The organism is Cryobacterium sp. TMN-39-2, from assembly GCF_004402745.1.
GTDB lineage: Bacteria > Actinomycetota > Actinomycetes > Actinomycetales > Microbacteriaceae > Cryobacterium > Cryobacterium zongtaii.
This window is the reverse complement of sequence record NZ_SOFX01000011.1, coordinates 1-57,671: the sequence shown is the minus strand read 5'-3', so window position 1 is coordinate 57,671 and position 57,671 is coordinate 1. Positions and strand designations below refer to the sequence as shown.

At 65.1% G+C, this 57,671-nt stretch carries 45 protein-coding genes, 1 tRNA gene, 1 rRNA gene and 1 pseudogene; 11 read left to right on the top strand and 37 right to left on the bottom strand.

Features of this window, described 5'->3' with window-relative positions; translation table 11 throughout:
- Positions 1-407: 407 nt before the first annotated feature.
- Together E3O57_RS02340 and E3O57_RS02335 are read left to right on the top strand one after the other, a co-directional pair.
- On the top strand, positions 408-1,358 hold the full coding sequence (locus E3O57_RS02340) for an ATP-grasp fold amidoligase family protein (protein WP_341476130.1): 951 nt from the start codon (positions 408-410) through the stop codon (positions 1,356-1,358).
- 26 nt (positions 1,359-1,384) lie between these two features.
- Complete coding sequence (locus E3O57_RS02335) at positions 1,385-2,590, top strand: glycosyltransferase family 4 protein (protein ID WP_165787901.1); 1,206 nt, start codon at positions 1,385-1,387, stop codon at positions 2,588-2,590.
- A 2-nt stretch (positions 2,591-2,592) separates the two neighbouring features.
- On the opposite strand, the gene E3O57_RS02330 is transcribed toward E3O57_RS02335, so the two are convergent.
- From E3O57_RS02330 to E3O57_RS02315, 4 genes are read right to left on the bottom strand one after another with little or no spacing between them, the layout of a single operon-like run.
- Positions 2,593-3,423, bottom strand: coding sequence for a glycosyltransferase family 2 protein (locus E3O57_RS02330; RefSeq protein WP_103479002.1), 831 nt, complete (start codon positions 3,421-3,423; stop codon positions 2,593-2,595).
- Complete coding sequence (locus E3O57_RS02325; protein WP_103479181.1) at positions 3,420-4,469, bottom strand: glycosyltransferase; 1,050 nt, start codon at positions 4,467-4,469, stop codon at positions 3,420-3,422. Before E3O57_RS02325 ends, E3O57_RS02330 begins: the two co-directional genes overlap by 4 nt.
- On the bottom strand, positions 4,466-5,593 hold the full coding sequence (locus E3O57_RS02320) for a glycosyltransferase (RefSeq protein ID WP_103479001.1): 1,128 nt from the start codon (positions 5,591-5,593) through the stop codon (positions 4,466-4,468). The genes E3O57_RS02325 and E3O57_RS02320 overlap by 4 nt, the downstream gene beginning before the upstream one ends.
- The gene (locus tag E3O57_RS02315) at positions 5,590-6,678 is read right to left on the bottom strand and encodes a glycosyltransferase (protein WP_103479000.1); all 1,089 of its coding nucleotides are present in this window, start codon (positions 6,676-6,678) and stop codon (positions 5,590-5,592) included. Before E3O57_RS02315 ends, E3O57_RS02320 begins: the two co-directional genes overlap by 4 nt.
- A 124-nt stretch (positions 6,679-6,802) precedes the next feature.
- Between E3O57_RS02315 and E3O57_RS02310 the strand changes: the two genes are divergently transcribed.
- Both E3O57_RS02310 and E3O57_RS02305 read left to right on the top strand, forming a co-directional pair.
- Positions 6,803-7,876, top strand: coding sequence for a hypothetical protein (locus E3O57_RS02310; RefSeq protein WP_241990271.1), 1,074 nt, complete (start codon positions 6,803-6,805; stop codon positions 7,874-7,876).
- A 71-nt stretch (positions 7,877-7,947) separates the two neighbouring features.
- Positions 7,948-9,159, top strand: a complete 1,212-nt coding sequence (locus E3O57_RS02305; protein ID WP_241990270.1) for a glycosyltransferase family 2 protein — start codon at positions 7,948-7,950, stop codon at positions 9,157-9,159.
- Between the two features lie 654 nt (positions 9,160-9,813).
- On the opposite strand, the gene E3O57_RS02300 is transcribed toward E3O57_RS02305, so the two are convergent.
- From E3O57_RS02300 to E3O57_RS02290, 4 genes are all read right to left on the bottom strand, one after another.
- On the bottom strand, positions 9,814-10,200 hold the full coding sequence (locus tag E3O57_RS02300; RefSeq protein ID WP_103478998.1) for a hypothetical protein: 387 nt from the start codon (positions 10,198-10,200) through the stop codon (positions 9,814-9,816).
- Between the two features lie 23 nt (positions 10,201-10,223).
- Complete coding sequence (locus tag E3O57_RS02295) at positions 10,224-10,652, bottom strand: antitoxin HicB (RefSeq protein ID WP_103478997.1); 429 nt, start codon at positions 10,650-10,652, stop codon at positions 10,224-10,226.
- Positions 10,653-10,911: 259 nt separating this feature from the next.
- Positions 10,912-11,061 (bottom strand): hypothetical protein, encoded by a 150-nt coding sequence (locus E3O57_RS18590; RefSeq protein ID WP_165787900.1) that lies wholly within the window; start codon positions 11,059-11,061, stop codon positions 10,912-10,914.
- Between the two features lie 277 nt (positions 11,062-11,338).
- On the bottom strand, positions 11,339-11,698 hold the full coding sequence (locus tag E3O57_RS02290) for a hypothetical protein (protein ID WP_103478996.1): 360 nt from the start codon (positions 11,696-11,698) through the stop codon (positions 11,339-11,341).
- Positions 11,699-11,981: 283 nt separating this feature from the next.
- Between E3O57_RS02290 and E3O57_RS02285 the strand changes: the two genes are divergently transcribed.
- Together E3O57_RS02285 and E3O57_RS02280 are read left to right on the top strand one after the other, a co-directional pair.
- Positions 11,982-12,398: a hypothetical protein gene (locus E3O57_RS02285; protein WP_133159743.1), complete on the top strand. Its 417-nt coding sequence runs from the start codon at positions 11,982-11,984 to the stop codon at positions 12,396-12,398.
- A 415-nt stretch (positions 12,399-12,813) separates the two neighbouring features.
- Positions 12,814-13,311, top strand: a pseudogene (locus E3O57_RS02280) (DNA/RNA non-specific endonuclease); the annotation flags it as partial.
- 40 nt (positions 13,312-13,351) lie between these two features.
- Here the strand turns inward: E3O57_RS02280 and E3O57_RS02275 are convergent.
- The gene (locus E3O57_RS02275) at positions 13,352-13,897 is read right to left on the bottom strand and encodes a recombinase family protein (RefSeq protein WP_103478994.1); all 546 of its coding nucleotides are present in this window, start codon (positions 13,895-13,897) and stop codon (positions 13,352-13,354) included.
- 373 nt (positions 13,898-14,270) lie between these two features.
- Here E3O57_RS02275 and E3O57_RS02270 point away from each other — a divergent pair, with 373 nt between their 5' ends.
- Positions 14,271-14,489, top strand: a complete 219-nt coding sequence (locus E3O57_RS02270; RefSeq protein WP_133159742.1) for a hypothetical protein — start codon at positions 14,271-14,273, stop codon at positions 14,487-14,489.
- Positions 14,490-15,095: 606 nt separating this feature from the next.
- On the top strand, positions 15,096-15,665 hold the full coding sequence (locus tag E3O57_RS02265) for a dihydrofolate reductase family protein (protein WP_103478993.1): 570 nt from the start codon (positions 15,096-15,098) through the stop codon (positions 15,663-15,665).
- Between the two features lie 39 nt (positions 15,666-15,704).
- On the opposite strand, the gene E3O57_RS02260 is transcribed toward E3O57_RS02265, so the two are convergent.
- From E3O57_RS02260 to E3O57_RS02245, 4 genes are all read right to left on the bottom strand, one after another.
- Complete coding sequence (locus tag E3O57_RS02260) at positions 15,705-15,953, bottom strand: hypothetical protein (protein ID WP_103478992.1); 249 nt, start codon at positions 15,951-15,953, stop codon at positions 15,705-15,707.
- A 224-nt stretch (positions 15,954-16,177) separates the two neighbouring features.
- Positions 16,178-20,377 (bottom strand): NACHT domain-containing NTPase, encoded by a 4,200-nt coding sequence (locus tag E3O57_RS02255; protein WP_103478991.1) that lies wholly within the window; start codon positions 20,375-20,377, stop codon positions 16,178-16,180.
- A gap of 556 nt (positions 20,378-20,933) precedes the next feature.
- Positions 20,934-24,449 (bottom strand): MobF family relaxase, encoded by a 3,516-nt coding sequence (gene mobF, locus E3O57_RS02250; protein ID WP_103479179.1) that lies wholly within the window; start codon positions 24,447-24,449, stop codon positions 20,934-20,936.
- Positions 24,450-24,864: 415 nt separating this feature from the next.
- Positions 24,865-27,915 (bottom strand): RNA 2'-phosphotransferase, encoded by a 3,051-nt coding sequence (locus E3O57_RS02245; RefSeq protein ID WP_133159741.1) that lies wholly within the window; start codon positions 27,913-27,915, stop codon positions 24,865-24,867.
- Positions 27,916-28,934: 1,019 nt separating this feature from the next.
- Between E3O57_RS02245 and E3O57_RS02240 the strand changes: the two genes are divergently transcribed.
- A complete protein-coding gene (locus E3O57_RS02240) occupies positions 28,935-29,927 on the top strand; it encodes a protein kinase (RefSeq protein ID WP_133159740.1) in 993 nt (330 codons plus the stop codon).
- Positions 29,928-30,040: 113 nt separating this feature from the next.
- Here E3O57_RS02240 and E3O57_RS02235 read toward each other — a convergent pair whose 3' ends face one another.
- On the bottom strand, positions 30,041-30,529 hold the full coding sequence (locus tag E3O57_RS02235) for a DUF1801 domain-containing protein (RefSeq protein WP_103478987.1): 489 nt from the start codon (positions 30,527-30,529) through the stop codon (positions 30,041-30,043).
- A 74-nt stretch (positions 30,530-30,603) separates the two neighbouring features.
- Between E3O57_RS02235 and E3O57_RS02230 the strand changes: the two genes are divergently transcribed.
- The gene (locus E3O57_RS02230; RefSeq protein ID WP_103478986.1) at positions 30,604-31,374 is read left to right on the top strand and encodes a hypothetical protein; all 771 of its coding nucleotides are present in this window, start codon (positions 30,604-30,606) and stop codon (positions 31,372-31,374) included.
- A gap of 416 nt (positions 31,375-31,790) precedes the next feature.
- On the opposite strand, the gene E3O57_RS02225 is transcribed toward E3O57_RS02230, so the two are convergent.
- From E3O57_RS02225 to E3O57_RS02215, 3 genes are all read right to left on the bottom strand, one after another.
- Complete coding sequence (locus E3O57_RS02225; RefSeq protein WP_103478985.1) at positions 31,791-32,978, bottom strand: tyrosine-type recombinase/integrase; 1,188 nt, start codon at positions 32,976-32,978, stop codon at positions 31,791-31,793.
- Between the two features lie 6 nt (positions 32,979-32,984).
- Complete coding sequence (locus E3O57_RS02220) at positions 32,985-33,239, bottom strand: AlpA family transcriptional regulator (RefSeq protein ID WP_241990269.1); 255 nt, start codon at positions 33,237-33,239, stop codon at positions 32,985-32,987.
- 178 nt (positions 33,240-33,417) lie between these two features.
- A tRNA-Pro gene (locus E3O57_RS02215) sits at positions 33,418-33,494 on the bottom strand.
- A 361-nt stretch (positions 33,495-33,855) separates the two neighbouring features.
- On the opposite strand from E3O57_RS02215, the gene E3O57_RS02210 reads away from it, so the two are divergent.
- Positions 33,856-34,326, top strand: a complete 471-nt coding sequence (locus E3O57_RS02210) for a hypothetical protein (RefSeq protein ID WP_103478984.1) — start codon at positions 33,856-33,858, stop codon at positions 34,324-34,326.
- Positions 34,327-34,427: 101 nt separating this feature from the next.
- Here the strand turns inward: E3O57_RS02210 and E3O57_RS02205 are convergent, their stop codons facing one another.
- The 20 genes from E3O57_RS02205 to rrf all read right to left on the bottom strand — a co-directional run bounded on the left by E3O57_RS02205 (position 34,428) and on the right by rrf (position 57,394).
- Complete coding sequence (locus tag E3O57_RS02205) at positions 34,428-36,038, bottom strand: chitinase (protein WP_103478983.1); 1,611 nt, start codon at positions 36,036-36,038, stop codon at positions 34,428-34,430.
- Entirely contained in the window at positions 36,035-38,359 is a 2,325-nt protein-coding gene (locus tag E3O57_RS02200; protein WP_103478982.1) for a glycosyltransferase family 2 protein, read from the bottom strand. Before E3O57_RS02200 ends, E3O57_RS02205 begins: the two co-directional genes overlap by 4 nt.
- A gap of 625 nt (positions 38,360-38,984) precedes the next feature.
- Positions 38,985-40,505, bottom strand: a complete 1,521-nt coding sequence (der, locus tag E3O57_RS02195; protein WP_088455769.1) for a ribosome biogenesis GTPase Der — start codon at positions 40,503-40,505, stop codon at positions 38,985-38,987.
- Positions 40,498-41,184: a (d)CMP kinase gene (gene cmk / locus E3O57_RS02190; RefSeq protein WP_088455768.1), complete on the bottom strand. Its 687-nt coding sequence runs from the start codon at positions 41,182-41,184 to the stop codon at positions 40,498-40,500. Before cmk ends, der begins: the two co-directional genes overlap by 8 nt.
- A gap of 4 nt (positions 41,185-41,188) precedes the next feature.
- Positions 41,189-42,271 carry a prephenate dehydrogenase gene (locus tag E3O57_RS02185; RefSeq protein WP_241990268.1) on the bottom strand — a complete coding sequence of 361 codons (1,083 nt, stop codon included), beginning with the start codon at positions 42,269-42,271 and terminating at the stop codon, positions 41,189-41,191.
- Positions 42,272-42,320: 49 nt separating this feature from the next.
- Complete coding sequence (locus E3O57_RS02180; RefSeq protein WP_103478981.1) at positions 42,321-43,139, bottom strand: pseudouridine synthase; 819 nt, start codon at positions 43,137-43,139, stop codon at positions 42,321-42,323.
- Positions 43,136-43,771 (bottom strand): SMC-Scp complex subunit ScpB, encoded by a 636-nt coding sequence (scpB, locus tag E3O57_RS02175; RefSeq protein ID WP_103478980.1) that lies wholly within the window; start codon positions 43,769-43,771, stop codon positions 43,136-43,138. Before scpB ends, E3O57_RS02180 begins: the two co-directional genes overlap by 4 nt.
- Positions 43,761-44,564 carry a ScpA family protein gene (locus E3O57_RS02170; protein ID WP_241990301.1) on the bottom strand — a complete coding sequence of 268 codons (804 nt, stop codon included), beginning with the start codon at positions 44,562-44,564 and terminating at the stop codon, positions 43,761-43,763. The genes scpB and E3O57_RS02170 overlap by 11 nt, the downstream gene beginning before the upstream one ends.
- 85 nt (positions 44,565-44,649) lie before the next feature.
- The gene (locus E3O57_RS02165; protein ID WP_088455765.1) at positions 44,650-45,537 is read right to left on the bottom strand and encodes a ParA family protein; all 888 of its coding nucleotides are present in this window, start codon (positions 45,535-45,537) and stop codon (positions 44,650-44,652) included.
- A 108-nt stretch (positions 45,538-45,645) separates the two neighbouring features.
- A complete protein-coding gene (locus tag E3O57_RS02160; protein WP_198416784.1) occupies positions 45,646-46,881 on the bottom strand; it encodes a low temperature requirement protein A in 1,236 nt (411 codons plus the stop codon).
- 130 nt (positions 46,882-47,011) lie between these two features.
- Positions 47,012-47,929: a site-specific tyrosine recombinase XerD gene (xerD, locus tag E3O57_RS02155; protein ID WP_241990267.1), complete on the bottom strand. Its 918-nt coding sequence runs from the start codon at positions 47,927-47,929 to the stop codon at positions 47,012-47,014.
- The gene (locus tag E3O57_RS02150) at positions 47,926-48,600 is read right to left on the bottom strand and encodes an NUDIX hydrolase (RefSeq protein ID WP_103478979.1); all 675 of its coding nucleotides are present in this window, start codon (positions 48,598-48,600) and stop codon (positions 47,926-47,928) included. Before E3O57_RS02150 ends, xerD begins: the two co-directional genes overlap by 4 nt.
- Positions 48,593-50,248, bottom strand: coding sequence for a CTP synthase (locus E3O57_RS02145; RefSeq protein WP_133159760.1), 1,656 nt, complete (start codon positions 50,246-50,248; stop codon positions 48,593-48,595). The genes E3O57_RS02150 and E3O57_RS02145 overlap by 8 nt, the downstream gene beginning before the upstream one ends.
- A 50-nt stretch (positions 50,249-50,298) precedes the next feature.
- Positions 50,299-52,020 (bottom strand): DNA repair protein RecN, encoded by a 1,722-nt coding sequence (gene recN / locus E3O57_RS02140; protein WP_103478978.1) that lies wholly within the window; start codon positions 52,018-52,020, stop codon positions 50,299-50,301.
- Positions 52,021-52,029: 9 nt separating this feature from the next.
- Complete coding sequence (locus E3O57_RS02135; protein WP_088455761.1) at positions 52,030-52,950, bottom strand: NAD kinase; 921 nt, start codon at positions 52,948-52,950, stop codon at positions 52,030-52,032.
- A 5-nt stretch (positions 52,951-52,955) separates the two neighbouring features.
- Entirely contained in the window at positions 52,956-53,903 is a 948-nt protein-coding gene (locus E3O57_RS02130) for a TlyA family RNA methyltransferase (RefSeq protein ID WP_241990266.1), read from the bottom strand.
- Positions 53,900-54,166 (bottom strand): hypothetical protein, encoded by a 267-nt coding sequence (locus E3O57_RS02125; protein WP_133159739.1) that lies wholly within the window; start codon positions 54,164-54,166, stop codon positions 53,900-53,902. Before E3O57_RS02125 ends, E3O57_RS02130 begins: the two co-directional genes overlap by 4 nt.
- 10 nt (positions 54,167-54,176) lie before the next feature.
- Positions 54,177-55,259 carry an HAD-IIA family hydrolase gene (locus E3O57_RS02120; RefSeq protein WP_103478977.1) on the bottom strand — a complete coding sequence of 361 codons (1,083 nt, stop codon included), beginning with the start codon at positions 55,257-55,259 and terminating at the stop codon, positions 54,177-54,179.
- Positions 55,195-57,174, bottom strand: coding sequence for a primosomal protein (locus E3O57_RS19025; RefSeq protein WP_174776299.1), 1,980 nt, complete (start codon positions 57,172-57,174; stop codon positions 55,195-55,197). Before E3O57_RS19025 ends, E3O57_RS02120 begins: the two co-directional genes overlap by 65 nt.
- 103 nt (positions 57,175-57,277) lie before the next feature.
- Positions 57,278-57,394, bottom strand: a 5S ribosomal RNA gene (rrf, locus tag E3O57_RS02110).
- Positions 57,395-57,671 lie beyond the last annotated feature (277 nt).

Below are 57,671 nucleotides of genomic sequence, written 5' to 3'. Positions count from 1 at the left end.
GTGTCTGCGCTGCCTGCGCAGGCGACTATGTGTCGGCGTCCCGCATCCGAGAAGGCGGCGACGAATCCCCTGATGGCGCTCCCGCCGAGTCCCGCTGTCATGTCCGTCATGATCGTCCCCGCTTTTTACTTGGGCCCACCTAACCAGAGGGGGCAGACATCAGCCGGTCCAGTGCGCGGCGCGCTTCGAACGGCGTGCATCCGCACCGGCTGTTTAGCGATCCTCGGGTCTACTGCCATTCCTGCACGCCGGAGTGCCACGGGTGCTGGGGCGGGAGGCTGAATCGCGGTTCCTGGGCTAGTTCCCGATACTGCGCCGGCGCTGAGCCCGGGGTGCGCCTCACCTGATCGCCTCCCGGCTGACGGTATTGTGGCTCGCACATACATGTCGCAGGGGAGGGATGACACGTGTCGCCGAGTGTGAATGCACCGCTGCCACCGCACTCGCCGGCCTCAAAGAAAGCCCTCGGCCGACGGCCCCCGTGGCGGGAACGGAGTCGCCTGGTACGCGGGTGGCGGCTGTGGGTGGCGCGGCGGCCGCGCACCTTCACCGAGAAGGTGCAATATAAGATGCTTCGCGACCGCAGGCCGCTTCTGGCTTGCTTCGCCGACAAGGCCGCGGTGCGGGAGTACGTTGCCGCCAGCATCGGTGCGCAGTTCCTCCCAGTCGCCTATGCCGTCACCGCCGTGCCGCGGGATCTGCTGACACTGGATCTGCCGGACGCGTATGTCGTCAAGCCCACCCATGGGAGCGGTGCTGCCGTGGTCGTGTCGGAGGGAGCACCGGCAGACACCACGCTACCGACCGACCCTGGAAGCTGGGAGTACCGTCACGTACGGCCGGGGGCGCTCGATCGTCGACACCTGGTCTGGCTTGCCGAGGGGTGGATCGCGCAACTCTATGGTCAGGGGCCCAACCGCGAGTGGGCCTACGGCCGGGTGCCGCGGCAGATCATTGTTGAAGAGCTGCTCACCGGACCGGGCGGAGACATCCCAGATGATGTGAAGTTCTTTGTCTTTCACGGATCCTGCCGTTACATCGAGATCGACTCGGGCCGGTTCGGCCGGCGGACCCAGGACTTTTTCGATGCGGACTGGAACCATCTGCCGCTCAGCGGTGGACCGCCCTGGGCCGTTCCGCAACCACCTCGCCCGGCGAAGCTAGAGACGATGATCGCGCTCGCCGAGCGTCTCGGTTCAGAGACTGACTTCGTGCGGGTGGATCTGTACGACCTCGGCGACAGGATCGTGTTCGGGGAACTCACTAGCTATCCGGCGGGCGGCCACAGCCCGTTCGAACCGATCCGGTTCGATGCCGAGTTCGGCGCGCACTGGCGCGTCCCGGAGCGGTACCGGTGATGGGGCCTCTCCCGCAACGGTGGCTGGTGGCTGTGACCGAGTACGCCGGTCTGACCGCGTACACCGGCGGTATCGGCCGACACTACGCGGCGTTGTTACCGGCGCTGGTGCAGCTGGGCATCATGGTCGACCTCCTGGTCTTCTCCCCAGACCCGCCAGAGCCGCCAGACCTCCCGGGCCGGAAGGGTCAGCCCCCGCCGGCGGAGCTCGGAGGCGTCACCCTGATCGGCCATCATCGCACCGGCACGCTTCCCCGGGTCGTGGAACTGGTCACGCGCGCGCTGCGGGTTCGGCGAGCCTTCCAATCCGGCCGCTACGACCGGGTCTTTCTGCCGGAGTGGGCCGCGCTTGGTTCGGGCCTGCCGCGAACCGCGCCTCTTCTGACCAATCTCGCCACCAGCATGGCGCTGGCCAACGAGGTCGCCGGGTTGACCATGCGCCAGTTCCCGCTCTCAAGCCGGCTCGTTGTCGCCGTGCAGAACCACCTTGAACGGCGGCAGATCACCCGCTCCGCCGGGCTGATCCCGATCTCCCGCGCGATGCTGGACTACACGGTGACGACGTTCGGGGTTCTGCCGCCCGCGCGGATCGTGCGGAACTGCGTGGATGTGGCGACGGTGTCGGCCCTGTCCCGCACGGCTCCGCTTCCGGACAGGTGGCCGACGGGGGATGACCCGGTGATTTTGTTCCTGGGCCGGCTAGAGCGGCGCAAGGGCGTCGTCGACGCTCTGCAGGCGTTCGCCCTCGTGAGCATTCGGCATCCGCGCGCCCGACTGGTGCTCGCCGGCGCCTCGGGCGACCGCCGGTTCGAACCCGACCGCTCCGAACTCCTCTCGTACCTCCCGGAGTCCGCCCGCGCTCAGGTCACGTGGCTCGGCCACGTACCGGGGGACTCCCTGTACAGCGCCATCCGCGCCGCCACTGTCACGATGTGCCCCTCCCGCTGGGAGGGTTTTGGCAACGTCGCGCTCGAGGCGAAGGCCATCGGCGCGGCACTGGTCTGCACTACCGGGAGCGGCTTCGATGATTTCTGCGTCGACGACACCGATGCCCTCATGGTGCCGCCGGCAGACCCGCAAGTCTTGGCTGCGGCGATCAGCCGGCTGGTGGAGCATCCAGAGTTGGCTGCGAGACTCGGGCGCACCGCCGCGGCCAGTGTGTCGCAGTTCGCCCCTGGACCGGTCGCGACCGATCTGGCGCGAGCCGCCGACGACCTGCTCGGGTCGCGGTAGGTCTACCCGGCCGGGCCGATCAAGCCGGGCGTGGAGCGCACCCAGCCGTCGCCGTCCCGGCGCACCGCCCCCTCGCGTTCGAAGGCCTCCAACCAGCCTGTCATCGGCCACTGGCCCCACTGGTCGGCGAACCGGCGGCCGTTCCGCAGGATGTCGTCGAGATGCTGCCAGGGCGGCGAGGTGGTGTGATGGTGCTGGTGGTAGGCGTGAGCTCCGCCGACCCAGGCCAGCGGGGTGCCGGCGTCGCGGAGCGCGAACGCGAAGTCGGTGTCCTCCCCGCCGTAGCCCTCATAGCCTTCGTCGAAATGGGGAAGCCCGGCCCAGGCGCGTGAGGTCAGCGCGAAGGACAGGGACCAGAACAGGGTGTACTGGGCTGGGGATGCCGCGACAACCTGCCCGGGCGCTGGCGCCGGGCGGGCGGGGTGTGGATTGGTGGCCGATACCAGTTGCGCGGCATCGGACACGTCCACGCCCGGCGCGAGGTAGGTGACCGGACCGCAGAGCACGGCGTCGTCGTGTTCGGCTGCAGCCTGGGTGTACCGGTCGATCAGCTCGGGGCCGGGAACACAGTCGGCGTCCAGAAAGATCAGCAGCTCGGCGCCGGCTCGCACGGCTTGGTCAGCGCCGGCGTTGCGTGCCGCGGCGAGACGAAGGCCGTGGGGCCCGGGAGGAACGTGCAGCGTGTGGTCGACGTTCAGGGCGGGTGGGGCATCCTCCCCGACCCAGACCAGCACGATGTCCACCTCGTCGAGTTTTCTCACGGCGTTCACTTGGTTCTGCAGGTGGCCGAGCCGGGGAGTCGACGAGAGGGTGACGATGGTGGCCCGGGTCATCGCCGGGCACCTTTGGCCGTGGCGTTGATCTCGGCGGCGGCGCGTTGACCCGCCCCCGCCGAGCGCCACTTCGACCAGTCAGGGTGCAGCGATCGAGCGCGCGCCAGCACGCCCGTCCAGTCTTCAGCGGCAGGCCAGGACGGTTCGACGACTGCCAGGCCGGAACGGGCGAGAGCCTGAGCGGTCTGCACCTGTTCGTCGAAGGGACGCGGCTGGGGGATCACCACGGCGCGAACGTTCGCGGCGGCCAGATCTGCGATCGAGTTCTGGCCGGCCCACGCCACGACGATCTCCGCACCGCGAAGCTGGTCCCACGGGTCGTCAGACCACCCTGGACCGCCGGATCCGAGCATGCCGATCGAGCTCCAGTCATACTCCGGTGTTGCCACGGCCGCGGCCTCGACTGCTGCCGCGATGACAGCCGTGCCGCCGGCGCCGCCCAGGACGAGAACCTTGGGTCTCGCGTCGGGGAGGTTCACGCCACCCTCGGGCTGGCCCTCGGCCTGCCGGCCATCGAATCTGCTGATTCCGCCCACATACACGACACCGGGCAGGTCGGCCAGGTGCGCGGGCCGGAGCAGTTCACCCGGCCAGGGCGCGATGATTCTGTGCGCGGCCCGGAACGCCAGAGCGTGCGGAACGTCGTCCCGGGTGCCCGGCTGGGTGATCAGAATTGTGGGAATGCCGAGAAGCCTGACAAAGAGGGTGACCTCGGCCGACACATCCACCACGAAGGCGGTGACGGGCAGTCTCTCGAGTGCCGCGGCGATGGCGCTCAGTCGTCGCCGGTGACCATTGTGGAGCGCAGGTGCCCAATGCAGCAGCCCGCCCGCATCGACGTCCCTGGCCCGCAGCGGGCCCCCCGTTTCAGGTTCTTCGGTGTCGTCGCGGTCCAGTACCACCCAGGTGCAGTTCGTGGGCAGTCCGGCAGGCTCGGGGAGCGAGCTGAAGCAGACGATGTCGTTGGTGATGTGGGCGGCGACTGCGAGCAGGCGGGCAAGGTGACCGCGCCCGTGATGGTGCACGTACCAGCCGATGCGCGTCATGCCGACCGCTCCCACACCGAGGAGGATTCATTGATGAAGCGCAGAAAGATCGCCTCGAGGTCCCGCGTGCGGGCCTCCAGCGAGAACCGGGCCACGGCGCCGGCGCGGGTGACGGTACGGAACTCAGGGTCGTGTTCGGACTGCTCGATCAAGACGTTCGCCGCCGCCGCGAGCCCGTCCAGGTCACCGCGCTCGGCGGTGACCATGCCCGTGCTTCCGTCGGCGATCTCAGACACCCCACCCACTGCGAAGCTCGCCACCGGGGTGCCGCACATGAGCGCCTCGGGGGCGACGAGACCGAACGGTTCCTCCCATGCCGGAGTACCGATCGAGCAGGCACTCCGGCCCACCAGTTCGGCCAGTTCCTCCGGCGCCAGGTGCCCGACATACCGGATCGAGTCGCTCAGGCGCGGGAAGACGTGTTGACACGCATACTCCTCGTCGCCGACCCGGCCGGCGATCACCAGCGCACGACCCAGCCGTTCGGCCACATCGATGGCCAGGTGCGGCGCCTTTTCCGGCACGAGACGGCCGAACCAGACCAGCGCGCTGCCGCCCGGCCCGAGCGGCCAGGCCGAGGGGTCGACGGCATTGCCGAGCACGGATGACTCGATTCCCGCCGCCGCCCACTCGCTGCGGGTGTGCTCGCTGACCGACAGGAAACGGCTGCGCTGCCCGGTGGCGGCCAGGTGGGCATCGACCATGCTCTGGTCCACGGGGGTGTGCAGGGTCGACACCATGGGAACGCCGAGTGCGCCGGCGCGGAGCAGGGGCAGCGGATGCAGACAATGGTTGGAGATGATGTCGAACCGGTCGGGATGGGCCTTGATCAGATCGAGCGCCTGGTCCAGCGCGGGAACGGAGACTCGTTCGTAGTCCGGCGGGTAGGTATCGTCGGTCGGGCGGGCGCCGGCGGGCCAGGTCAGTTCCGGAATGGCGAATCCGCTCGTCGGGTCGGTCCAGTCCGACCCTGTCACCGCGATCATCGTGACCACATGGCCTCGCGCTCGCAGCTGATCGGCCTCATTCCAGACCGCGGATTCCAGCCCGCCGGCGTGTGGAAGACGAATCGGGAATCGGAGGGGAGCGATGATGACAATTCGAAGGCGAGTGGCGGCCCTCACGAGCGAAGCTCTGGAACGGTGCGGTGCGCGTCAACGAGCTCGCGGTATAGGGCCCGATGAGCCAGGGTCAGGGCTTCGAGTTCCGACCCACGCAGCCCCCGGCGTCGACTCACCTCCCGGACCCTGCCGGCCGAGCCCGGCCGGGTGGACAACGGCGAGTCGATCGCTGCGCGGAGCGCCTCCGCCAGAGTTGTGCCGAGCTCGTCGGGCTCGAAGGAGACGACGGTGCCATCTGGATGCTGCTCGGCATAGAAACCGACCCGGGGTGCGACCACAGCGGTGCCGAGATCCCAGCACATTTCGAGCCAGCCGGAGTGAGTACCGTGCTGGTAGGGCAGCACGCAGACGTCCAGACCCCCGAGCAGGCGGTACAGCTCCTTATCGTCCAACCGCTCATGTTCCACCAACGTCACGTGCTCGTCGTGGCGGGCTAATTCCCGAATGGTCTCGCGCACCCCGTCATCACGCACCGTTCGGTGCAGTCGCAGCTCGGCCGACACGTCGAGGCCGTCGGCGGTGAGTCGGTCGATCGCGTTGCAGAGCGCGCTCACCATGGCGACCGCAGCGATGTTCGAGCGCAGGTCTTTGAGGTGCATCCCAACACGGATCGCGGGAGTGACGGTGGATTCTGTCGGCGCCTCGGCGTCTGGCACGACCGCTGGATGCGGCACGACCAGAGCGGTGCGGCCCCAGCGGCTCCGAATCTCCGCCGCGGCGCCCTCGGTGAGCGTGAGAAGCGCATCCGCGCCGGGAATGAGGACGTCGAGCTGGGCGCGATAGTCGGCTTGGTCGCTCAACTGCGGGTGCTCGAGGTCATGCACCGTGAAAACCACGGGCCAACCCGCCTCCCGGGCAGCCGAGAGGCACTCGACGAGGTGCTCGGCAGTGAACGACTCGGTGCCGAAATGGATGTGCAGCAGATCGGCGGTCGACGCGTGCGCCCGGATCCACTGCGGATCGAGTGCGACCGGGGGCCACCACACTCCGGCGGGGGCGCCCAGGGGGCGCGGATCGGGCAGGACGGTGATTCCGGCCGCCGTCGTGACGCTCGTGACATACGGATGCTGCGCCGGTATCGAAACCACTCTGATGCCGGGCAATACTCCTCCAATGGGTGCATGCGCCAGAGCAAGAACGCCTGAATAATATACCTGCCCGGCAAGGCCGCGGAGAAGCATTGACAATTATGTGTGCGCACAGTCATCATGCATGATGTCGTCTTCCGGAATCCCCGAGCTCGTTCTCGTGGGCCCGCCTCGGCACGGTGTTTCGGCGTACGCCACAGACCTGGCCGAGGCGCTCAAACTCGCTGGATTCGCAGTGTCAATGCCCGTGGTGCCAGATACGGAGGCGGCGGTGGCACGGACGGCGGGGACCGACCGGGTGCACGTGCACTTCACCGACCGGATCTTCGGCAGCACCCCGGAGGACGCTGCCGATCTGGTGGAGAGGATGGCCGCGCTGACCCGGCTCAGTGTCACGCTGCATGACCTCCCTCAGCCCTCGGACGGTACCCGGTTCGCGCGCAGAGCCCGCGCCTACGGCAGGGTCCTGGACGCCGTGCGGGGAGCGGTCGTGAGCAGCGAGCACGAGGCGAACCTGGTCGCCGCCCACCTCCCCCCGCCAACACGCCCGGTGACAGTGATTCCGATCGGCACTCGCGTTCCCTGCTCTCCCCAGACGCATGCTCCCCAGACGCGCGATCAGGCCGCGGATGCGCCCGCCGCCCGGGGCTCACTCCGGGTGCTCATCGCCGGGTTCGTCTACCCGGGAAAAGGGCATCTGGAAGCGATCGACGCTGTGGCCGCCGTGCGGGACACGCTGCGGGCCACGGGCGAACCCATGGAAGAAGCCACGGTGGTGGCGATCGGATCCCCCTCGCCCGGTCACGAGGCCGATGTCGAGCACCTCCAGCGACACGCGGCGGCCTCGGGAGTGATCCTGAGAGTGACCGGGTACCTCGACGACATCGCCTACCGTGCTGCGGTATCCGCGCACGGTATCCCCCTTGCCGCCCACCAACATCTTTCTGCCTCGCGATCGATGCTCGACTGGATCGAACAGGGCAGGTTGCCGTTTGTCGTCGACTCGCCGTATGCCCGCGAGATGGCCCGGCTGCGGCCGAACACCCTGCGCCTGTACCAGCCGGCGCATCTCGCCGAGCATCTCGAGGTCGGCTGGCGCCGACCGGGCTCCACCCGACTGGCGCCAGGCACGCCTTTGCAACCGACACTGACCGATGGCGCGCTCGCCTACCGCGACTGGTGGGCGGGGCTGCAGTGACGGAGCGCGTCCGGACCGACCGGGCGGTGCCGGGTAACCGCTGGGATCTGCTCGACGGAGTTTGTCCCGTCGTGCCACCGACCGTGTCGGTCATCATCGCGCACTACCGACAGCCCGATCAGCTGGCTCGCCTGCTGCACGCGCTCGGCCGTCAGGACTTTCCGGCCGACAGGGTCGAGATCATCGTGGTTGACGACGGTTCGCCGGATCCGCCGGTGGTTCCACGCGGTGTGCGGCTTCTCGTGCAGGCCGACCAGGGGTTTCGTCTCGCCGCGGCACGAAATCTCGGGGCCGCCGCAGCGCAAAACGAGATCCTCGTCTTCCTGGACGCCGACACCACGCCCGAGCCGGAGTACCTGCGTGAGATCACCCGGCTGCCCGCGCTCGCCTTCGACAGCGTCACGGTCGGGCGTCGCAAACACGCCGACCTCGCCACGGTTCCGACGACGTCGCCGATCGAGATCGCCGGCCCGAGACACGAGCTCGAAGATCCGTCCTGGCTGGTGGATGCGTACCGCCAGTCCCGCAATCTTCTCGACCTGGACTACCGCAGCTACCGCTATCTGATCGGGGCGGTCCTGGCGTGCTCCCGACGCTTCTTCGCCGAGACCGGCGGGTTCGACGACACCTTCGACCGATACGGCGGCGAGGACTGGGAATGGGGCTACCGGGTGTGGTTGCAGGGCGCCGTGATGGCTCATGTGCCCGAAGCCGTCGCCTGGCACGATGGGGCCGACCGTGCCGGGCGGGAACCCGGTTCGCTGGCGGCGAAGAACGCGGAAACCCTGCGCCTGACCGACCTGATTCCCGTTCCCGGATCCCGGGGGCGAGGGGTCCCGGCCAGTCGTGTGGACATCCTCGTGACGGGGCCAGGGGCGGACGCCACCGAGGCACAAGCGTTCGTGAGCGTGGATTCCGCCCTGGCGGCTTTGCCGCGGTCCAGTGCTACGTGCGCGAGCGTGGGTGCGGTGCCCCCGATCTCGCCGGATCCAGAAAGGTTTGATCGCGTTCGAATGGAGTTCATTCTGGAACGTCCGGTCCGCATCCAGCCCGGCGCGCTGGCGACCGTGCTTACCGCGGTGGAGAGCGGGAGCTACCAGGAAGTGCTCGTGAGGGACCCGAACGGGACGCTCCTGCTCAGGGCGCGCTCTCGCCGCGAGACCGCCCGCCAGCTCCGTTGGGGCGGAGATGCTCTCTTGCCCACTCTGGAACTCGGGGACCTGCCCGGCATCACCGAACTGGTGGCCGAAATCGACCTGGAAGCGTACCTCGGGGGGTGGTGACGGGGCGAGTTGTCACGGGCAACTTGCAACGGGCGACTGGCGGAATTGGGCACTCCTAGCCTTCTTCGCGGGACGAACCGGGAAGCCTAGGCCGGCAGCTGCCTCGCGTAGGCGGCCGTCACTGTGCGCTCGGAGAGCAGCAGGTAGTCAGTCAGAACGGTCGCGGGTATGTTACTTCTACCCGGCGGGAACGGCGCTCATTCGATCGGGGTTCCACCCGTGGGTGAGGATCACGTCTCGAAGATCGCGGGAGCGCTGCGCGCTCCTCTCACGCAAGACCATTGAACCGCCATGCTGACTACCGGTTAGCGTGGCTGTTTTCTGCGTCCGGTCTAGCATGTTTGTTTTGTGGGTGCCCTCGGATGGGTGCGACTCCGCGGCGTCTATATCGGCGGGCACACAGATAGGCACGTCGCACGAGTGCAGCAGCAGAACCGACGAGGGGAGCGCCGTTCCGGGCGAGCTGGCAGGCGAAACGCTGCGGACGCGTGACCTTTTGGCCGTCGCCATATTAGGTCCAGAAACGGCCGTAACCGTCATCGGTAATTGCGACCGTCCATATCCAGCAGGTATCGGCGGTGGGTCCTTTGACGACGTGTGGCCAGAACCATTCCGGCTCCGTGGCTTTCACTCCTCCCCCTTCGCGAGCTGGGCCTAGGCCATCTCTTTCACGTCATCGAACCAGCGCACAACACCGTTAGCGTTATGGGCCTTGAGGAGCAGATTCGCTGTTGCCATGGCTTTTACCGTGGCGGCCCGGAGCGAAACCGATGCTGTCCCAGTAGCGCCTGCGGCGGGTTGTCCTGGGATGCCGCGCCCGTCCTCACCGTCGTAGTGCCTGCCGTCCACCGCGGCACTGTGCCACGCGTCCAACTGCGCATAAACCTGGCCTAACGCCGCCTGGGCGTCGGCCAGCGCTCCCAGCAGCTCGTAGGAATCTGAGGGGTGCGGAACTGTGCGCGTCGAGTGCGCGAGCGTCCGGGCGACCTCGGCCAGCTCGTTGGCAATCTCGGTCTGTCGGCCTTCTTCGTTCACTGCCATTGGTTCTCCTGGTCGTTGGGGTTCTAGTGGGTGAGCTGGCTAATACGCTGCGGTGAGAGACCGAGAATCCGGGCGGTGTCTGCCTGGCTGAGTCCGTCTGCAGTGAGGGCCCTAACTGCTTCGCGGTTGAGCCTGGCCGCTTCCGCGACGGCGGCCCGGGCATCCTCTTCGTTCTTCTTCGCGAGCGTCCACAACTCGGCTGCGTGCGGCGGAATTTCTACCGTCACCTGAACCTCGATTTGGTCCTCGTCCACGTCGAGCCACACCGCTGCAATGTCGCGGGCGGCGGCGTCAATGTCTTTGACGCTGCGCGCCCGCCCGATCGCCGTTATGCGGGTGTCTCCCCCTCGGGGTGATGGTGAGGTGAGTTCGGGAATTTCGATGGTCCACCACTTGCCGTCACGGTAGGCACGCGCCGTGAGGGTTCGCTTCGTCGTTGTCGTTGTGGTCATGAGAGTGCTTTTCCTGCCTGGGTCAACTGTCGTTCTACGTCCTCTAAGAGGCTTTCGGCTGCGTCAGCTGTCGCATTAAGATCGTCAACGCGGTGCTGATTTGACTGCTCGCTTTGTTCTTCGTCGGCGGCCTCGGCGCGGGCAGTCTCCGCAAAAGCACTCAGAGCTACTGTGAGAGCGCTGTATGCGCGGTCATCCGTGAGGTCCAACACGACGGGGAACGGCGGAGACGGCTTCGCGGCCATCAACTTTCCTACTTTCAGCTCTGCGGGGTGTTCGGGAACGCGGCGACAATCTGCCGCACAACTCCCGCCGACAGTTCTTTGTGCCCCTGGGTGGTGATGGCCTGAGTCTCATCCTCGGAGGCCCAAATCTGGTGGCCACCCTTGCCGGCCGAAGAAGGAACCACCCCTGCGAGTGGAGGAACTTCGTCACGTCCCGGTCTTTCTGCGGCTTCGTCTCGAAGATAGTCCAGTCCCCCCCTAGTGCGCAATGTCAAGGGGGGACTAGATATTTAGCGGCGGTGCTGGTCGGGCACCTCGATTTGGATGGAGAGATTCCGTCGGTGAACGAGTCCGACTGGGCGCTGTTCCACCCCTACACACCTTGGCACCGCACGAGGCCTGTCACCGCGGGGAAGCGGCCGACAGCCGCGGCACGAAATCGAAAGCTTTGGGGGGTGGACCCTAGTCTGGGTTGGTTTCGTGCTCTGACAGCTGGGCTCGATCGGCGGCGGAAGATTCGCGGTCGCTCTTGGCATGATTGCGATCCACTGCGGCCGCGCGGCGTTCGCCAGGACCGGCATAGGACGAGTCGGTATCTAGGAAGGCCTGCAGGTCCGCGGCTTCGGATCGTTTGTCGGACTCGACATCGCGTAGCTCGGCTTGATCATCTCGGCGTTCTGCGTCCGCCAGGATCTTCTCGTTCTTTTCGCTCGGGGCATATGGATCGGTGGTGCGCGGATCTTCCCGCCCTTCCTTTGCCGCGGCCGCGTCAGGGTTGGTGGCGTTTTTGCTTCGGCGAGAAGCGTCCGTTGGGTTGGTCACACCTGCAACTTAACCTGCACGTATAGGAATTGGCTGAAATTGCCCACCTCGAGCATGGGTATCGGTGCCTGTCCGGTTGGGGATGGAACAGCGGACATTCTTCGACCCCGCGACATTGGACACCACCGGAGCGGAACTCGTCGAACCGCGCCGGACATTCACTGATGAACGCGTCAGTTCGTAGGGCTAGATTTCGAGCACCAGAACAAAGGGCAGTCATAGACCCACAGCATGAGGAGCGAAAATTAGGAAATCTGCTTTATGCGTCGTCAGTGTTGGATTGGTGGCGCTGGCACTGTCTGGTTGCGCAACGACCGCCAATGACGGCATGACAACTAATGGCGCTGCCGCAGAAACGGACCCAGAATCGTTCATAACGTTCACGGGTGGACTACTGACGTACGAGCAAAAGGTGAATGCAGACGGCAGCTACATCACTCCCATGGCCCAGTTCACGGGGACTCTTTCTTTTGAAAACGGTTGTGTTCTCGTAGGAGGAAAGCCGCACGTTTCCCCGGCGGATGGCACGAGCTGGGACGGCACAACGTTGACGGTCAAGGGAAAAGAATTCGTCGTGGGCGACGAACTCGTTGGCGGGAGCGGCGGTGCGTCGGACGGCACCAACTTGCCCGATGAAGCTTTGGCCAGTTGTGGAGACTCGGTCGCGTTCATAGTGACAGGTGTCGATCCGAGGAATTGAGGGCTGATCTGGGCATCTGCGGCCCTCACGTGTGGAATTCAGCGCTCTTTGGCGGAGTTCTTTGATCGCTTCGTGGCGCTAGCGTCGGGTTCACAGGAGCATTCGTGCGATCATCGCAAGATTGCCGCAGACCTTCCCACTGTGCAGCGAAGGAGTCGGAAAACGTCAGCCTTCCACCAGCTGAGGCCAGTTGGTCGCGAAGTATGTCACGAACGGCTCCGCGAGTTTTTCCGCGCGGAGGTCTCGTGTCACGGGGAAGGACGGCGCGCGATAGCCGGGGTCGGCAATTGCCCGACGAGAGAAGGCGTGGTCGGCGATGGCGCCCTNCCCCCCCCCCCCCCCCCCCCCCCCCCCTGGTCAAGTACCCGCTGCACTGCCGCAGCGCTAGCTAGATGTCCAGCGAGCCGGGGCATTCAACCAGTCGAAAGAGCTGTGGCTAGGACTTGAGGGCCATGTCCTCACCTACGCACGCACCAACGAGAACCGCATCAGCGTCTTCACCGCCCCCGTGCTCGCCATTGAGGATCCGGTCTACCGCGGCACCGGGCTCCCGCAATCCTTCAGGAAGATCGCCGCGTGGACCACCACGATGAACGGTTCCACCGTCCTTCGATCCGCCGGGTTCGTTCTAGACCAAAGCCCCCAGCTGGCCGATATCGACCTTGACGATGCCGGCGGTCGAGCTCTCATCGACGGCACTCCCCCGCCCCTGGATCCATACCGGACATACCAGGTGCCCATCGTGGATATTGCGGTTCTCACCGGTCTGAACCTGACCGTTCTGGCTGAGGCGGATGTTCTGGCGCCCCTGCTCACAATTCGAGACGATGCCGGCCATCGAGAGCTATGGGTTGAGCAGCCTGAAATATCAGAAGTGCGCCTCGAACCCCAGCCAGATCGCCTGCCGGCCTAGCTCGCCGCAGAAGCTCGCGGCTTCGTTCTTCCTATCAGTTTCACACCGTCTGGGCGTAGTTCTCCGGACGGCGAGACGTGACGTGACGGTAGAGAGTTTGCCGGGTGACACCGAGTTCCTTGCAGAGGTCACCGATATGGGTTTCTTTCTGTCCCATGGCGGCCATAGCCAGGCGAACTTTGGCCGCTGTAATCTCGTATGGCCGGCCGCCATTTCTTCCGCGGGCCCGGGCCGCGGCGAGGCCGACAATAGTGCGCTCGGAGATGATTGCCCGTTCGAATTCTGCCAGGGCGGCGAAGATGCCGAAGACGAGCTTCCCTGATGCGGTCGTGGTGTCGATGGCGGCGCCCTCACCAGTGAGGACCTTCAACCCGATCCCCCGCTCCGTAAGGTCGTGAACCGTATTGACCAAGTGACGGAGATCGCGGCCGAGCCGACCGAGCTTCCACACTAGAGGGTGTCGCCGTTGCGGAGCCCTTTCAGGCACGCCGCCAGCTCGGGGCGGTCGTCTTCTTTTTCCTGACGCCTGGTCCTCGTAGAGATTGTCCTTGTCGACGCCGGCTGCGACGAGAGCGTCGCGCTGCAGGTCGGTGCTTTAAGATCCGTCAAATTTCGAGACGCGCATGTACCCGACGAACATGGTGAAACCCCTGTCATTTATACGGCCGAATACGTGACAACCAGAACACCTCTGCCACAAAGACGGAAATTGTCACTTAACCCGTCACGGATTCTACGTCCTGAAAAGGCTCCTCAAGTTTGATTTCGTGATGACCTCCTCCGGCCGCGGCTCACCGCGATCTACTCGGGACCGGGCGGGACTTTCGCCCCTGCTGGAAAGGAAAATACCGTCATAGTCTCACAGTCGACGTCGATGCAGCCGCTGTCAGAGGCCCGCCGTTCCGCCCCGCTCCGCCGGATAACCGGCACCCGTGACCCGCACACCTCGGAGACGAAAAATGCCCGCTACAACTTCTTCGCACCAGCCGCCGGCCCGGGAAAGCGCCGCCCGAGAGCGATTGATCATCCTGATCCAGGAAGCCGCGGTTCACATTGAACACGGTTACGAGGACCACTTGGGACTGGAGGATTCGGAAGCGCTAGCCGACACTCTGATCGCCAACGGCTTCGACCGCAACGCAAAGCTCGCAGCGTATCCCCTCGGCCACTGCGCGTAAGTGGGCGCTCTCGCCCAGCCTGTATGGATGCGGTCTGGAGAACTGCGATGAGCCAGATCTGTCAGTTTGATCTCCAAGACCCGAAGACGACCGGTGTCAAACAAGAAGACGGGATGAAGACCGGTGTTTGGCACCCAGTTGAGCTTTACCCCAGCCGGGCACGCCACTCCCCGCGCCTACCTCTTGGTGACGCTGAGGAAATTTGAGCCAGCGACCAGCTGAAGGTTCTGGCCTTAATTTGGTCGGTACCGAATGTCTCCGAAAACCCTCGGATTCCCTTGTGTTTACAGGGAACCGGGCGGTTCGCTGCCTCCAATTGTAGGTCATCGTTTTGGGTCGAATAGAGATGAATTAGATGAGTAAATGATGACCTTGTGAGCCGCCTTTGAGCGACCCCAAGGCCCCTCAACCTCTCCCCCGGATGCCGCCGCGAGTGATCGAGCACGGACGGTATGGCGGTCGGTCGTGCGCTCGGTCGGCGGCCTGGTTCGCATCACGCGCGGCGCTATACACTGGGCGCGATTTAGTGCGTCGATGAGAAACGGTACCGGCATTCGGTTGGCAACGTTCCGACGAACGGGGCGCGCATCAAAGGAGAGCAACGAGATGAGACCACTCCGATACTCGATCAACGTCACACTCGACGGCTGCTGCCATCACGAGGCAGGACTCCCACCGGACGAGGAGTCGATGCGCTACTGGACGGCTCAGATAGAGCAAGCCGATGCCCTGCTGTTCGGCCGGGTGACCTACGAGATGATGGCGTCGGCGTGGCGGAAGCCGGCCACGGGCACGTGGCCTGACTGGATGGATGCATGGCAGATCCCATTCGCCGAGACCATCGACCGGGCGCAAAAGTATGTCGTGTCGAACACACTGAGCGAGGTCGATTGGAACGCCGAGCTGGTGCAAGGCGACTTGGCGCAAGCTGTTCAGCGGCTCAAGCAGGAGCCAGGCGCGGGGCTGTGGGTCGGTGGCGTGACCCTCCCCCGGGCGTTGGCAGATCTGGGACTGATCGACGAGTACGAGTTCATGGTGCAGCCGGTCCTCGCCGGACACGGGCCGACTTTGCTTGCCGGTCTGCGTGAGCGCATCCAGCTCGAACTCGTCGACCGTCATGAGTTTCGGTCCGGGGCAGTCGCCGTTCGATACAAGCCCCCACGAACATCAGCTTGACCCGGCCTATCCGTGCTCACATCTTGTCGCCCGCCGCCGTCACTGTCGGCGTTCTCGGCCCAATCGGAGCGCGCCCGTGAACTCTGAAAACGTCCCTTCCACAAAAACCGTACTCTTGGTGGCATCAACAGGTTCGCCCAAAGGCATCGGTAGATCCCGGTCGAGGATCTGGACATGATCGAACAATCGCTCCTCCTGAATAGTGGCCCGACTCGCGTCGATCAGGTCCTCGTTTGTCACGATGGACCTCGGATTCGGCGCACGGTAAACCCGCTGCGGCAACTGCACACTGCCGCTTCTTGGCTCATGCAGCCGTCGAGACATTGATGACGCCTCGTACGGCTGACGACTTGGATGAGGACCTTCTTCGCAGATGCATCGATGTGTGTCCATAGGAGCACGGAGACGCGGCCAGCACTCTTGCGGTGTTCTTGGCTGAAGTGACAGAAATTGTATCCGCGGAAGCAGTCCGCTCATTCAGTGATGACCTGGGCGCCGCACTGCACTGGTACTCAGAATTTCGCACCGCGAGCCAACAACTCATCTTTCATTTGATCACTCACGCCGGTAGCCCCCTCAAGCTGGACGCCTTCATACAATTCGGTCAGCAAGATACCGCCCAGCAGGTCGCCGTCGAGGTTAAATACTCGAATCTGGCAATCGCGGCTGGCTATTACAACTCGCGAGCCGTCCGGAGACAGCGCAATAGCGGTAACAAGGGCTGTGTCCGGGACCGTCCGGATTTCGCGAGATCCAAAGTCATCCGAGCCGAACGCCGGCTGAACACTAAGACCGTCTAACCAAACTGCGATTTTCCCAGCACTGACGCTGTAAGTACCCGTGTGAGGAGGCATACTCACGGAGCGATGGGATCCGGCAGTATCGATCAGTGTTCGTTCATGGTCATGGTTGTCATGAAGGAGAACATGTCCGTGCCCAAGTGAGCCGCGCCTGTATTCCCCGACCGGCGGGTCATCCAAGTCCGTTCCAATATTGCTAATAGAGGCAGCTGAGCTCAGGTCCGCAGTGGCAATCAGGACAAGTTCTTCCTGCTCCACGCGCCAGTGTTCCAACTTCCATCCGTAAGTGAGCACCGAGAAAGCCGGTCCCTCAGCGTACGGATGGAGGTCCATTACCGCACTTTGCGGATCTAATTGATGTGTAAAGATCTTTGCGCCGCTCGCGCTGTCGAAGATGTCAAGAATCGTACGTTGCTGCGGCTCACCGTCAACCACTTCAGGCTGAGCAATTATGACGTAGGCGCCATCCCCTGTCGTGGCGTAGGCGACGAAAGAAGTGGCACCGATCTGGCATCGCAGCGAACCATCGTTAAGGTCCCGAACACTAAGCACCAGCCGTTCGGGTTCTACTCCCTCCCAGTACCCGAGGAAGACCGCGACTGAACTGTTACAGGCATGCAAGTCCCCTATTTCCATGCCGGGAATTGGGTTCTCAATGGGGATTTCATGTACTGCGCTATGGCTGTCAAACTCGAAGAATCTCGGTCTACCAGTTCTATCTACGGCGACCAGGCGATCCGGCCGCGGCCACATGAGCATCGTTGACCAGAATGGTTCCCCCGGGAGGTACCGAACCCCAGAAAGGTCAGCAAACGAGAGGTCGGCTGCGCGCAGATTGACGTTCTCGAGATCGCACCGAGCCAGACTCGCGCCGCGCAACGAAGTACCTGCCAGATTTAGACCATCACGGCTCCCGAGGTCGAGAGACGCACCCGCGAGCGTAACACCGTCCAGATCGCGTCCTGCGAACGCACTCGAGTTGCCCGTTACTACAAGCCGCATAAGGTTGTCGGGGAGGTGGAGCAGATTATCTGACGGGATTCCCGAGAGTTCACGCAGCAACTCGATGACCAGTTCCGGCAAGTCGATGGTGCGGTCGACCATCTCGAGCATCATTTGAAGCATCGCTGGCGTCCATACTGCCGCGCCGATCTCTTTAGCAAGAACATCAACGTCGCTTCGCTCGAATCCTCGAATTTTCACCTCGCCTTTGTGCGAAGCTAGGAAGAATTCTGTCCAGGTGCTTCTCTCGCTGGCCATGGGCGAAACCACGTTAATCATCTCGAGATAATCCGGATGAATGATGCCGAGATGCGCCACCGCCCGATAGGCAGCGAAGAACTCCAAGAATGAACGATGTGCAGGTCGATAGTCGCCATCGGCATCTCGAATAAGGATGGTCTGGCCCAACATGTCATACCGCCAGTGGTCGAGGTCGCCACGGTCGCCGATTCGGTCACCGAAGCATCTCAATATCGTGTCGGGGAACTCCTTGTAATTCACACTTAGCCTGCTCGATGCGAACATTTGCCAGCTGAGCTCACACAAGAAGTACAACTTGTCAGCCAGCGAGGTGAATGTGCGTTCGTCTCTGATATCGCGAACCATCTTGCGGCGAACTGCGTACATATAGATGCGAGTCAAACTCAGATCACGCCCTTCCCGGATTTCGGGGAGTGCGTCGAGGATTAGCTCCGACATAATGGGGCGTCGAGCCAATTCACGTAGGTCGTCATTTTTCAGGATTAACGCTGCCGTCGCGGGGTCGGAGCGAAATTCAAGCAATCTGCGAATTTTATCGTCCGACAGAGTGAGCAGTTCCAGGACTTCGAACTGCGGCGGTGTCTCATGCGAGATAACCATAGAGGACTCGAATTTGGCACCGAGCAAATCCCGCCCTTCGCCATCACTCGGAAAGTGCTCGGATCGACAGGTGAGGATGGCTTTTGATCCGGGAACCACGACGGAGGCCAATTGCCAGAAATTGTCTATCATCAATTGGCGATCCACTCGGGCCGCCATTTCATCGAATCCATCGAAGATCAGTAAGAACTTACCCATGCGATTCAGTTCATCGAACACGCGGTAACTTTTTACACCAATGTTGTGCTTGCGAAACAGGAACTCGCTAAATAGCGATTCAACAGAAACCGCCTTCGCGTAATCTCGAAGCGGCACTATGAGTGGAAGTCGAGGTCTTGTGGTGCCTGCTTCCTTAGCTTCGCGATACCTCTGCGCGAGTCCCCACGCATAGTGAAGAGTGAGCCAAGTCTTGCCGGTACCGAATTCGCCAAGAACCGAAATGTGCTCTTTGGATGGATCAGCGAGCCAACGATTGAGGTAGCCCTCGGTGCCGCCATTGCTTTCGCCGTACCGGCTATAGAGCCCCTCCGCACCAGGTTCACGCTTTCTGGAGTCGAGCGGAACGTACATCGAGTCGATATGTCTGAGAGTCACTTCCTCGTCAAGCCAATCCAAGTAGGCGTCAAAATTCGCATCTTGATCGATCAATTCGTCGAGAGTGAAGCACTCCAACTTCTCAGCGGCGGCCGATGCCTCACGAGCCGCCGGTGACACTCGGCTAGCCGACACTATCCAACCTTCGTCGCTCCGCGTCAGGTCGACAGCGTCACGTATCGCCAACACATCACTCGTTGTTGCCTCCCCCGACACAACCCGAACTACTACTCGGTCGTACCGACGCCGACTTGGGACCTGCACAATGAATTCGATGTGCCTGTCCGAATTGCTCATGTGGCCTTCGCGATGGAAACCCAGCGCCTTGAACCATGCGTCTACGTCGCTGTATAGCAAGTCCAGAGCGGTTCCTTGTTCAAGCGGGGTCCTCGCAAACGACTGGATTCGTGTAGCGGCCTCTACGGTTAGCGCCGACTGTCTGTCAGGAGTTTGCGACGACTTGAACTGCGCTGTGAGGGTCCGGTACTGCCTCGTGAGCCAATCCGCCGCGTCGCCCGCTATGTCGGGCTCAAGCCCATACAACGACGCTGCTTCTCTCCATTTAACTGCCGTGTCTGCGCTAAAAACATGTCGTTTGAGGAAGGCTTCAAGTGAGGCCGGTCGGTTGTGCCCCGTGTCGAGGAACACGAAAGTGGGGGTTGACGCAGCCCTGGCGTCTTCCACGCACCCAAGCATTGAAGCAGAAGTGTCACTCCGTACGACCACGGCCAGCACATCCGGCCCCATGTCAGCGAGGGTGGCCGACCCAGCTTCGTCGCTGAGGCTGTATAGCGAAACCTGCGCGTCGAAGCCCAGTTTGTAGAACTCGGCCTCGATCTCTGCAGCCTTCACGATGCCAGCATCAGCAACAACCGCCACTTTCAAGCGCCTCTTGTCTCCAACGCTCGCCAAACGCTCCGTGCGTATTGCCAAGGTCTCGATAGCGCGTGTCATCGTTTGTATGGTCACGCCAAGTGAAGCAACTTCATCTTTGAGCTTCTCGCTTTGGGCAAGCACCGCATCAAATTGGCGGTCCACGCTCACTTCATGGGGACTCCGACTGCGCTGCAATAGGTCCCAAAAGACAGCTGCGAAATCTCCGATGTCGCGCCGCGGGTCATAGTCCATGCGCGCGACACCGCCAGTGTCGTTCATCCTCGCGACTAGTACATCAGCTTCCTTCTCAAGCACTGAGCTATCATTCGACTCGAAAGCACTCCGGAAGGATTCCCGCAGATACTCGTCCCGAAAGAAGGCGGCGAGGTCAGCTGGCTTATCTATGCAGTGCAGCACCAGGGACGTGGCGTACAGCTCGTCGAAGGTTGTAGGCATCCGTGTTGTGTCTATCCCTACGGCCCGCATGAGCGCGATAGCTCTCTCGCTCTTCCGCATCTGTTTAGTGGCGAGAGGAACAGCCGCACGCATGATGGCACCAATAATTGTGGACGGTTCCATTTAGGCTCTCTCTCAGAAAAGATACTGACTGGCGCTGAAAAACAGGTAAAGCCTAGCGTTCTGGATGGGCTCGCTCGGTTGGTGCATAGCGTCGGGCCCCTCGTGACGGTTCGCGTCGCGCCTGCCTTCTGTCGAACCCAGCTCAGCTGCGTCGGATCGCGCAATCAATGCATCCTGGGCGACAGCGAGCAGGAAATTGGCGAGACGCGAGATTCAGAGTGCCCCTGATGTGCTTCGTTCCCGTCAGCTACTCCAGTCGATGCTCTCCGACAGTCCCACGGTGGCCTGTATGAAGTACCGCGCCACAAACAGCAATACCAAGCTTGAAGTCAAAGACGCAATGTTCGAATCGAATCCCGGAAACAAGAAGCCGCTCGTGACAGCACCCGGAAAAACCATTGGTGGCTCCCGGCCGATAGGCGCCCAGATGGAAATTCTCGAGAATCAGAAGTCTCAGATCGCGACGGATGCCAGGTGTCATCTTCGCCCGGAATCAGAGGGCGATTCCTCCCCTTGCTCCGAGGCTAAGCAATGCGGGCACGCAGGTCCCGCTCGTCTAGATCCGAAGGCGAGCAAGTGGCGGGCCCGCGGTGATGCTCGTACGCTGTGCTACAAATGCGTTCGGTTCCTGTGCAAGCCGTTGGGCAACCCCGAGTGCGACACGAGCGCGAGCGGCATCGAATTGTTGGGCAATGGTTTGCGCGACCGGGCCGAGCGCACTCCCACCGACGATTGCGAAGCGGTCCCGGTATGCCGCAACCGTCCGAGCGTGCCGTTTCCAAGCGGTCAACGCCCATCGAGGTGGGACGGCACCAAGATCTCGAGTCCACACTTCTCCTGCGAGCAGCGCGTCGTCGAGCACGGAACGCGCTCGCGCTTCGATCAGGTCGCGGCGCTCATCGAGGGCCTGGCGCATCTCCGCAACCATCGGTCCGATCGCCTCCGGGATGAGCCCCACGATAAGCCGCGGCGTCCTGCGCGCTCTACCCGCGCGGGCGTCACGCGCGACCGCCGTCGTTACCCGGGAGCGCAGAACGGCCGCCACGTCCTCGGCGTCCTCGAACCCGCGTGCTCCGGCTGCTCGAGCAAGCAGCCTCCCGACGTCGAGGTGGTGGGCTTCGGCTCGCCGAAGGCCCGCACTCAGGGCCTCGAACGCAGGTGACTTGATGACCTCATCGGCCTGCCCGGGCGAGAGCCCACTACCGCGCACCAATGCCGCCCATCTGTCGTGCTGCGCGGCTGCCGCGATGGTCTCGTACTCAGCCGCGAGTTGAGCCACAGAACCCCAGACATCCTGTTGTGCCTCGATCGTCTCGTGCGCGGACAGTTCGGCGCCGACGTGCTGCAATACCCCGCAAAGGACACTGCGAGCCGTCGCATCCTTATCGTCGCCCCATCGCGGCCCGCCATGGGCCACATCGGGTCGGTCGACGGCGACGAAGGCGGTGTTCGCTTCGCGGCCACGCGTCATTGCCACGTAGAGGTTCTCGCGTGTCATGCCAGCGGTCACGACGACGTGCGCGGTGTCGGTTGTGATGCCCTGCGCGCGGTGCGAAGTGACGGCGTACCCGAGTTCGAGGTGGTGGTTGGTGTAGTCCGCGGGAAGCCGCACTGTGCTCCCCCAATGACGGCCGTGCCGGCGGACGTCGACTGAGCCGTTTTGGCGTACCCCGGTCACGGTCCACCTGTCTCCGTTCCGCACCCAGGTTCGGGAGGTGCGCAGCTGACGGTCGTTTCGGCGGGTGATCACAGTGTCGCCAACAGCCGCTCGGTTCCCGTCGTGGAGTACGACTTCTCGGACTGCGTCGACGCGACCCTCGAGGATGAGTTCTGTGCGGGCGCGCGCGTTCAGCGCGGCGACCGCCTCGTTCGAGTCGCTGATCAGTAGCGTCGCCCTGCCGACTCGGGTGTCCGCGCGCCAGGCGATGTAGGCGGCATCCGTCATCGAATCGGTGTCACCGCCACTCACTCTGGCGTGTGCGATGTACTGGTCGATCGCGTCGGGGTCGCCCTGGCGGAGTCCGAGGGAGGCTGTCTTCTCCCACTCATGTGTGAAGCGGTGCACATCGACGAGCTCGGGGGCATCCGCCCGGTTGTGGACCAGCATCGAAAAGGCACCTCCGGCATCCACCGAGTGGAGCTGCGCGTAGTCGCCAACCAGCAGAACCTTGGCACCGACCCTCGCGGCAACCGCGGTGATCCGGTCCAAGGACAGGGTGCCCGCCAACGAGGCCTCGTCGACGATGACGAGTTGACCGGTGTGGAAGGTCTCTTCGTGGTCGAGGTGGTTCTGCCACCACTTCGCCAGGTTCTCGGTTGGGATGCCGAGATCTTCTGCCAAGACTTGAGCGGCGGCGGCCGAAGGGGCGAGCCCCACCACGGAGCCCGCATGGTGCGCTGCCTCCCACGCCTGCCGAAGCGCGTTCATCGCAGTGGTCTTCCCGGCACCGGCCGGACCCACCAGGACATCGACGACTCGCTCCGAGCCGGCGATAGAACTGAGCGCGGCAAGCTGGTCGTCGGCAAGCACGACGCCACCAGGCAGTTGCTTGGGTGAGGTGGCACGAAGCGTGGCCGGGGCGATTCGGGGGCCGGTTACGTCCGCGGCACGCTCCAGCAGCCGAGCCTCGGCATCGAGCAGTTCCGTAGAGGTGAAGACGGTGGCGTGCTTCGGGCGGAAGACGGACGTGCCGTCGGTTCGCAGGAACGAAGGAGGGGTCGGCGCGAGCTCGGGTGGGGTGATCCGCAACGAGGCCCGCTCGGCGGCATCCACGACGAGGCCAATGACGGCTTCGCGGTCCGACGCCGAGGCGAACCGGTGCTGCGCCAGCTGGCGTGCTGCCTCGGCGGCGAGATTCCAATGCCGCCAGGTCGCACGTTTCTCGCTCACCGCGGTCATCACTCTCGTCCCGATCTCATTGATCGCTTCCCGCGCCATGTCCTCGGCCCGCAACACGGGCGCCAGGGAGGTTGCAAATGCCGCCGACGCCCATATCGTCGCGTCCTCGCCGAGCACTCGCTCCGCGCGTTCGCGCCACGCCGCGGTGAGTTCAGCGAGCGAGCGCATCTCCTTCGCGGGCCTCGTGGAGAGTGTCGCCTGTGCGCGGAGCTTCATGATGGTCACCGGTCCTGGCCGGTGGCCGTGCCGGTCCAGGTAGGCGTCGATGAGCGCGTCAGTCGCGATATCGATGTGCCGCGACCGCGCCGAGAATTCCGCCACGAGTGCCTCCGGAACCGAACTGATCGACAAGTAGGGGTGGCGATCCCTCCCCCGCTCCCGCATCTCCCACCGCACGCCCAGTGATTGCGTCAAGGCGTCCGCGAACAAGGACTCGTGTAGTTCGGAGAGCGCGACGACGGCGGCGTGCATCGGTCGGCCGTCGAGCGAGCGCCACTTGCCGTCGAGCACGGTTTGCACCTTGTTGCTTATCACCACGTGCGTGTGCAGGTGCGGGTCGCCGGCCCGGCTGTCGAAATGGTCGAACGCTGTGGCGATCAAGCCCGTGACATCAACTTGCGCCACGGCTCCGTCGTACGCCGTGATTCCTGTCCGCGTCGCCGCGACCTCGCGCTCCATAAATGCGACCACCTCGGAAACCGCAGCATGATGCGCCTGCACAATCCGCTCCTGTGTCGCTGCGTCTGCCACGCCCCAGAGGATGCTCGCCGACTTCGGAATCGAGAACGTGAAGTCATACCCCGCCACCGCACGCCGCCGGGTAGCAGTCTCCTGAGCGCTGGGCGGTGCAGGCTCAGCTGGCCTCTGGTAGTCGGGATAGGCGCGACCGAGCGTTGCCTCATCGACCGGGTCTCGCCCCAGCCCGATTAGTCTTTGCAGCTGGGCCTCCGTCACCTCGGCGCCTTCAAGGATGCGACCCGAGCCGAGCCCCAGCAGACCGCTTCCCATCCATCGACCGGGCGGCGTGCCCTTCGCACTGTAGTAGCGAGTCAACGGCGTGCCCTTCGCACTGTAGTAGCGAGTCAACGGCGTGGACAGCGACCGCTGCCCGTCACCGGCGGCAACGGTGCGAAGTAGGTACTTGTAGCCATCGCCGGCGCTCATCACCCGCATCGACACCGTCACCGCGGCCTCCTTCATTGTTACTTAGGAGGTGTGCCGCCTCGATCTGCAAGAGGCGTGGTAATTCAAATACGGGGTGACGAGAAGGCCGGTGAGAGGTGGAGACAGGCTCAGGCGCTCCGCCACCGAGTGCGCTGGACCGTCTGACTTCAATTCCAGAACGCCAAAGTGCGATCCGAGTCACGCGCGCCTTGTGCCGGGGTATTCGCGCTCGATGCTCACCGTCATCTTCGAAATTTGGTTGCGCCCGCAGAACGTCGGCAATTTCTTCCTCCGAACGCGGCAATGGTCTGGTCCACCATAAGTTCTGGACTGACGTCTCATTCAGGCTGAGAGTCGACTACATCAAGGAGTACTCCGGTTGTGGCGCCTCCAGCGATCTTCTCTTGTACCCAAGAATCATTTGCTAATCCTCTAGTTCAAGCGCGACGCGCTCAACAACTGTCATAACCGACAACGAAGTGGACTTGACCGCTTTGGCGAGCCACGTGCTTGCACCTGCGAATACCAGCCCGCTCGCACCTATTGGGTCAACGCCCAGCAGTTGCACCGGAGCCCCACGTCGGGCACCCACCTGGATTGCGGCTTCGGGCGTGTCGCTGAGATGAACATAAACCCTCGACATCGGCCGAAGTCCCGCACGCGCCTCGAAGATCGACGCCAGGTTGTCATTGGTGGTTGCGTGGTAAAGAACCTTGGGAGCCCTCGCTTCGGCGTATTCGATGCGCATATCTACAGAGTGGCCATACAGAGCGCGAATCTCCAGACCGTCCAACTCGAATCGGGTCTCGCCCATTGCACCGGCGACGACCAGCAACTGCTCCGGTGTTACCCGGTGACCGCTGGCCTGGAGCTTCTCTGCGAGGTCCTCGGCAAACATCCACCCCCCACGACTAACGAACGCATCGGCATCGTGCCTGAGATGGAACGCCATAGCTTTGCTAATCCGCGTCTTGTCAGCTGGCGAAATCGAGCTGAACCGAGTCGGGTCAGATAGCCCGGCCTTGATCGACCATGCCGCTGCGATGTCCTGCGCCCACGCTGCGACGTCAGGGAAATCGGACTCTGACGCAAGCTCCTTCAAGAGTCTGAAGCCGTGTAGCCGAAGGGAGTTTGTCCCAGTCGGGTCGGTCAAGAGACTGACAGCGCGCGCTGCAGTGCTGGCTTGATACGCCTTCAGGCTGAATTCGAAGTCGATATCGACACCAAATTTCTTGAGAGCTCGGACGTAGCATGAATGCAACTCATTACGAACCGCCCAGTCGTCGGCTGCATAGATCGGCCAATCGTCAATGAGTTGTGCAACCTCGTACATTGCAGGCCTGGACCCAACCGTCTCGAGGTCCACTGCAAGGATGCGAGACTCACTATCAACAAGCCAGTTGAGCGAATGCGCGTCGCGTCGCGGGAGCGCAGGCATGGATTCAACTAGCGCCCACCATTTCTCGAACGACTCCTCGCTTCTTGGCGTGACAGTCTTGAGCCACCGCCCTAATTCTTTCGTCTTGATCTCACGGCGGACGTGGCGGGGCTGCACACGTTTCGCCTCATTTGCGTGGATAAACGCCAAGAATTCGACGCACGATTTCAGTAATCGCGAGGGTGACTGCGTCCGCTCTTCCAGTGCGGCCCTAAGGGTTTTGCCGCTCAGATAACGTCGGACACTGATGACGTGCTCCACTCCGCTTTCATGTCCGTCAATGTGCTCACTCATGAGGTGCTCAACAACACCGAACCAAGCTTCAAGCTGGGCTCCACGAATGTCGACACTCAAGGCCTGCGCTCGCGAGAGGTCACGTTGTTGGCTCTCGAGCGACATGTCCTTAAGAATGAATGTCTGCCCCGATACGCCGGAGTAGTCATCTACCGTGACTACGCCACCACGGCCGCCTAGCCCTCTCCGACGCAACTCCGGACTGGCGAGGGCGCATTTGGCCGCCATCCGAAGGATCGCCACGGAATCGCCCGATCTGACCGCGCTCAACAACTCGACGTTCATTGACGCCACCGCCCGAACGCTCGAGAGTGCACCGTGTTCTTCGATTTCGGTCGCAAGCAACACTAGGGGCGATGGCGCCCCGTCATCCGCCATGTGCTGCTCAATCAAAATATCTACGCCCCGCCGGCGCAGGTCTGATGCTGATTCAAGTCGCGCGAGGAACAGGTAATCCTGGGCCTGCGCAAGTCGGGATCGCATTCCCGCCAGGGCGTCCTTTTGTGCGACCGGATTGCGCAGGCGAATCGCTTCCCGCAGCCGGTTTGCTCGTTCCGTCCCCGTCTTATCGTGCCGCGCCAGACGGGACAGCAAATCTGCAAGCGAATCACGGTACGCGTACTGCCCACGATTTGCGGCTGGAGCGAGTGCTCCTACAAGTGCATCTGCCGCTTGAAAGAGAATGGGCGGCATGTCGGTATTTGTAACACGCAAGGCGAATGGGAGCTTCATGCCTCGAAGTGTCAGGTCGCTCAAGAGCGTGGACCGATTTGCGAGGAACTCAGCGATTGCGGCCAGCATCCGGAATCGAACTTCGAACGCGAGGTCCAGGTCGATCTCATTCAGCTTCGCCAATGACGCTCGAGCTTTAGCCAGAAAACTCAGCCGCCCTCGTTCTGTTTGAGCATGCTCGATGAGGTTCAACCAGACCTCTGCGACGTTTAGATGCCAGGTGCCCCAATCGTTGTCGGGTACGTGCTGTGTCGCGATCCAACCCGCAATATCTGTAAGAACGTTCTTGTCATTGCTTGACCTATACATCTCGAGGCTCGCCTCAAGATGATACGAGGCAGCAGTGATATCTGACGATCGCTCCGCCGATGCCCGGAGATAGCCAAGAGCTGTTTCCAGGTGGCCGACCTCGACGGTAGAGAACCTTGCCGCTACTACGACAACCTTTCCGAAGTCGCGCTCCGCGGCGTGGCGATTTTCGTTCGACCAAGAGAGACCATCGGTCCCTGGAGCGATACAGATGAGTTCCTGCAAATATCCACGCGCCAGATTGGCCGCTCGTGTGAGTACAACTGGTTTGTGAAACGGCACTACATAGACGTTCTGGACAAGTGCGGCCGCGACCGCGCGTCTGGCGGCCAAGAGGTTGTTGGCGTACGAACCGCTGGACGATCGCAAGTATGCCCCCATGCCGTCGCCCTGCGTACATAACCGTTGCTCCTTGATGAGAGCTGACAGCAAATTCGCCGCAATGAGCTGGCGCCCCATGGTCCACAGACTCGCCAACACCGCAGGAGTGGTATCTCTGCCGACCCATTGAGCAACCGCGGCCGCTCCTTCCAACTCGATCCACGCTTTGACGGATGGCAGAAGGCTGATATCGATGCGTTCAATAGACCGGACAACGTGCGGGAAGTTGGCCTGCAGTTGCAGCACAATCGTCCGGATGGTTGGCTCCTCACGAGGACCTCCAAGGCGCGCGACTAGCTCCGCGGGCGTGGGAATTGTCACTCCTGTCCTCCAACGACGCGGTTGCACAAGTACAACGCGACATCACTTTCGTCGCGAGGACGATTCTCCAGATATGCCACAGCTCAGTCCCACACCTATCTATGCCGTTGCTTCGCACCCGGCGATCTCAGCGACAGTAATGACGAGTCTTACGACAACGCCGATGACGGGTGGAATCCCCGTTCAACCTGAACGATATCGAAGCCCAACTCGATCATCGGCCATTTGCTCGTCACCAGTTCAGGGGCCCCACACTTCGTTCGGAACGAAGACGCAATCACTGACATCGATAAGCATCAACGACATGGCACACCATCGACACTTTCCGCGGACAGGCAAATCGAGGCATCAGTCAACCGTGGCCGCGAGCGTTCAACGGACCATGCTGCAATTGTCCGCGGCCTCCGGACGGGCATGGTCTCGTTCGCCACTCGCAGCTGCCATGCTGTACTCATGAATGTCGTGGGGGTACATATTCAGTCGGGCTTCATTCATTTGGCGTGTGTCTCGCTCCAAGACGGCTCCGGCTTCCCGCAGCGGATTGTAGGGGCGTCCGACCGACTGAAGTTCTCCGACAACTATGAGGGCGCGGACCAGCTAGTTGACCTTAAAGATCGCGTTCGCCAGGACCTACGTGATTGGAACGTGGACGCCGTTGGTCTCCTCGAGACGTCGAAATATTCGCAATGGACCTATGCACATGCCACGACACGGATTCTCGCGATCAGCGCCGTAATGTACGCGTGCGTCGAAGAAAGATCATCCTACGACTTGTTGAAACCGACGTCAGTTAGGAAGCACTTTTCCCTGAAAGACCTGTCCCAACTGGACTCGACAGATGTCGGATTCGAATCGTCACCGGCGTATTGGACTACCGGCCTGGCAGACGCATACGCGACAGCTACGCTCCATAGCCAGCTTCTTGCGAACTGACAGACATCGGGTTGTCCAGAGCAGTTGTCCTTCGATTACCTTTCGAGTCGCTCGGAAGCATTCCTGAAGGCATAAACGAAGTGCGGTTGTACCGCGATGAACTCCTTGAATGCGACAGGGTGGGAAAACGCATTGATTTGTCGATGGTCGATGAGAGCAGCCTTCCGGAAGCGGCCACCCTTCAACAAATCAGCCACCGCAACGTAGTTGATGTGATCAGCGCCGTTGAGGTCGACAACTACGTGAACGATCCCACAATGCGAGTTATCGAGATCATCACTCCGTATTACAAGCGAGGAAGCATAACCGATGTGCTTTTGCGCGGCGAAGTCTTTTCCACCCATGATGCAGTTCTGATCACACAGGCGGCCTTACGTGGCCTGCGAGAACTACATGTTGGACACAGAATCGCTCATCGCGACATCAAAAGCGGGAATATCCTGCTCGCAGATGACCGTGTACACGCTTTGATCGCTGACCTCGGCGTCGCCGGTCGATTTGACAAATTCGGCGAGGTCGTCGCCGTCAACAACCCAACGATCTATAGCCCGCCAGAACTCTTAACAACTGGCGTATTAACAGCGGCCAGCGACCTTTACTCAATGGGCCTGGTCCTTCGAGAGCTCCTGGGTGGAAGGTTCAGGTACGAAAACTACAATCGCGCCGATATCGTTTCCGACCTTGAAGCTGGCAAAGTGCCCCTTCATGCCGAAGATCTTGAGCTGCCGATTTGGACGCCTACCAGTCTTCGAAAGGTCATAGCAAAGGCAACTCATATTGATCCCAAGAAGCGTTTCCAGGAAGCCAAACAATTGGACGAAGCGCTGGGACGGATTCGAATTGCCAACTGGAATTCCAACGGTGCCGGTGTCTGGGAAGCGACCCACCACGCGACTCCCGCCCAAAAGTATCGAATGGAGGCCAAACCACTCACCGACGGAATGAGAATCTCCCTGAAGAAGAGAAGCGCGAACGGCTGGCGACGGCCAGTTGGATATCCGGACTTCGATACCTCTAGTTTTTCAACTCGGGAGGCCAGAGCACGCTTTGATACAGCCAATGACCTTGCGGCCTCTTGAGAGCCCGACATGGCCCTTAGGCGCTTTGTTCCCAATGCCAGCTTGACGACAATTCAATTCGTGTGTTTCATACCGTCCCCGTCCACCCTTTCTCGGGTGCTAGAAACTCGGAACTAACGCTTCCCTCCGGCACCCGGCACTAACGCGACTTGTTTCATCCACGCCTCTAATTGGCGATCATCGAGGTCGTCTATGGACTCGAGTTCCACACCCCGCGTCGACTTACCCATCCCCACCGGCGTCACCGGCGGTACCGGCTCGAGCGCCGCGCCATTGATGAACATGAGCTCGACGTGACCGGCGAAGCCTCCGCAGCTGAAGCACCAGCCGTCGCCGACGCCGTAATACGCCATGCCCCACTTCACGGAGCGCTGGAGATCGGGCAGTGTCTTGGCCGCAAGCGCATCGATCGCTTCGGCGATGCCGCGTTGCGGCTGCGGGAGGCTGGCGATGTAGGCGAATACCGGCTCATCGCCGACCGCAGCTTTCGCGGGGCTCGCCCTGCCTGTCATGGCTTCCGGCAGCGTCCAAGCAGCATCGCCCCCGGCCGTGCCCATGGTCGGCTTTCGGACCTCGCTCTTGCCGATCTCATTGCTGTCCATGGCGAGATGATAATCCGCCCTCCGCCGCAGACGGGCCGATTGCGTGCGCTCGATTTTTGGCGCAGGATGATCGAATGACCGGCGAACGGACCTACCCGGTGTTGCCCTGCTCCGATCTGGACGACGCGCTCGATTTCTATACCGCGCTCGGTTTCACCGTCACTTTCGAGCAGCACCGCCCCTATGCCAGCGCGGTGGTCGAGCTGGACGACATCGCGATCCACCTGTTCGCCATGGACGGCTTCGACCCGGCGACCTCGTACGGGAGCGCCATCATCACCGTCGCAGAACCCGGTGACCGCCATGAGGCGTTCAAGGCCGGGCTGCGGGAACGATTCGGTAAGGTCCCGATCAAGGGCATCCCGCGCCTGCTCCCCCCGCGGCGCAAGGCCGGCACCGCGACCGGGTTCTCGGTCGTGGATGTAGGCGGCAACTGGCTCCGCTTCTACCGGCACGGATCATCGGAGGACGACCCGGCAGAACGGCGCTCCGGCCTCCTCCGGGTGATCGACGTCGCCGCCCGGCAGGGCGACTCGCGCGGCGACGAAGTCCAGGCGATCGCGGTCCTCGACGCCGGCCTCGGCCGGCACCCCGACGCGCCCCCGATCGAAGTGTTCGAGGCGCTCCTCTACCGCGCTGAACTCCAATCGCGAATCGGAGCGAACGCAGCCCCCGACTTGTCCGCCGCGCGGGCGCTTCTCGCCGAGCATCAGCTCGGCGCCGAGGCAGAGCGTGCGCTGACACTCGCGGTGGAGGCGGAAGTCACGACAGAACAACACAACGAGATGAGCGACTTGGACGAAGGCAAGACCGCGTACAACGAGAAGGACAGCCCCACAGGATGACTGCCAAAAAAGTTGCGGACGTCCTTCCGCTTTCGAGGATGGAACGATTGCAAACGCTCGATCCTCGGCGCAAAATGGAAGGTAGATCCTGGAGGGTCCACACGTTTGCATCGACGACCTGATTCCCGGGCTTTCCGTAAAACTCCAGATGGGACGGTGGTGCCACGGTGGCACAACCGCGAACGGTGGTCATCTCTCGCCAACGCCAGTCGATGAGTGCGACCGTCCGAGGCGAGGATTCCCTGCCGAAGGACAAAAGCCCAGATGGCACGGTGCCGCCGCGGTGGCGGCACCGTGACGAGTTGACATTCATTGCGACTGTCCGGTCAGGACAGCAGGGGCGTTCGGGCCGCAGCTTCAGTTCGAGGCGGCGAATCCCCAGATGGCACGGTGCTGCCGAATCGGCAGCACCGTGTTCAGTCTTCATCTCTTGGGAATGCCCGGTCGAGCAGTGCGGCGGTGGCCGGGTTCACCAGTTCGCTGCGTTGGATGTAGTGCATGATCGTGACCCTGGTGTCGGTGTGGCCGAGCAGTTCTGCGGCCAGTTCGACGCTGGCGTTCGTGTTCACCGCGGTCGCGACGGTGCGGCGGAACATGTGCGGGGTCACCCCGTTGATGCCCGCACCCTCGAGCACCTGCCGCAGCTGCCGGCGCACGTTCCCGGTGGTCAGCGGGGTGCCGTCCCGGGACTGGAACAGCAGGTCATCCAGGCCCATGCTCCCGACCTTGGCGAGCCGCCGGCGGACCGCGTCGGAGGTGAAGGTGGGGATGGCGACGACGCGGGTGGACTTGGCGGTTTTGGGGTGGTCCTGCCGGAGGGTCTGCTCCCCCTTTCGGCTGACGATGGTGCCGGCCAGGCGGATCGAGGGCACGGGGCTGGTGATGTCGACGTCTCGGCGGCGGATGGCCAGTACCTCGCCGATCCGGGCCGAGGTGCCGAGCATCACCTCGATGATCGCGCCAAGCTGGCCGTCCGGTTTGGGGCCGGATATGTGGTCTACGGCGCTCTCCCACTGGGCGATCGCCGCACGGATCACATTCACCTCGGGAGCCATGAGCGCAGCGGGGATGTGCGGCTCGCGGTGGAGGCGGGAGACGTGGTCCATGGGGTTCCGCGGCAGGACTTCGTGCCGCACCGCCAGCTCGAGGGCGAGACGCAGCACCACCCGGGCCTGCTTGGCGCGGTTGTAGGAAATCTTCGCGAGCTGCTTGATGAACTTGTCGCACCGGGCCACACCGATCTCCCGCAGGGCGAGGTGGTCGAAGGCGGGTGAGACGAGGGTGCGCATGTTGCGCTCGTACAGGTTCCGAGTGGTCCGGGAGATCCGGTCCTCCAGGTCGATGTCCTCTAACCAGTAGATCACCAGGTCACTGAATAGGCTGTCCGGCGTGAGCGACGTGTCGGCGGGTTGGAACAGGTCCCGGTCTGCGATCTTGGCCTTCAGCGCCCGTTCGGCGGCCTTGGCGGTGGCGCCGCTGGCCTGCACGAGGCGCGCGTGGCCGTCCCAGTCTCGGTAGCGGGTTCGCGTCGCGAATCGGCCGGACGGTAGCTTTCGGGTGGTGATGTCACCGAAGGTGCCGATGGTCAACCGTTGTCGAGGCATCTCAGTTCACCGCCGATCGGGGCGCCTGGGCTCGCTGGTGGGTTCGCGCTGTTGGGCGATCCAGGCCCGCACATCGGAGATGGCGAACTTGAGGTGTTTGCCGAACCGGTAGGCGGCGGGGCCTTTGCCGTGCACCCGCCAGTCGTAGACGGTGGAGATCGGGATGCCCAGGTAGGACGCCAGCTCGTGGACGTCCATCAGGGGCTCCAGGCCCCAGTCGTTGGTGGATGGAGAGGTGGGGTTCTCGTTGTGAATGCTCATACCCAGAAGGTGTGCCGGGCGATCCCGGACGATCGGGAGGAACCGACACCGACCTCAGCGCCTCGCACGACAGGGCGGGTTCAACGGCGGAAATGGGCTGAAAGTGATGACGTAGTGATGACACAATCAAATCTCTTAACCAAAAAAGTCCCGGAAACCCTTGAGTTTCCGGGACATTTGGTCGGGCTGACAGGATTTGAACCTGCGACCCCCTGACCCCCAGTCAGGTGCGCTACCAAGCTGCGCTACAGCCCGCCGTGCCCGACAGATTCCCGTATGGGCATCCACCGGAGGCAACTGGAATAGCTTACCGCGTCGGCGGAGTGCTCGCGTTCACTTTTGGGGTGTATCTGGGCGCGGGGTGCTGGGAAATGCGGTTGACAATGTTGCAGAGCGACGTAGTGTCTACCGGAGACAGGGCACCGGATCTCGACAGGATCGGTCAGCGCGTGGGATCGGTCAGCGCGTGGGATCGGTCAGCGCGTGGGATCGGTCAGCGGGTGGGCTCGATCAGCGGGCGCGGCGACGATTCCCTGCTCGCACATAGGTTGTCCATAGGAATGGTGCGTAGCGTGACGCGAGGTCGTCACCGGCCGCTCATACAACGAAGGAAGTTATGTCCCAGAACAGCTCACGTCCCCTGTCCAAGTTCAATCTCGTCTTGGCACTGCTGTGGCTGGTCGACGTGGTCGTGACCGCCGCGGGGTACCTGATCCTGACCTCCTCCAACGCCACCCAGGCCGAGTTCTACACCTCGCAGTCCTCCGACTACGTGGCGTACTTCTCCGCCCAGTCCGGCAGCGGTCTCGGTGCCACCCTGATCGGCACCGGCATCCTGGGCTTCATCATCACCCTCGCGGCCATGGTCGTGTCCCGGTCAATCGCCAAGAACGCCGTCGTGGCGCCTGCCGCTATCGATGAGGAGCCGGACTTCGACTTCGATGAGACCGACTTCGACTCCGCCTCCGACACCGACGAGAAGACTGCCGTGACGACGCCGGCTGCTGCCGCGCCGACCGTTGTGGCTCCCACCGCCGACACCACCTCGGGCGACGAGCCCACCGACGAGCCCAAGACCGATCGCTAGCTCCTCCGCGCGCAAGCGCTGACGTGGGAATGCCCGGGGCGGTGCCCTAACCACCGCCCCGGGCATATCTATGTTTGGGCCTCCCCCGCCCAAAAAACTTGTTAGGAAAGAGCTTCGAGGAGCTTCTGCACCTCGGCGTCGGGCAGCACGGACCACGGTGAACCGTCCGGGTCCGCGGCCGCGGCATCCGGGCTCTCGCCCTGATTCCACCATTTACTCTCGTAGGGAACCCCATCGAAGAGGATCAGGGCGCCCTTCTCGTAGATGGCGGTGCCGTCCCAGGTGGGGTACGTGCCGGCGGGCAGGGTGGGCTTGGGGATCGGGGTCTCCCCCGGCATCACCGGGCCGATCAGCACCCAGGGTGTCTCCCACTCGTTGAGCACCGGGTTGTCGGGCAGGTCACCGCGCGTCCACCACTTGGTCTGGTAGACGTTCTTGTGCCAGACCACCTTGGTGCCCTCGAGGTAGGAGGATTCCTCCGCCCAGATCGAGTACGGGCTGGTGTCGGGGTCGTCGACGATCGACGCGATCTCCTTGGCCTCGTCGGTGGTCACCGACGCCGCCGCGTGAACGGGGCGGCCGGTGAAGCCCTTGCCCAGCACGTCCACGAACTTCTCATCGCCCTGGTCGATGCCGCTGCAAGAGTCCGACACCCGGGTGAGGTCGGCGTAGTTCGATCCGCAGGTGGTGTCCCGGTTGAGCGACCACAACGACATCCGGCCGATCTTCTGTTCCCGCGCGAACGTGTTCACGGCGCGAGCGTCGTCGAGGTCGAAGACCTCGTCGGGCACGTCGTTCTGACCGGCCATGGGCGTCATGCCGATCTTCGACCACACCGTGGCATCCGTCAGCTCGGTACCGGCCCGGCTGTACAGGGTGCTGATCTGACGGTGCGCGGCCGTGACGGCGCGAATGGATGCCTCGGCCATGGTCTCGCCGGCGTCCTTGCTACTGCCGTAGTCCATGGTCATCAGGTTCACCCCGGCCAGGTCTACCTTGGCGTCGAGCATGGCGGTGACCGCGTCGGTGCCGTCTTCGGTGAGGCCGAAGGTGCCCACAGGCAGGGTCAGCCACACCGCAAGGTCCGCGCCGTCGGAGCGGCGGTCGGCCTGCAGGTCGGCGAGCGCGGTTGCCCGGCGTTTGGCCGCCGCACTGTCGGTGAGGTTGTCACCCTCGAGATCGAGGTCAATGGTGGTCACGTCGTACCGATCGAGCACCGCGGCGTAGGCGGCGGTGAGCTTCTTGGTGTCGGTGCAGCCGGTGCCCAGTTCGGTGTTGAGCAGGCCGCCGAAGGAGACGATGACCTGACCGTCGAGCTGGGTCACCCGGGCCAGGCGGCGATCGAGGTCCAGCTCGTCCGCAGCCTCGTCGAGGGTGAAATAGGTGCCCCAGCTGGGCGTGCAAGGCTCCTCGGCGTCAGCAACGATGAATGAGAGCACCACGTCGCTGCCGGCCTGGTCGGCCGACGCCTCGAAGTCGTAGGTGGGGGTGGCGGTCACGTCGACGTAGCCGGCGAACCAGGGGTCGTAGGCCTCGGCGGCCTGCGCCGAACCCCACCACTGCCAGCCGAGGTAACCGCCGCTGGACAACGCCACGACGAGCACGACGCCGAGCAGCACCCGTACCACCGAGAGACGGCGGTGCGGCGCATCGACCGCGGAGATGGTCGCGCGGGCGGCGGGCACCGGTGTGCCAGGGTCTACGGCGCTCATTTGAGTGCTCCCTGCTTGGCGCGCTTGGACGCGGGCTGGTTCACGAACGGTCCGGTGATCACTTCGACGTCGCTGGGCAGTTCGCCGACAGCGTGGCCGTGATAGATCACCGCCCGCCAGTCCAAAACGGGCTCCAGCGGTTGCGGCGCCTCGGCGGCGACACTACGTCGGGGGGCGCGTTCGACGAACATCCACTGGGTCAAGCCCAGCCAGACATCCACGATCGAGTTCCAGAGACCGATGTAGGCAACAATCGCGAAGATGGCCAGCAGAGCGTTAAACCCGGCGAACAAGGCGTTGCCCCAGTTCCCTTGCGACACATCCCGCCACAGTGTGAGCGCGGAGAACGCGACGATCACGTACGGCACCGCCACGAACAGCAGCGGGGCGGCCGTACGGTTGCGCACCTTGGGGGTGCGGGCAAACGGAATCTTCTTGCTTGTCACGGCCTGCTGCATCGACTTGAGCACGCCTGCGAGGTTCACCGGCAGCAGGATCAGGTTGAAGCCGTAGATGCGCAGGATGTCGCTGAACTTGTAACCGCACGAGCGGAGGTCGCTGCCCATCGCGAGGAAATACGGCACAGCGGCGAGGACCACGACGGGGCTGAGCAGCCTACTGTCGTACGGGTAGGCCAGCAGGAAGATCAGCCCGAAGCTGGACCAGGCGATGCTGGCCATGTAGTTCACCCGTAGCGCCAGTTCGATCACGCTGATCGGATGCCCCTGGCGGCGGCGCTCGCGCAGCTGGCGCCAGAGCTTGGGCAGGATCAGCAGTCCGCCGTTGGCCCAGCGGCGACGCTGCACGATGAGAGAACCGAAGTCGGGCGGGGTGGCGCTGTAGCTGAGTCGCTCGGGGTAGTTCGTCAGCGACCAGCCATGGGTGCCCAGGTCGATGCTCGACTCGGTGTCCTCGATCACGGTACGGTCCTGCACGTAGCGGCGAATTTCGAAGCCACCCACGGTTTCCACCTCGACGATGTCCTCCAGGGCTACCTTGCGGATCACGGCATTGGCGCCCACCCAGAAAGTGGCGCCGTAATGCGAGAGACCCTGGTGCAGGATGTGCTGGATATCGGTGGAGGCACCGGCGAGCCGCTCAATGCGGGTGGGGGCGCCGCGGAACGACGAATACGGCGTCTGGGTGACAGCGACCTTGGCGTTGGCGGGCTGCTCGAGGAAGTAGACCAGGCGCAGGCAGTAGTCCCGCAGCAACAGCGAGTCGGCGTCGAGAGTGAGCAGGTACTCGGAGTCGCGCACCACATAGTTCGCCGGCGCATCGTCGGCGACCGGGCGCAGGATGGTGCCGTCCGGCCCCTCCTCGCGCTGGAATCGGCGACCCATCAGACCGATGTACGCGTTGAGGTTCATCGCCTTGTTGGCCTCGTGTGACAACGACGAGAACAGTTTGCGCTCGAAGGTGTCCAGCTCGGCGGAGAAGGTCCAGAGCAACCGGCGGTGCAGCTCCAGCATCCGGGCGGCGCTCGGGGCGGTGCCCTCCCGCGCGGCCGCGGTCAGCGCCGCGCCGGTGAGGGAGAGTTCTGCGGCAAGGCCACCGAGCACCTGCTCCACGAAGAAAGTATCGACGTGGTCATCGATGGTCTCGGCGGAAGCCATCGCCTGCAACCAGCGGGCAGCCCACTGGTAGCTGTCGGCAAGGCGTTGCACGGCACGCTGCGTGGGCTGTTCGTCGTCAGTCAATTCGATCTCGCAGATCAAGAGCTCTTCAGCGAACCGGTTCTTCGGTACCGCCAGGGCCAGTTCGATGTCCCGGGCGATGCTGCGTGAGGACCGCAGCTGGGCGGCGACGGCCGGGTCGGTCGGGTGCGGCGGGTCGTCAAGCAGCAGCACGATGCGCAGATCGGGATACTCCTGCAACGCGGCCGACCACAGAGTTGCCCGCACCACACCGTATTCCTCGCTGTAAGAGGGCACCAGCACGGTAAGTGAGCCCTGGTGGTTGGCGAAGTGGCCGTCGAGTTCGGCACGGGGTACCCGCACGTGGTCGCGGAACCGTTGCAGTGCACCCTGCCGAGCTACCAGGTACAGCAGCGCGGAGAAGGTGAGGAAGGTCACCACGATCACGTAGGAGACGGCCTCGGTGGTGAACCGAAAGCTCTCGGCGCCGTGGTTGAGGAACTGGCGCAGGATCGTGTAGATGACGTACGCGAGCCAAGCCAGCACAGTGCTGATGATGGCGAGTCGACCCCAGATGATTTTGGCGTCGCTGGGGATGTCGTGAACGATGGGAAGGGGCTGGGTGCTGCGTTCGGCGCCGAGTTGGCGTTTGCGGGCAGGCGAAGCGAGGGACTTCGAGGGCACAGTGAATTCATCCTTGGAATAGGGCCAGGGATCTCGCTGGATCAGCGGTCGAGAGTTCGGGTTCTCGTTTAGACCAGGTGTCAACGAAATGCAGGGACACGGAAATGTCGGAAGGGCTACGTGGTGTACCCAGCGCCGCTCTAGGAAGCGGACGGCTGAGGGGGAACAGGAAGCTCGAGAGGCCGCAAGCTGGCGAGTCTTCCGCAGGTTTCGGGGCCGGCGGATGCTGCGGATGATGCGGTCGAACCTGGGCGTGAGCCCGAAGTTCTGAGTCACGTCGAAGTGGAGCACGCAGGTGTGGATGACGGGCCGGATGAGGCTCGTTGACTTGGTGATGCCGGTGGAACCGGGTGGGTTCTGCCAGCACTTAGAACCTAAGACAATTTCACGAGTGCAGGAAACCCCCTCGTTTGGGGGCACCTTCAACCTCAGCTTGCGGGTTCAGGTAACCATTTCCGCGCCAGCTCTGGGATCAGCTCGCTCTAGTTGCGCTGTCCTTGGGCAGCCCTTGAGCAAAACTTGCGCCAACCGTGCGTCGATTCCGCGGCACGAAAAAGCCGCGTGCCGGCATCCGAAGATGGCGGCACGCGGCCTGATCGAACCTGCCGGTGAGCCGGCGGTCGGGTTAGCGCTTGCGCTTCTCGCGCACCCGCATGCTGATGTTGATCGGGCTGCCGGCGAAGCCGTAGACCTCACGCAGACGACGCTGGATGAACCGGCGGTAACCCGGGTCAAGGAACCCGGTGGTGAAGATCACGAAGGTCGGCGGGCGGCTGGAGGCCTGGGTGCCGAACAGGATGCGCGGCTGCTTGCCACTGCGCACCGGGTGCGGGTGCTCCGCGGCCAGCTCGGCGAGGAAGGCGTTGAACTTGCCGGTGGCAACGCGGGTGTCCCACGACTCGAGCGCGAGCTCGAGGGCCGGAACCAGCTTCTCCATGTGACGGCCGGTCTTGGCCGAGATGTTCACGCGCGGGGCCCAAGCCACGTGGGCCAGGTCCTGCTCGATCTCACGTTCCAGGTAGCGGCGACGGTCGTCGTCGATCTGGTCCCACTTGTTGAACGCGAGCACCAGCGCACGGCCGGACTCGAGAACCAGGTCGATGACGCGCACGTCCTGCTCGCTGATGACCTCGGTGACGTCGATGAGCACCACGGCCACTTCGGCCTTTTCCAGGGCCGCGCTGGTGCGCAGCGACGCGTAGAAATCGGCGCCCTGAGAGAGGTGCACGCGACGACGGATGCCGGCGGTGTCGACGAAGCGCCAGACCTTGCCGCCGAGCTCAACCTGCTCGTCGACCGGGTCGCGGGTGGTGCCGGCCAGCGCGTTGACAACAACACGCTCTTCGCCGACGACCTTGTTCAGCAGGCTGGACTTGCCCACGTTCGGGCGTCCCAGGATGGCGACGCGGCGCGGGCCGCCCACTTCCTGCTTGGCGACGTTGGAGATCTCGGGGAGCTTCTCGAGGATCGCGTCGAGCAGGTCGGCGACGCCGCGGCCGTGCAGCGCGGAGACCGGCCAGGGCTGGCCGAGGCCGAGCGCCCACAGGCTGGCCGCTTCGGGCTCCTGGCGGATGTCGTCGACCTTGTTGGCGATGAGGAAGACCGGCTTGCCGCTGCGACGCAGCAGCTTGACGACGGCCTCGTCGGTGGAGGTCGGGCCCACGTTGGAGTCCACGACGAACATGACAACGTCGCACAGCTCGATGGCCAGTTCGGCCTGCATGGCCACGGACGCGTCGATGCCCTTGGCGTCGGGCTCCCAGCCGCCGGTGTCGACGAGGCTGAAGCGGCGTTCGTGCCATTCACCCTTGTAGGTGACCCGGTCGCGGGTCACGCCGGGGGTGTCCTCCACGACGGCCTCGCGGCGGCCGAGGATGCGGTTCACGAGCGCGGACTTGCCCACGTTGGGGCGGCCGACGATCGCGATGACCGGCAGGGCCGGCAGGTACTGGATCGCGTCGGGGTCATCGGAGACCGAGTCGAGGACGTCGAAGTCCTCGTCGTCAAGGTCGTATTCGTTCAGGCCGGTGCGCAGCGCGGTGGCGCGCTGAGTGATCAGGGCGTCGTCCTCGTCGAGGTCGGTCAGGCGCGATGCGATTTCCGGGTCGAGTTCGGGGATCGTCGTGTCGTCGAATTGATTAGTCATGCGAGTTCCTCGCGGTATTGATGACCTCTACAACCGCGTCAATGGTCTGGTCGAAGTCGAGATGGGTGGAGTCGACGGTGGTCACACCGTCTGCGGCGCTCATGAATTCCACTACCTGGGAGTCGGCGCGATCCCTCGATCGCAGCTGTTCCGCCACGGTGTGGGCCGATTGGGTTGATATTTCCGCAGAGCGCCTAGCCATTCTAGCCTCTTCGGTTGCTGTGAGTAGAATGCGGACCTCGGCCTCGGGTGCGACGACGGTGGTGATGTCGCGGCCCTCGACCACCACGCCGGGCTGCGGAACCGCCCGGGCGATGCGGCGGAACAGCTCGGTCAGGTGGCTGCGCACCGCGGGGACCCGGGCGATTGCGCTGACTGCGGCCGAGATCTGCGGTTCACGGATGGCGTCGGTGACGTCGGTCTCCCCCACCCGCACGAAGTAGGCATCCGGTTCGGTGCCGATCGTGTAGTCGAAGCTGGGCAGCAGTGCGCTGACCGCGGCGGAGTTCTGCGGGTCAACCTCCTGGTCGATGACCAACCAGGCCAGCGCCCGGTAGGCGGCGCCGGTGTCGAGGTAGCCGTAGCCGAGGCGGCGGGCCACGGCTCGGCTGACGCTGGACTTGCCGCTGCCGGCAGGCCCGTCGATCGCGACGAACAGGGGGTAGGAGTGCTTACTCAAATGTCTAACCGACAATCCGCCAGCCGCGTGCGGCCAGCTCAGTGGTGAGGCGGCTGACCGCCTCGGGGAGGATGCTGATCTCGGCGAGCCCGATCTGGGCTCCCGGGGAGTGTTCGAGGCGCAGGTCCTCGAGGTTGACGCCGGCCTCGCCGATTTCGTTGAACAGGCGGGCGAGCTGGCCGGGGGTGTCGTCGACCATCACGGTGAGGCTGGCGTAACGGCGGTCCTGGCCGTGCTTGCCGGGCAGCCGGGCCACGCCGGCGTTGCCGCCGGCGATCTCCTCGGCCACCTGGCGGCGAGCGCCGGGGGCGGATGGGTCGGCGAGGGCGCCGATGAACCGGTCCAGGTCGTCGCGCAGCGCGAGCAGGATCTCGCGTACCGGCGCGGGGTTGGCACCGAGGATCTGCACCCACAGTTCGGGGTCGCTCGCGGCGACGCGGGTGACGTCCCGCAGGCCCTGCCCGGCGAGGTTCAGCGCGGAGGCGGGCGCGTCGGTGAGGCGGCGGGCCATCAGGGTGGCCACCACCTGGGGCACGTGCGAGACCAGGGCGACACCCTTGTCGTGCTCTTCCGGGGTCATCTCCACCAGGGTGGCGCCGAGGTCGAGGATCAGGTCGTCGATCGCGGTGGCGCGCTGGTAGCTGATGTCGTCGTGCGCGGCGACCACCCAGGGCCGGCCGATGAACAGGTCGGCGCGGCCGGCGAGCGGTCCGCCGCGCTCCCGGCCGGCGAGCGGGTGCGAGCCGATGTAGCGGGACGTGTCGGCGCCGCGGGCGCGCAGCTCAGTCAGCGGGGCCAGCTTGACGCTGGCCACATCCGTCACGATCGCGTCAGGGAAGGCGTCGAGTTCACGGGCGACGATGTCGGCGGTCACGTCGGGCGGCACACACACCACGATCAGCTGGGGCGCGTCGGCGGGCGTGGCGGCGCGGCCGGCGCCGTAGTCGATGGCCAGTGACAGGTTGGTCGGCGACGCGTCGGCGAGGATCACGTCGATGCCCCGGGCGCTCAGGCCCAGGCCGATGCTGGTTCCCAACAACCCGGCGCCGACGACACGCACCGGCCCGATCAGGCGAGACTCGACCACGTTCGGCTCCAAACTTGCGCGGGTGACAGGGTGAAACGGATGCTGCGGGTTACTTCTGCACTTCGGCGCGGGACACCGTGAGCAGCTGACCGAGTTCCACCTTAGTGAGGTCGCGCACGGCGCCGGAGCGGAGGGTGCCCAGCTGCAGCGGGCCGAACTGGCGGCGCACCAGGTCCACGACGGGGTGGCCGACGGCGTCCATCATCCGCCGCACGATGCGGTTGCGGCCGGAGTGCAGGGTGAGCTCCACCAGGGTGAAGCCGTCGCCGGGAGGGCTGGTGAGGATGCGGGCCTTGTCGGCGGCAATGGGGCCGTCCTCCAGCTCGATACCACTCTGCAGCTTGCCGATGGTCTGCGCCGAGACGCGGCCCTCGACCTTTGCGATGTAGGTCTTGGCGACGCCGAAGGAGGGGTGCGCGAGCACGTGGGCGAGGTCGCCGTCGTTGGTGAGGATGAGCAGGCCGCTGGTGGCGGCGTCGAGGCGGCCCACGTTGAAGAGGCGTTCCTCGTACCCTTGCGTGAACTGGCGCAGGTCCGGCCGGCCGCTCTCGTCCTGCATGGAGGAGACCACGCCGACGGGCTTGTTCAGCATCACGTAGCGGCGGCTGGTGTCCAGCTGCACGGCGACGTTGTCCACGGCGATCTTGTCGGTCTCGGGGTGCACGCGGCGGCCGAGTTCGGTGACGACCTTGCCGTTGACCCGCACCCGACCGGAGCTGATCATTTCTTCGCTGACCCGGCGGGAGGCGACGCCCGCGGCGGAGAGCACCTTCTGCAGGCGGATGCCGTCGGCGGCAGCCTCGGGGTTGGTGGCGAAGTCCGGGTTGGTGCTGCTGGTGTCGGTGTAGCCGTCGTTGTGGTCGGTCATGGTAGATCCTCGAATCCGTTCGCACCGTCGGCGAGCAACGGCGAAATTAGTGGCAACTCGTCGAGCGAGTTGATTCCCAGCTGGGTGAGCAGCAGGTCGGTGGTGGCGTAATTGATCGCGCCGGTCTCGCTATCGGTGAAGGCCTCGGTGATCAATCCGCGGCCCAGGAGGGTGCGCACGACCGAGTCGACGTTAACGGCCCGAATCGAGGCTACCGCGCCGCGGCTGATCGGTTGCTTGTACGCGATCACCGCGAGGGTCTCCAGGGCGGCCTGGGAGAGCCGGCTGGGATTTTGGGTGAGCACAAAATCGGCCACCACCGGGTCGTGCTCTGCGCGAACGTAGATGCGCCAGCCGCCGGCCACCTCGCGTAGTTCGAAGCCGCGCCGCACGGTGCCGTCGACCCCGTCGAAGTCGGCGACCAGCCGCAGGATGGCCTCCCGCACGTCCACGAGCGGATGCGCGACCGCGGTGGCCAGGTGCACCAGGCTCTGCGGCTCATCCGCCACCATCAAAATCGCCTCGAGCCGCCGCTCAATGGCCACCGCTCCCCCGCCGCCGTTCGAGCGATTCCCGTCGGTCGAGCCTGTCGAGACCTCATCAAGGGTCGTCACACTGGCATCAAGACTCATAATCGCCTCCAAGGTTCGCAAGATTGTCATCCGACCAGCCCTCGGCATCCCAGTGCAAACTGAGCTCGCCCAGCGGTTCGAGCTGGTCGAAGGTCAGAGCCCCGTGCCGGTACAGCTCCAGCACGGCCAGAAAACGGGCGATCACGAGGCCCTTCTCGGCGCAGTCCACGATCAGCTCCCGAAACGTCAGGCTTCGGTTGGCCCGCAGCATCGCCACTACGATCGCCGCCTGCTCCCGGATGCTGACCAGCGGCGCGTGCAAATGCTCCAGCCCCACGGTCGGCAGCTCCCGCGGCGTGAGCGCCAACGCCGCTAGCGCGCCGAAGTCGCCCAGCGACAACGTCCACACGAGCTCCGGCGTGGTCGTGCGGTATTTCTCCTCGAGCCGAACCGAGCGCACATGGCGGGTGGCCTCGTATTCGAGGCGTTCGAGGAACCACTCCGACGCGGTCTTGAACGCCCGGTACTGCAACAGCCGGGCGAAGAGCAGGTCGCGTGCCTCGAGCAGCGCCACGTCCTCGGCATCCACCAGTTCGCCCTGCGGCAGCAGACCGACCAGTTTGAGGTCGAGCAGGGTGGCGGCCACGACGAGGAACTCGGTGGCCTGGTCGAGCTCCTCGGCGGCGTCGAGCCCGCGCAGGTAGGAGATGAATTCGTCGGTGACCCGGCTCAGCGAGATCTCGGTGATGTCGAGTTCGTGCTTGCCGATCAACGAGAGCAGCAGGTCGAACGGTCCCTCGAAGTTCTGCAGCGCCACGGAGAAGCCGGGCGCGGGTGTGCCGGCGTCGCCGATGGACTCGAGCGTGCCGGTGCCGGCCGTGCGGGTGTTGGTCGTGGCGGTGGTCGCCGCGACGCGGGCCGGAGCGGCCGAGGTGCGCTTAGGCGACCGCGCCACGCTGGATCAGTTCCCGCGCCGCCTGCTTGTAGGCCTTGGCGGCGGCGTGTTCCGGAGCGAACTCGGTGATCGGCACCCCCGCGACACTGGCATCCGGGAATTTGACGGTGCGGCCGATGACGGTGTCGAGCACCCGGTCGCCGAACGCGTCGACGACCCGTTCGAGTACCTCGCGCGAGTGCAGGGTGCGGGAGTCGTACATGGTGGCCAGGATGCCGTCGAGTTCGATGGCCGGGTTGAGCCGGTCACGCACCTTGTCGATGGTTTCGATGAGCAGCGCCACTCCGCGCAGGGCGAAGAACTCGCACTCCAGCGGGATCAGCACGCCGTGGCTGGCGGTGAGGGCGTTGACGGTGAGGATGCCCAGCGACGGCTGGCAGTCGATGAGGATCACGTCGTAGTCGTTGGAGACCTTGCGCAGCACCCGGGCGAGAATCTGCTCGCGGGCGACCTCGTTGACGAGGTGCACCTCCGCGGCGGAAAGGTCGATGTTGGCCGGGATGATGTCCAGACCCACGACGGAGGTCTGCTGGATGGCTTCCTTGGGATCCTTGGAGCCGCTCAGGAGCAGGTCGTAGATGGTGGTGACGTCGTGCGTGGGCACGCCGAGACCGGCCGACAGGGCGCCCTGCGGGTCGAAGTCGATGGCGAGCACCCGGCGGCCGTAGCCGGCCAGTGCCGCTCCCAGGTTGATGGTGGTCGTCGTCTTGCCGACGCCGCCCTTCTGGTTGCACAGCGAGACGATGCGCGCCGGGCCGTGACTTTTCAGCGGGGCGGGCTCATCGAACACCTGCAGCGGGCGACCGGTTGCACCGGTGGGTGGTTCCTCGAGTCCGGGAAGCTGCGTCCGGCTATCCGTTCTACGCGCCACTGGGCTGTCCTCGATCCGTCATGCAGTTCACTTGGTTGATTCTACCGAGCCGAGAGGCCCAGCCCGGCCAGATTCCCCGGTGTGCCGCCAGCTGCCTCGCCGGCTGAGTCAGCCGGCCTTCTTGTCGTCGGTGCCCCGGCGCACCCGCACCACGGTCTCCCAGCCGGCCACGAGCACGAGCACCCCGGTGGTCACCGAGCCCAGCTGCAGCGGGGTGAGCTCGAAGGCCGCGCCGAACGCAACCAGCAGCGCCCCGATGCCCACCAGGTACGACACGAGCAGCTCCCGCGCCACGACGAGCCGGAACAGCAGCATCCCCAGCACGTAGAGCGCCGGCCCGCCCACCAGGACCACCGCGGTGGACAGGGTCATCTCCGCATGGGGATGCGTGAGCACCTCTTTGTCGGCCACCGAGGTGAGCACGATGCCGGCGATGATCACGGCGTGCACGTAGGTGTACGCGAGCCGGGCGATGCGGCCGGGCTCCGCGGCGGCGGCGATGGCCTTGGCGCCGGCGCGTTCGCTGTGGTCGAAGTACAGCCACCACATCGCCACCGTCGCGCCGAACGCGAGCAGCATGCCCAGGATGCTCGCCGCCGAAGATTCCTTCGCGACGAACGCGAATCCGGTCACCAGCAGCGATTCGCCCAGTGCGATGATCACGAACAGGGCACTGCGCTCGGCGATGTGCGGGCCGGAGAGGTTCCATTGGTCGATGCCGGACGCGCCGAGTCCCGGCACCCGGAAGCCGACCCCGGCGGAGAGGTACTCGATGGCCAGGGCGATCAGCCAGAGCGGCAGCCGGTACTGCAACGGCAGCAGCGCGCCGACGATCCAGAACACGCTCGATAGAGCCAGCCAGATCAGGATCCGAACGAAGGTGCGGCGCAGCTCGGCATCGTGCCGCGCCACGGCGAGCACCATGAAGGCCGTGCGGCCCAGTTGCAGCACCGAGTAGGCCAGCGCGAAGACGATGCCGCGGTCACCGAACGACTCGTAGATCGAGACGCTCACCACGAAGCCCACCAACGACAGGCCCAGCACCACGCCGCGCACGGGCAGCTTGGCCGGGTCGAGCCAGTTGGTCACCCAGGTCGTGTAGACCCACACCCACCAGAGCGCGAGCACCAGCATCGCCGACTCGAGGGCACCCTCCCAGGACTGGTTCTCGTAGAGGTAGCGGGAGAGCTGGGTGAGCGCGAAGACGAAGATCAGGTCGAAGAACAACTCGACGTAGGTGACCCGGTCGGAGCTGGTGGAGTCCTCGGGCCGCAGCAGATTGCGGCGGATGCCGAAGCGGCCGGCCGGCGTCGGTGCGGGCGGTGGTGTTGAGGTACGGGTCACTCCCCCATTGTCACTGATGCGCCCCACCCATCCGCAACTATTGCCCGTGCGGACAAATGGTCCCGGCGTGCCGGGACCATTTGTCCGGAACAGGCACAGTTACGGCTGGATGGCCGGCGGGCGGCGCAGGTCAGCGGGCGCGGGGATGCGCCGTGGTGTACACGTCTCGGAGGGTGTCGATGGTGACGAGGGTGTAGATCTGGGTGGTGGCCACCGACGAGTGGCCGAGCAGCTCCTGCACCACGCGCACGTCGGCGCCGCCGGAGAGCAGGTGGGTGGCGAAGGAGTGCCGCAGCGTGTGCGGCGACACCTCGACACCCAGCTCGGCGCGTTCGGCGGCGGCGCGGATGATCAACCAGGCGTTCTGCCGGCTCACCCGGTGCCCGCGTACGCCGAGGAACAGCGCCGGGGTGGCCCTACCCCGCGCCGACAGCACCGGTCGGGCCCGCACCAGGTACGCGTCCACGGCGGCCCGGGCGAAGCTGCCGACGGGAACGATGCGCTGCTTGTTGCCCTTGCCGGTGAGCCGCACCACGTCTTCCTCGAGCATGTCGTCCACGTTGAGGTTGACCACCTCGGACACCCGCGCCCCGGTGGCGTAGAGCAGTTCGAGCAGCGCCTTGTCGCGCAGCTGCTGCAGTTCCTCCCCGTCGGTCGCGGCCAGCAGCGCGTTCACCTGCTCGATCGAGATGGCCTTGGGCAGCCGCAGGCCGAGCTTGGGCGGTTTGGTCTCGTGCGCCACGTCCACGTCCACCAGGGATTCCTCGAGCAGGAACCGGTGGAAGCCGCGCACGGTGCTTAAGATCCGCGCGACGGAGGCCGCGGTCAACGGCGATTCAGTGCGACTGCCCAGGTGCTGCACGAACGCGCTCACCTGCGGCCCGGTCACGGCGCGCAGATCGGTGATCTCGGCATCCATGAGCCAGCCGGCGTAGATCACCAGGTCGCGCCGGTAGGCGGCGACGGTGTTGGCCGAAAGCCCACGTTCAATCGAGACATGCCGCAAGTACGAGTGCACGGCCGGCTCGACGAGCGCGGGGCCGGTCACACCGTGTGGTCCCAGTTGTTCGGATGCCGCGGCCAGGGCAGGTCGGCCGGCGCCAACGACGCCCAGCCGCGAGAGCGGGAGGCGGCGGCAGCCAGCACACCGACGACGAGCGACGGGTTCTGCACCCGGCGTTCCAGTGCGGCGTCGACGGCGTCGTCCAGGGACACCCAGCGGGTGACCATGTCGGCTTCCTCGTCGGTGCGGTCGAAGGCCTCGGTGGCCGGCGACAGGCCGCGGGCCAGGTAGATGCGGATCACTTCGTTGCTGCCGCCCGGGGACGTGTAGAACTCGGTGAGCACATTCCACTCGGATGCGACGACGTCGGTCTCCTCGGCCAGCTCGCGCTGGGCGCCGATGAGGGCGTGTTCGCCGTCGACGTCGAGCAGCCCGGCGGGCAACTCCCACTCCCGCATCCGCACCGGGTGCCGGTACTGCTGGATCAGCAGCACCCGGTCCTGGTCGTCGAGGGCGAGAATCGCGACCGCACCGGGGTGGTCGACGTACTCGCGCACGATCTCGGCGCCGTTGTAGTCGAACGCGTCCTGGCGGATGTTCCACACGTGACCGTCGAACCGCACCGCACTGGAGGTCAGCGCGGTCGGTGCCGGCTCATCCTCGATGCGGGGCAGCAACGCGTCGGCTTCGGCGCGGGCGGCGAGGGTCTCAGGCATCTTCCTTGACCTCGAACAGGCGGCTGGCCTGCTGGCGGTCCAGGGCCGCACCGATCAGGCCGACGAACAGCGGGTGCGCGTGGCTGGGGCGTGAGCGCAGTTCGGGGTGGGCCTGGGTGCCCACGTAGAACGGGTGCTCGGCGCGGGGCAGCTCCACGTACTCGACGAGGTGGCCGTCGGGCGAGGTGCCGGAGAACCACAGGCCGGCCTCGGCGATCTGGGCGCGGTAGTTGTTGTTCACCTCGTAGCGGTGACGGTGACGCTCGGAGGCGACCGGGGCGCCGTAGAGCTCGGCAACGATGGATCCGTCGGCGAGGTTGGCCGGGTACAGGCCGAGGCGCATGGTGCCGCCCAGGTCGCCGCCGGCGATGATCTCGACCTGCTCTTCCATTGTCGCGATCACGGGGAACTCGGTCTCGGGCTCGAACTCGCTCGACGAGGCGCCTTCGAGGCCGGCCTTGTTGCGGGCGTATTCGATGACCATGCACTGCAGGCCCAGGCACAGGCCGAGCACGGGGATGGCGTTCTCGCGGGCGAACTTGAGGGCGCCGAGCTTGCCCTCGATGCCGCGCACGCCGAAGCCGCCGGGCACGCAGATGCCGTCGAACTCGGCGAGCATCGCCGCGGCGCCTTCGGGCGTCTCGCAGGTGTCGGAGGCGATCCACTCGAGCTTGACCTTGGTCTGCTGGGCGAATCCGCCGGCGCGCAGCGCCTCGGTCACCGAGAGGTACGCGTCGGGCAGGTCGATGTACTTGCCGACCAGGCCGATGGTGACCTCGTGCTTGGGCTCGCGCACGGCGTCGAGCACGCGCTGCCAGGCGGTCCAGTCCACGTCCTTGACCGGCAGGCTCAGGGCGTCGGTGATGTACTTGTCCAGGCCCTGCTCGTGCAGCACGGCGGGGATCTCGTAGATGCTGGGCACGTCGACGCAGTTGACGACGGCGTCCTCTTCGACATCGCACATCAGCGCGATCTTGCGCTTGTTGGATTCGGAGACGGGGCGGTCGCTGCGCAGCACCAGGGCATCCGGCTGGATACCGAGGGAGCGGAGCGCTGCGACGGAGTGCTGGGTGGGCTTGGTCTTCTGCTCACCGGAGGCGGCCATGAACGGCACCAGCGACACGTGCACGAAGAAGACGTTCTTGCGGCCCAGCTCGTGGCGCACCTGGCGGGCGGCCTCGATGAAGGGCTGCGACTCGATGTCGCCGACGGTGCCGCCGACCTCGGTGATGATGACGTCGGGGCGCGGCTCGTCGCTGGCCTGCAGGCGCATCCGTCGCTTGATCTCGTCGGTGATGTGCGGGATGACCTGGACGGTGTCGCCGAGGTACTCGCCGCGGCGTTCGCGGGCGATGACCTGTGAGTAGACCTGACCGGTGGTGACGTTCGCCGCCTGGGTGAGGTTGATGTCGAGGAAGCGCTCGTAGTGGCCGATGTCGAGGTCGGTCTCCGAGCCGTCGTCGGTGACGAAGACTTCACCGTGCTGGAACGGGTTCATCGTGCCCGGGTCGACGTTGAGGTAGGGGTCCAGCTTCTGCATGACGACGCGTACGCCGCGAGCAGTCAGGAGGTTGCCGAGGCTTGCCGCCGTCAGGCCTTTACCCAATGAAGAAACGACACCACCGGTCACAAAAATGTGCTTCGCAATGCCGTCTGAATTGTCCGCGTTTGTAATGTTCACCACGGGCTTCGATCCTATCACCTAGCTGGGGCCTCTCCGTTGGAGCGAGTTGAGTGGGCAAGTTCAATGAGCTCGCGAGCGTGCTCGAGGCCGCTGGCGGAGTCGGGCAGTCCGGAGAGCAGCCGGGCCATCTCGGCGGCCCTGTCGTCGCCGGTGAGCTGGCGTACGCTGCTCGCGGTGACCGAGCCGTGGCTGTCCTTGACGACGCTGAGGTGGTTGCCGGCGAACGCCGCCACCTGGGCGAGGTGGGTGACCACGATCACCTGGGCGGTTTCAGCGAGTCGGGCGAGTCGCCGGCCGATCTCGATCGCGGCCGCGCCGCCCACTCCGGCGTCGACCTCGTCGAAGACGAAGGTGGGCACAGGGTCGGTGGCGTTGATGACGACCTCGATGGCCAGCATCACCCGCGACAGCTCGCCCCCGGATGCGCCGCGCGCCAGTGCCCGCGGCTCGGCGCCCGCGTGGGGCTGCAACATGATGCGCACCAGGTCGTGGCCGGTCACCGAGACCTCGTCCAGCCGGTCGATCTCCACCACCAGGCGGGCGTCCGGCATGGCCAACGCGGCCAGTTCGGTGGTGACGGCGGCGCCGAGCGCGGCGGCCGCGGTGGTGCGGATGCCGGTGAGCGCCTCGGCGAGCCGCTGCACGAGGTCGCGGTCGGCGGTCGTGTCGGCGCGCAGGGCGTCGATCCGGTCGGAGTCGCTGTCGAGCTCGAGCAGGCGGCTGCTGCCGGTGTCGAGGAAGTCGATGGCCTCGTCGAGGCCGCCGACGAACTTGCGCGAGAGCACGCTCAGCTCGGCGCGGCGCTCCTGCACCACCTCGAGTTCCCTGGCGCCGTCGGCGTCCAGGCCGGCGAGGTAGCTGGAGAGTTGTGCGGCGATGTCGGCGACGATGAAGCCGGCGTTGGCGAGGGCCTCGGCCAGCGGCGGCAGCACCGGGTCGTGTGCGGCGGCCCGGTCCAGCTGGCGGCGGGCGGATTCGAGCAGGGCGACGACATCGGGCGTGTCGTCGGTGGATTCCTCGGCCGAGAGCAGTTCGCGAGACGAGGCGGCGGCCAGCCGGAGTTCTTCGAGGTTGCCGAGCCGTTCGGCACGATTGGCGAGTTCGCCGTCTTCGCCGCGCTGCGGGGCGGCGAGCTCGATCTCGGCGATCCGCAAGCGCAGGTCTTCGGCTTCTCGGGCCCGGCGGTCCTGCTCGGCGATGAGCAGGTCGAGTTCGGCTTGGTTGGCGTGCCAGCGGTGGTAGACGTGCTGGAAGGCCGTGAGGGCTTCGGTGAGTTCGGGGCCGGCGAACCGGTCCAGCGCCCCGCGCTGCGCGGAGGTGGACCGCAGGCGCACCTGGTCGGACTGGCCGTGCACGACGACGAGGTCACCGCCGAGGTCGCCGAGCACCCCGGCGGGGGCGCTGCGGCCGCCGACGACGGCGCGGCTGCGGCCTTCGGCCGACACCGAACGGCTGAGCAGCAGCTCGGGGCCGTCGAGGTCTCCCCCGGCGTCCCGCACCCGCTGGGCGACGGGCCCGTCGGGGGCGATCAGCCAGCGGCCCTCCACCCAGCTCTGCGGTTGGCCGGCGCGCACGGTGCCCGGGTCGGCGCGCTCGCCCAGCAGCAGGCCGAGCGCGGTGACGACCATGGTCTTGCCCGCGCCGGTCTCGCCGGTGATGGCGGTGAAGCCGGGGCCGAGCGGCAGGGTGGCTTCCTTGATCACGCCGAGGTCGCGGATGACGAGTTCTTCGATCATGCGGTCACCTCACTCACGTCCGACCGGGCCCCGCCAGCCCGTGATGGGCAGGTTGAACTTGTTCACCAGCCGGTCGGTGAACGGGCCGCTGTGCAGCCGGGCGAGACGTACCGGAACCGGTGAGCGTCGCACGACCACCCGGGCGCCGGGCGGCAGATCATGCACGCGACGGCCATCGGCGCAGAGCACTGCGGTGCTGTCGCCGCGGGCGAGGATTTCCACGGCGAGGGAGGAGTCCGGTCCGACGACGAGGGGGCGGGCGAACAGGGCATGGGCGCTCAGCGGCACGAGCAGCAGGGCATCCAGGCTCGGCCAGACGATGGGTCCCCCGGCGGAGAACGAGTAGGCGGTCGACCCGGTGGGGGTGGACAGCACCACGCCGTCGCAGCCGAAGGCGGACAGCGGGCGGCCGTCGACCTCGATGATGACCTCGATCATCCGCTGCCTGCTGGCCTTTTCGACGGTGGCCTCGTTGAGCGCCCAAGTTTCGTAGACCACCTCGTGGTCCACCTTCACCCGCACCGAGAGCGTCATGCGCTCCTCCACGAGGTAGTCGCGCAGCAGGGCGCGACGCACGGCCTCGCCGAGGTCGTCGCGTTCGCTTTCGGCCAGGAATCCCACGTGGCCCAGGTTGATGCCCAGCAGCGGCGCGGAGCAGCCGCGCACGATCTCAGCGGCGCGCAGGATGGTGCCGTCGCCGCCGAGCACGATCACGAGTTCCAGGTCGGTGGCCTGCACGGTCTCGCCGAGCACGGCGGTGCTGCCGTTCAGTTGCGGGCAGGACGCCAGCAGGTCGGCGCGTTCCTCGGCGGCCAGCACCGGTACGGCGCCGGCGGCGATCAGCTGTTCGCACACGGTGGCCGCGGCTTCGAGAGAGTCCTGACGGCCGGTGTGGGCGACGACGAGGATGTGTCGTGGCGTTGCGGTCATGCGCGTCACGCTCCCACCAGGATGGTTATCCGATCGATCCATTCTGTCGGATTAGTTCCGGTTGCACGTCTCAGCCACACGAGATACTCGTGGTTGCCTGCGGCCCCGGCGATCGGCGACGCGATCAGGCCGTTCACGCCGAGCCCCAGGTCCCAGGCGGCCCAGAGCACACCGGCGATGGCGTCGGCGCGAAGGCCGGCGTTGTGCACGACACCCTCCCGGATGCCGCCGCGACCGACCTCGAATTGGGGTTTGATCAGCAGCACGAAGTCGGCGCCCTCGGCGGCGGTGGCGACCAGGGCCGGCAGCACCGTGGTGAGGGAGATGAACGAGAGGTCGCCGACGACGAGGTCGGGTTGCTCGGGGATGCCGGAGGCTCCCGCGATGGACTCCGCGGTGGCGTAGCGCAGGTTGAAGCCCTCGACGAGCGTCACCCGCTGGTCGGCCTTGATGGTCGGCGACAGCTGGCCGTGGCCCACGTCGACGGCGATGATCCGGGCGATGTCGCGTTCGAGCAGCACCTGGCTGAAGCCGCCGGTGGAGGCACCGGCATCCATCGCGGTGCGGCCGGTGACCGGCAGGTCGAACGCGTCGAGCGCGGCAACGAGCTTGTGCGCTCCGCGGCTCACGTAGTGGTCGGTGGGGGCCACGGCGATGACCTGGCTCTCGCGCACCTTGGCGGATGCCTTGACGACAGGGCTGCCGTCCACGGTGACCAGGCCCTCGGTGATGAGCCGGGCGGCGACGGTGCGCGATCGCACCAAGCCCCGTTCGAACAGCGCCGAATCCAGGCGCTGCTCCCCCGTGGGTGAAACCGTGGGTTCAGCGGCGGGCGCCGGTGGCGTGCTGATCGGCACGCTGGTGGGCTGTGGCGCCGACCGTCTCGGCTCCGGCGCGTCCTCGTGCTGGGTCCCCATCTCGGGGTCTGGCTCTGGCGTGCTGGAGGTGGTCATTCGGCCTTCGATCGGGGCACGTCGCCACCTTCGAGGTGGTCGCGCAGACTGTCGTGCAGCTGGAGATACGCCGTGGCCCGGTCCTCGAGCGGCAGCGCCTCCGCGGCCGTGATGCGGGCCTCGAGGTCACCGTCCAGCACGGGCGGGGCGGGTGCGTCGTCGGTAGGCGCGGGCGCTGGTGCAGACGGCGTCGGGCGCGGCCCCGGGCGACCCGGGGTCGGCGCACTGGGCGGCCCGGCCGCATCTACTCCGTCTGCACTCACGCCTCCTAGGCTACCGTCCGAGATAGAGACTCTCCGGAACGTTGAGGCCGTAGATCGGTCGGCCGGACGCCCAGATCACGGCGCAGGCGGCCCGCAACAGGTTGATTCCGTCGTCGCCGACGGCCATGATCTCCACGTCGGCGCCGTGGATGCGCACGCTGGCGCCGTCGACCGTGACCTGGGACTTGTCCTTGGAGAAGACCGTCACGGGGTAGGGCTCGTGCAACTGGCGCAGGTCCTCGAGGATGAACGTCGGACGCTCCGTGGGGCCGGCCGCCAGAGCCTGCTTGGCCTTGTCGATGCCGGTGAGCACGAGCACCGACGGCATCCCGGCGCGGTTGGCGCCGAGAATGTCGGTGTCGAGCCGGTCGCCGATGAACAGCGGAGCGGTGGCATCGAAGCGTTTGATGGCCTCGAGGAAGATCGGGATCTCCGGCTTGCCGGCCACGAGCGGCAGACGCCCGACCGCGGTGTGCACCGCGGAGACCAGGGTGCCGTTGCCCGGGGCGATGCCGCGGGCCTGCGGAATGGTCCAGTCGGTGTTCGTCGCGATCCACGGAATGCCCGGGTAGTCGCCGTCCTGGGTCACGCCGGCGTTCAGCGCAAAGCTGGCCTCGGCCAGCTGGGTCCAGCCCACGTCGGGAGCGAAGCCCTGCACCACGGCGGCCGGGGAATCCTCGGCGGACCGGGTCACCTCAAAGCCGTGCTTCTGCAGTTCGTCGACGAGACCGTCGCCGCCCACCACCAGGATCCGCGATCCGGCCGGCACCTGCTCCACGAGCAGCCGCATGGCTGCCTGGGGCGAAGTGACGACGTCGGATGGCGCCACGGTGAGGCCGAGGTCGGTCAGGTGGCCGGCCACGGATGCATCCGTGCGTGATGCGTTGTTGGTGATGTAGCCCACCCGGATGCTTTCAGCGGCCTTGTTGAGGCCGTCGATCGCGTACGGGATGGCGTGTGGGCCGGCGTAGACGACACCGTCGAGGTCGGCCAGGACCACGTCGATACCGGCCAGGGGTGTGGCCGGCTCAGTCAACGGGCGTCGTTTCAGGATCTTCGTCCACACCCTTGGCGTCGTCGTGTGATTCGTCATCGGATGAAGCAGCGTCCTCGGTGTCAGTTTCGGTGTCTGAGATGGTGATGGTGTCGTCGGCGGTCTCGAGTTCGTCGGGTGTGTCGGCGTTGTCCTGATCGGACTCGTCCTCGTCCTGGTCGGCGTCCTCGTCCTCGTCTTCATCGAATTCTTCGTCGAGTTCGACGATCTCGATGGTCTCGTCGACGTCGCCGTTCAGAGCGGCGTCCGCGCGGGAGGCACGTTCGTTCCAGACGTCGGCCTCGTCGGTGCGGCCGAGTTCTTCGAGAACCTCGGCGTAGGCGGCGAACAGCTCCGAGCTGTAGGAGAACGCGGTCTTGGGGTCGAGCTGGGCGATTTCGAGCTCGCTCAGCGCGGCCTCGGTCTCCCCCAGGTCGAGACGGGCGCCGGACATGGCGATGGCCAGGGCCACCTGCACGCCGGCGGGCAGGGTGGAGCGGTCCACCGAACGGCCCAGCTCGAGGGCGCGGTCGGGGCGGCCCACGCCGCGTTCGCTGTCCACCATCAGCGGCAGCTGGGCGTTGGAGCCCGAGATACGGCGGTAGGTGCGGAGTTCACGCAACGCCAGGGCGAAGTCGCCGGTGGCGTAGGCCGTGATGGCCAGGCTCTCGCGCACCACGGCGATGCGGCCGGCGCGACGCGCGGCGCTCATGACGTGGCGGTGCGCCAGCTCCGGGTCTTCCTCGATGACCCGGGCGGCCATGGCCAGGTGACGGCCCACGGCTTCCGCGTTGTCTTTGGTGAGGGTCTTGAGCTCATTGCGGGCGATGCGGTCGAGGTCCTCGGACGTGATGTCGTCGGGCAGCTCGGGGTCGTCGTGACGCGGGCGCACCGAACGCAGCTCGCGCTGCATGCGCTGCTCTTCGGTCATCTCCTCTTCGACGACGCGGGCGTCGCGGTCACCGCGGGCGGGGGCGCCTTCGCGGGTCCACAGCTTCTTGCCGGAGTCGCGGGGAGCTCCGGCGCGGGTCGGCGAGCCGCCGCGGGCGCTGTCCTTCAGCCACGGCTTGTTCTCGGTGTCGCGCTGGGGACGGTCGGAATTGCCCTTGTACGCGGGACGGTCGCTGTTGCCCTTGTACGCGGGACGGTCTCCGTCGCGCTGCGGACGGTCGGAATTGCCCTTGTACGCGGGACGGTCGCTGTTGCCCTTGTACGCCGGACGGTCGCCGTCACGCTGCGGACGGTCGGAGTTGCCCTTGTATGCCGGACGGTCCGAGTTGTACGCGGGACGATCGCTGTTGCCCTTGTACGCCGGACGGTCGCCGTCACGCTGCGGACGGTCGGAGTTGCCCTTGTATGCCGGACGGTCCGAGTTGTACGCGGGGCGGTCGCTGTTGCCGCGGTAGGGAGGACGGTCGCCATCGCGCTGCGGGCGGTCCGAGTTGCCCTTGTACGCCGGACGGTCCGAGTTATATGCCGGGCGGTCGCTGTTGCCGCGGTAGGGAGGACGGTCGCCATCGCGCTGCGGGCGGTCCGAGTTGCCCTTGTATGCCGGACGGTCGCTGTTGCCCCGGTACGGAGGACGGTCGCCATCGCGCTGCGGGCGGTCGGAGTTGCCCTGGTACGCCGGGCGGTCGCTGTTCCCGCGGTAGGGAGGGCGGTCGCCGTCGCGCTGCGGACGGTCAGAGTTACCCCGGTACGGTGCACGCTCCCCGCCCTGCGGACGGTCGGAGTTGCCACGGTACGGAGGGCGATCGCCATCACGCTGGGGACGGTCATTTCCGCCGGTGTTGCCACGGTACGGCGGCCGGTCTCCGTCGCGCTGCGGGCGGTCGGAGTTGCCGCGGTACGGCGGGCGGGCGCCGTCCTGGTTGGGTCGGTCCGACCCTCCGCGACCACCCTGGTAGCCGCCGGTGCGACGATCGCCGCTCCCGTTGTCGCGTGCGTCGTTCCCGTTGCGTTCCGTGGGGGTCACTGTTTATCTCCTGTAGGTGTGGCTATACGTACCGGACTACTTCTCCAGCGTACGTTAACGGCAAAATGGCCACCCGAATGGGTGGCCATTTTGACTAAGTTAAGTCCGGCGGTGTCCTACTCTCCCACAGGGTCCCCCCTGCAGTACCATCGGCGCAAAGAGTCTTAGCTTCCGGGTTCGGAATGTGACCGGGCGTTTCCCTCTTGCTATGGCCGCCGAAACAATGTGCGATGCCCCGACACCAAGGTGCCGGCCATCAAGTCGTTTCGAACCATCAAGCTTCGATTGCTCTAGTCTACAGGACATCACGGCTGGCCGCCTCCGCGAGCCGTGAGTTAGGCACCGAAAACTCGCGCATCCTGATGCTTTTCTCACAGTTCGCGGAACCAGGGTGGGTGGGGGTTAAACGCAGAAAAGCCACCCCGGTGGGGTGGCTTTTCTGTGTGTTTCTAAGTTAAGTCCGGCGGTGTCCTACTCTCCCACAGGGTCCCCCCTGC

Bases quoted from the DNA above. Each gene is read 5' to 3' on its own strand.
- E3O57_RS02330 (WP_103479002.1), bottom strand. From the start codon at position 3,423: ATGACCCGGGCCACCATCGTCACCCTCTCGTCGACTCCCCGGCTCGGC.
- E3O57_RS02325 (WP_103479181.1), bottom strand. From the start codon at position 4,469: ATGACGCGCATCGGCTGGTACGTGCACCATCACGGGCGCGGTCACCTT.
- E3O57_RS02310 (WP_241990271.1), top strand. From the start codon at position 6,803: ATGATGTCGTCTTCCGGAATCCCCGAGCTCGTTCTCGTGGGCCCGCCT.
- E3O57_RS02300 (WP_103478998.1), bottom strand. From the start codon at position 10,200: ATGGCAGTGAACGAAGAAGGCCGACAGACCGAGATTGCCAACGAGCTG.
- E3O57_RS02295 (WP_103478997.1), bottom strand. From the start codon at position 10,652: ATGACCACAACGACAACGACGAAGCGAACCCTCACGGCGCGTGCCTAC.
- E3O57_RS02270 (WP_133159742.1), top strand. From the start codon at position 14,271: ATGCCCGCTACAACTTCTTCGCACCAGCCGCCGGCCCGGGAAAGCGCC.
- E3O57_RS02265 (WP_103478993.1), top strand. From the start codon at position 15,096: ATGAGACCACTCCGATACTCGATCAACGTCACACTCGACGGCTGCTGC.
- E3O57_RS02255 (WP_103478991.1), bottom strand. From the start codon at position 20,377: ATGGAACCGTCCACAATTATTGGTGCCATCATGCGTGCGGCTGTTCCT.
- mobF (WP_103479179.1), bottom strand. From the start codon at position 24,449: ATGCGGGTGATGAGCGCCGGCGATGGCTACAAGTACCTACTTCGCACC.
- E3O57_RS02235 (WP_103478987.1), bottom strand. From the start codon at position 30,529: ATGGACAGCAATGAGATCGGCAAGAGCGAGGTCCGAAAGCCGACCATG.
- E3O57_RS02230 (WP_103478986.1), top strand. From the start codon at position 30,604: ATGACCGGCGAACGGACCTACCCGGTGTTGCCCTGCTCCGATCTGGAC.
- E3O57_RS02225 (WP_103478985.1), bottom strand. From the start codon at position 32,978: ATGCCTCGACAACGGTTGACCATCGGCACCTTCGGTGACATCACCACC.
- E3O57_RS02220 (WP_241990269.1), bottom strand. From the start codon at position 33,239: ATGAGCATTCACAACGAGAACCCCACCTCTCCATCCACCAACGACTGG.
- E3O57_RS02210 (WP_103478984.1), top strand. From the start codon at position 33,856: ATGTCCCAGAACAGCTCACGTCCCCTGTCCAAGTTCAATCTCGTCTTG.
- E3O57_RS02205 (WP_103478983.1), bottom strand. From the start codon at position 36,038: ATGAGCGCCGTAGACCCTGGCACACCGGTGCCCGCCGCCCGCGCGACC.
- der (WP_088455769.1), bottom strand. From the start codon at position 40,505: ATGACTAATCAATTCGACGACACGACGATCCCCGAACTCGACCCGGAA.
- E3O57_RS02180 (WP_103478981.1), bottom strand. From the start codon at position 43,139: ATGACCGACCACAACGACGGCTACACCGACACCAGCAGCACCAACCCG.
- scpB (WP_103478980.1), bottom strand. From the start codon at position 43,771: ATGAGTCTTGATGCCAGTGTGACGACCCTTGATGAGGTCTCGACAGGC.
- E3O57_RS02150 (WP_103478979.1), bottom strand. From the start codon at position 48,600: ATGCCTGAGACCCTCGCCGCCCGCGCCGAAGCCGACGCGTTGCTGCCC.
- recN (WP_103478978.1), bottom strand. From the start codon at position 52,020: ATGATCGAAGAACTCGTCATCCGCGACCTCGGCGTGATCAAGGAAGCC.
- E3O57_RS02135 (WP_088455761.1), bottom strand. From the start codon at position 52,950: ATGACCGCAACGCCACGACACATCCTCGTCGTCGCCCACACCGGCCGT.
- E3O57_RS02130 (WP_241990266.1), bottom strand. From the start codon at position 53,903: ATGACCACCTCCAGCACGCCAGAGCCAGACCCCGAGATGGGGACCCAG.
- E3O57_RS02120 (WP_103478977.1), bottom strand. From the start codon at position 55,259: ATGACGAATCACACGACGACGCCAAGGGTGTGGACGAAGATCCTGAAA.